Source organism: Nocardioides baculatus (genome assembly GCF_016735675.1).
In the GTDB taxonomy this organism is placed as follows: Bacteria; Actinomycetota; Actinomycetes; order Propionibacteriales; family Nocardioidaceae; genus Nocardioides; species Nocardioides baculatus.
On record NZ_JAERSG010000002.1, the window covers coordinates 395100 to 451723 of the forward strand.

General features: G+C 72.5%; 54 protein-coding genes (2 of these 54 cut by a window edge). 35 read left to right on the forward strand and 19 right to left on the reverse strand.

What is annotated here, in order from left to right:
• Positions 1-19 carry the start of a TadE/TadG family type IV pilus assembly protein gene (locus tag JI751_RS07650; protein WP_201935247.1) on the reverse strand. 425 nt of this gene lie to the left of the window's left edge, so the window shows 19 of its 444 coding nt (coding positions 1-19); the start codon lies at positions 17-19; its stop codon lies beyond the left edge, outside the window.
• Positions 20-185: 166 nt separating this feature from the next.
• On the opposite strand from JI751_RS07650, the gene JI751_RS07655 reads away from it, so the two are divergent.
• Together JI751_RS07655 and JI751_RS07660 are read left to right on the forward strand one after the other, a co-directional pair.
• Complete coding sequence (locus JI751_RS07655) at positions 186-1127, forward strand: ROK family protein (protein ID WP_236665828.1); 942 nt, start codon at positions 186-188, stop codon at positions 1125-1127.
• 125 nt (positions 1128-1252) lie between these two features.
• Positions 1253-2659 (forward strand): DUF2079 domain-containing protein, encoded by a 1407-nt coding sequence (locus tag JI751_RS07660; protein ID WP_201935251.1) that lies wholly within the window; start codon positions 1253-1255, stop codon positions 2657-2659.
• Between the two features lie 51 nt (positions 2660-2710).
• Here the strand turns inward: JI751_RS07660 and JI751_RS07665 are convergent, their stop codons facing one another.
• Complete coding sequence (locus JI751_RS07665; RefSeq protein WP_201935252.1) at positions 2711-3949, reverse strand: ornithine cyclodeaminase, nickel-pincer nucleotide-dependent; 1239 nt, start codon at positions 3947-3949, stop codon at positions 2711-2713.
• A 72-nt stretch (positions 3950-4021) separates the two neighbouring features.
• On the reverse strand, positions 4022-4456 hold the full coding sequence (locus tag JI751_RS07670) for a hypothetical protein (protein WP_201935255.1): 435 nt from the start codon (positions 4454-4456) through the stop codon (positions 4022-4024).
• A 38-nt stretch (positions 4457-4494) separates the two neighbouring features.
• Here JI751_RS07670 and JI751_RS07675 point away from each other — a divergent pair, with 38 nt between their 5' ends.
• From JI751_RS07675 to JI751_RS07710, 8 genes are read left to right on the forward strand one after another with little or no spacing between them, the layout of a single operon-like run.
• A complete protein-coding gene (locus JI751_RS07675) occupies positions 4495-5307 on the forward strand; it encodes an alpha/beta hydrolase (protein WP_307813980.1) in 813 nt (270 codons plus the stop codon).
• Positions 5308-5316: 9 nt separating this feature from the next.
• Positions 5317-6051, forward strand: a complete 735-nt coding sequence (locus JI751_RS07680) for a lysophospholipid acyltransferase family protein (RefSeq protein WP_201935257.1) — start codon at positions 5317-5319, stop codon at positions 6049-6051.
• Between the two features lie 47 nt (positions 6052-6098).
• Complete coding sequence (gene macS / locus JI751_RS07685; RefSeq protein ID WP_269090429.1) at positions 6099-7202, forward strand: MacS family sensor histidine kinase; 1104 nt, start codon at positions 6099-6101, stop codon at positions 7200-7202.
• 4 nt (positions 7203-7206) lie between these two features.
• Positions 7207-7722, forward strand: coding sequence for a flavin reductase family protein (locus JI751_RS07690; protein ID WP_201935259.1), 516 nt, complete (start codon positions 7207-7209; stop codon positions 7720-7722).
• A gap of 54 nt (positions 7723-7776) precedes the next feature.
• Positions 7777-8415, forward strand: coding sequence for a response regulator (locus JI751_RS07695; RefSeq protein WP_236665831.1), 639 nt, complete (start codon positions 7777-7779; stop codon positions 8413-8415).
• Positions 8412-9302: an arylamine N-acetyltransferase family protein gene (locus tag JI751_RS07700; protein ID WP_201935263.1), complete on the forward strand. Its 891-nt coding sequence runs from the start codon at positions 8412-8414 to the stop codon at positions 9300-9302. Before JI751_RS07695 ends, JI751_RS07700 begins: the two co-directional genes overlap by 4 nt.
• On the forward strand, positions 9299-9766 hold the full coding sequence (locus JI751_RS20915) for a GNAT family N-acetyltransferase (RefSeq protein WP_201935265.1): 468 nt from the start codon (positions 9299-9301) through the stop codon (positions 9764-9766). Before JI751_RS07700 ends, JI751_RS20915 begins: the two co-directional genes overlap by 4 nt.
• A 25-nt stretch (positions 9767-9791) precedes the next feature.
• The gene (locus JI751_RS07710) at positions 9792-10685 is read left to right on the forward strand and encodes a hypothetical protein (RefSeq protein ID WP_201935266.1); all 894 of its coding nucleotides are present in this window, start codon (positions 9792-9794) and stop codon (positions 10683-10685) included.
• Between the two features lie 158 nt (positions 10686-10843).
• Here JI751_RS07710 and glpK read toward each other — a convergent pair whose 3' ends face one another.
• Together glpK and JI751_RS07720 are read right to left on the reverse strand one after the other, a co-directional pair.
• Entirely contained in the window at positions 10844-12310 is a 1467-nt protein-coding gene (glpK, locus tag JI751_RS07715) for a glycerol kinase GlpK (RefSeq protein ID WP_201935267.1), read from the reverse strand.
• Positions 12307-13146, reverse strand: a complete 840-nt coding sequence (locus JI751_RS07720) for a DUF1028 domain-containing protein (protein ID WP_201935268.1) — start codon at positions 13144-13146, stop codon at positions 12307-12309. Before JI751_RS07720 ends, glpK begins: the two co-directional genes overlap by 4 nt.
• Positions 13147-13200: 54 nt before the next feature.
• Here JI751_RS07720 and JI751_RS07725 point away from each other — a divergent pair, with 54 nt between their 5' ends.
• Entirely contained in the window at positions 13201-14445 is a 1245-nt protein-coding gene (locus JI751_RS07725; RefSeq protein ID WP_201935269.1) for an MFS transporter, read from the forward strand.
• Positions 14446-14714: 269 nt separating this feature from the next.
• On the opposite strand, the gene JI751_RS07730 is transcribed toward JI751_RS07725, so the two are convergent.
• On the reverse strand, positions 14715-15911 hold the full coding sequence (locus JI751_RS07730; protein ID WP_201935271.1) for a pyrophosphate--fructose-6-phosphate 1-phosphotransferase: 1197 nt from the start codon (positions 15909-15911) through the stop codon (positions 14715-14717).
• A gap of 168 nt (positions 15912-16079) precedes the next feature.
• Here JI751_RS07730 and JI751_RS07735 point away from each other — a divergent pair, with 168 nt between their 5' ends.
• From JI751_RS07735 to JI751_RS07750, 4 genes are all read left to right on the forward strand, one after another.
• The gene (locus JI751_RS07735; RefSeq protein ID WP_201935273.1) at positions 16080-17525 is read left to right on the forward strand and encodes an APC family permease; all 1446 of its coding nucleotides are present in this window, start codon (positions 16080-16082) and stop codon (positions 17523-17525) included.
• 73 nt (positions 17526-17598) lie between these two features.
• Complete coding sequence (locus tag JI751_RS07740) at positions 17599-18957, forward strand: metallophosphoesterase family protein (RefSeq protein ID WP_201935275.1); 1359 nt, start codon at positions 17599-17601, stop codon at positions 18955-18957.
• 63 nt (positions 18958-19020) lie between these two features.
• On the forward strand, positions 19021-20409 hold the full coding sequence (locus tag JI751_RS07745) for a class II 3-deoxy-7-phosphoheptulonate synthase (protein WP_201935276.1): 1389 nt from the start codon (positions 19021-19023) through the stop codon (positions 20407-20409).
• Positions 20410-20499: 90 nt separating this feature from the next.
• Positions 20500-21510 (forward strand): threonine aldolase family protein, encoded by a 1011-nt coding sequence (locus JI751_RS07750; RefSeq protein WP_236665832.1) that lies wholly within the window; start codon positions 20500-20502, stop codon positions 21508-21510.
• Here JI751_RS07750 and JI751_RS07755 read toward each other — a convergent pair.
• The 5 genes from JI751_RS07755 to JI751_RS07775 form a co-directional block, all read right to left on the reverse strand.
• Positions 21488-22597, reverse strand: a complete 1110-nt coding sequence (locus JI751_RS07755; RefSeq protein WP_201935277.1) for an NADase-type glycan-binding domain-containing protein — start codon at positions 22595-22597, stop codon at positions 21488-21490. The genes JI751_RS07750 and JI751_RS07755 overlap by 23 nt on opposite strands.
• A 73-nt stretch (positions 22598-22670) precedes the next feature.
• The gene (locus JI751_RS07760) at positions 22671-23570 is read right to left on the reverse strand and encodes a DMT family transporter (protein ID WP_201935278.1); all 900 of its coding nucleotides are present in this window, start codon (positions 23568-23570) and stop codon (positions 22671-22673) included.
• Positions 23571-23587: 17 nt separating this feature from the next.
• Positions 23588-25741 carry a PASTA domain-containing protein gene (locus JI751_RS07765; RefSeq protein ID WP_307813985.1) on the reverse strand — a complete coding sequence of 718 codons (2154 nt, stop codon included), beginning with the start codon at positions 25739-25741 and terminating at the stop codon, positions 23588-23590.
• Between the two features lie 178 nt (positions 25742-25919).
• Positions 25920-26696: a lytic transglycosylase domain-containing protein gene (locus JI751_RS07770; RefSeq protein ID WP_201935279.1), complete on the reverse strand. Its 777-nt coding sequence runs from the start codon at positions 26694-26696 to the stop codon at positions 25920-25922.
• Positions 26697-26869: 173 nt separating this feature from the next.
• The gene (locus JI751_RS07775; protein ID WP_201935280.1) at positions 26870-27670 is read right to left on the reverse strand and encodes a glycoside hydrolase family 16 protein; all 801 of its coding nucleotides are present in this window, start codon (positions 27668-27670) and stop codon (positions 26870-26872) included.
• Between the two features lie 80 nt (positions 27671-27750).
• Here JI751_RS07775 and JI751_RS07780 point away from each other — a divergent pair, with 80 nt between their 5' ends.
• From JI751_RS07780 to JI751_RS07790, 3 genes are read left to right on the forward strand one after another with little or no spacing between them, the layout of a single operon-like run.
• Positions 27751-28122, forward strand: a complete 372-nt coding sequence (locus JI751_RS07780) for an Rv2175c family DNA-binding protein (RefSeq protein ID WP_201935281.1) — start codon at positions 27751-27753, stop codon at positions 28120-28122.
• The gene (locus tag JI751_RS07785; RefSeq protein WP_201935283.1) at positions 28122-28610 is read left to right on the forward strand and encodes a guanyl-specific ribonuclease; all 489 of its coding nucleotides are present in this window, start codon (positions 28122-28124) and stop codon (positions 28608-28610) included. The genes JI751_RS07780 and JI751_RS07785 overlap by 1 nt, the downstream gene beginning before the upstream one ends.
• Positions 28607-29041, forward strand: a complete 435-nt coding sequence (locus tag JI751_RS07790) for a barstar family protein (protein WP_201935285.1) — start codon at positions 28607-28609, stop codon at positions 29039-29041. Before JI751_RS07785 ends, JI751_RS07790 begins: the two co-directional genes overlap by 4 nt.
• Position 29042: 1 nt before the next feature.
• Here the strand turns inward: JI751_RS07790 and JI751_RS07795 are convergent, their stop codons facing one another.
• Entirely contained in the window at positions 29043-30107 is a 1065-nt protein-coding gene (locus JI751_RS07795) for a polyprenyl synthetase family protein (RefSeq protein ID WP_307813988.1), read from the reverse strand.
• Positions 30108-30171: 64 nt separating this feature from the next.
• Between JI751_RS07795 and metF the strand changes: the two genes are divergently transcribed.
• On the forward strand, positions 30172-31062 hold the full coding sequence (gene metF, locus JI751_RS07800; protein WP_201935287.1) for a methylenetetrahydrofolate reductase [NAD(P)H]: 891 nt from the start codon (positions 30172-30174) through the stop codon (positions 31060-31062).
• Here metF and JI751_RS07805 read toward each other — a convergent pair.
• Complete coding sequence (locus JI751_RS07805; protein ID WP_236665833.1) at positions 31052-31603, reverse strand: DinB family protein; 552 nt, start codon at positions 31601-31603, stop codon at positions 31052-31054. The genes metF and JI751_RS07805 overlap by 11 nt on opposite strands.
• A gap of 31 nt (positions 31604-31634) precedes the next feature.
• On the opposite strand from JI751_RS07805, the gene JI751_RS07810 reads away from it, so the two are divergent.
• On the forward strand, positions 31635-32264 hold the full coding sequence (locus JI751_RS07810; protein WP_201935289.1) for an SIMPL domain-containing protein: 630 nt from the start codon (positions 31635-31637) through the stop codon (positions 32262-32264).
• 385 nt (positions 32265-32649) lie between these two features.
• Here the strand turns inward: JI751_RS07810 and JI751_RS07815 are convergent, their stop codons facing one another.
• Genes JI751_RS07815 through JI751_RS07825 form a run of 3 tightly spaced genes read right to left on the reverse strand, consistent with a single transcriptional unit; the run spans position 32650 to position 35073 of the window.
• Complete coding sequence (locus JI751_RS07815; protein WP_201935290.1) at positions 32650-33951, reverse strand: phytoene desaturase family protein; 1302 nt, start codon at positions 33949-33951, stop codon at positions 32650-32652.
• 10 nt (positions 33952-33961) lie between these two features.
• Positions 33962-34552, reverse strand: coding sequence for a DUF4126 domain-containing protein (locus JI751_RS07820; RefSeq protein ID WP_201935291.1), 591 nt, complete (start codon positions 34550-34552; stop codon positions 33962-33964).
• Positions 34552-35073, reverse strand: a complete 522-nt coding sequence (locus tag JI751_RS07825; protein WP_201935292.1) for a YbaK/EbsC family protein — start codon at positions 35071-35073, stop codon at positions 34552-34554. The genes JI751_RS07820 and JI751_RS07825 overlap by 1 nt, the downstream gene beginning before the upstream one ends.
• Before the next feature lie 46 nt (positions 35074-35119).
• Here JI751_RS07825 and JI751_RS07830 point away from each other — a divergent pair, with 46 nt between their 5' ends.
• The 7 genes from JI751_RS07830 to JI751_RS07860 all read left to right on the forward strand — a co-directional run bounded on the left by JI751_RS07830 (position 35120) and on the right by JI751_RS07860 (position 42895).
• Entirely contained in the window at positions 35120-35584 is a 465-nt protein-coding gene (locus JI751_RS07830; protein ID WP_201935293.1) for a hypothetical protein, read from the forward strand.
• Between the two features lie 167 nt (positions 35585-35751).
• On the forward strand, positions 35752-36084 hold the full coding sequence (locus tag JI751_RS07835; RefSeq protein ID WP_201935294.1) for a DUF6504 family protein: 333 nt from the start codon (positions 35752-35754) through the stop codon (positions 36082-36084).
• Positions 36085-36099: 15 nt separating this feature from the next.
• A complete protein-coding gene (locus JI751_RS07840; RefSeq protein WP_236665834.1) occupies positions 36100-36534 on the forward strand; it encodes an SAV_6107 family HEPN domain-containing protein in 435 nt (144 codons plus the stop codon).
• Between the two features lies 1 nt (position 36535).
• A complete protein-coding gene (locus JI751_RS07845) occupies positions 36536-40345 on the forward strand; it encodes a DNA polymerase III subunit alpha (RefSeq protein WP_201935295.1) in 3810 nt (1269 codons plus the stop codon).
• 19 nt (positions 40346-40364) lie between these two features.
• Complete coding sequence (locus tag JI751_RS07850) at positions 40365-41108, forward strand: methyltransferase domain-containing protein (protein ID WP_201935297.1); 744 nt, start codon at positions 40365-40367, stop codon at positions 41106-41108.
• 18 nt (positions 41109-41126) lie between these two features.
• Positions 41127-42329, forward strand: a complete 1203-nt coding sequence (gene dinB / locus JI751_RS07855) for a DNA polymerase IV (protein WP_201935298.1) — start codon at positions 41127-41129, stop codon at positions 42327-42329.
• Between the two features lie 128 nt (positions 42330-42457).
• A complete protein-coding gene (locus tag JI751_RS07860) occupies positions 42458-42895 on the forward strand; it encodes an SCO2097 family morphological protein (protein WP_201935299.1) in 438 nt (145 codons plus the stop codon).
• Between the two features lie 294 nt (positions 42896-43189).
• On the opposite strand, the gene JI751_RS07865 is transcribed toward JI751_RS07860, so the two are convergent.
• Genes JI751_RS07865 through JI751_RS07875 form a run of 3 tightly spaced genes read right to left on the reverse strand, consistent with a single transcriptional unit; the run spans position 43190 to position 47788 of the window.
• On the reverse strand, positions 43190-45550 hold the full coding sequence (locus JI751_RS07865; protein WP_201935300.1) for a transglutaminase TgpA family protein: 2361 nt from the start codon (positions 45548-45550) through the stop codon (positions 43190-43192).
• Complete coding sequence (locus JI751_RS07870; RefSeq protein ID WP_201935301.1) at positions 45547-46815, reverse strand: DUF58 domain-containing protein; 1269 nt, start codon at positions 46813-46815, stop codon at positions 45547-45549. Before JI751_RS07870 ends, JI751_RS07865 begins: the two co-directional genes overlap by 4 nt.
• On the reverse strand, positions 46808-47788 hold the full coding sequence (locus JI751_RS07875; protein WP_201935302.1) for an AAA family ATPase: 981 nt from the start codon (positions 47786-47788) through the stop codon (positions 46808-46810). The genes JI751_RS07870 and JI751_RS07875 overlap by 8 nt, the downstream gene beginning before the upstream one ends.
• A 387-nt stretch (positions 47789-48175) precedes the next feature.
• On the opposite strand from JI751_RS07875, the gene mraZ reads away from it, so the two are divergent.
• The 8 genes from mraZ to mraY all read left to right on the forward strand — a co-directional run.
• Positions 48176-48604, forward strand: coding sequence for a division/cell wall cluster transcriptional repressor MraZ (mraZ, locus tag JI751_RS07880; protein ID WP_201935303.1), 429 nt, complete (start codon positions 48176-48178; stop codon positions 48602-48604).
• Between the two features lie 307 nt (positions 48605-48911).
• Positions 48912-49073 (forward strand): hypothetical protein, encoded by a 162-nt coding sequence (locus tag JI751_RS07885; RefSeq protein ID WP_201935305.1) that lies wholly within the window; start codon positions 48912-48914, stop codon positions 49071-49073.
• Between the two features lie 4 nt (positions 49074-49077).
• The gene (gene rsmH / locus JI751_RS07890) at positions 49078-50064 is read left to right on the forward strand and encodes a 16S rRNA (cytosine(1402)-N(4))-methyltransferase RsmH (protein ID WP_201935306.1); all 987 of its coding nucleotides are present in this window, start codon (positions 49078-49080) and stop codon (positions 50062-50064) included.
• Positions 50061-50705, forward strand: coding sequence for a cell division protein FtsL (gene ftsL / locus JI751_RS07895; protein WP_201935307.1), 645 nt, complete (start codon positions 50061-50063; stop codon positions 50703-50705). Before rsmH ends, ftsL begins: the two co-directional genes overlap by 4 nt.
• 94 nt (positions 50706-50799) lie before the next feature.
• Positions 50800-52584: a peptidoglycan D,D-transpeptidase FtsI family protein gene (locus tag JI751_RS07900; RefSeq protein ID WP_307813993.1), complete on the forward strand. Its 1785-nt coding sequence runs from the start codon at positions 50800-50802 to the stop codon at positions 52582-52584.
• Positions 52585-52601: 17 nt separating this feature from the next.
• A complete protein-coding gene (locus tag JI751_RS07905; protein ID WP_504739127.1) occupies positions 52602-54140 on the forward strand; it encodes a UDP-N-acetylmuramoyl-L-alanyl-D-glutamate--2,6-diaminopimelate ligase in 1539 nt (512 codons plus the stop codon).
• 5 nt (positions 54141-54145) lie between these two features.
• A complete protein-coding gene (locus JI751_RS07910; protein ID WP_236665965.1) occupies positions 54146-55540 on the forward strand; it encodes a UDP-N-acetylmuramoyl-tripeptide--D-alanyl-D-alanine ligase in 1395 nt (464 codons plus the stop codon).
• A protein-coding gene (gene mraY, locus JI751_RS07915) for a phospho-N-acetylmuramoyl-pentapeptide-transferase (protein WP_201935309.1) crosses the window boundary here: on the forward strand, positions 55537-56624 show its 5' portion. 25 nt of this gene lie beyond the right edge of the window; the window shows 1088 of its 1113 coding nt (coding positions 1-1088); it begins with the start codon at positions 55537-55539; its stop codon lies off the right edge, out of view. The genes JI751_RS07910 and mraY overlap by 4 nt, the downstream gene beginning before the upstream one ends.

Sequence of the window (56624 nt, forward strand, 5' to 3'; positions counted from 1 at the left end):
TGCTGGTGCGCCAGCGCATGTTGCTCCCCTTACCCCGAAACGATTCGCCTGTCAGAGTACGAACGCCCGCCGGTGCTGTCGCTGGTTTGGCGGCAGTCTTGTCCGACCGCCGGCAAAGATGACCCGGAATGACTAGACGGGTGGTCCAACCGGTCCATACCGGGCCGATGCGCGAGGATGCGCGCATGGGCGGACAGGTGGTCGTGGGCGTCGACATCGGCGGTACGAAGGTGCTCGCCGGGGTCGTCGACGAAGCCGGCACGGTGTCGTCCCCCGCACGGCGTACGACGCCCGGTCGACGCGGCGTGACCCGGCAGGCCGAGGACGCGTTGGTCGAGGCGGTCCTCGAGTCGGCTGCCGGCCGGCCGCTGGCCGGGGTCGGCGTGGCCGCGGCCGGCTTCGTCGACCCGGCAGGCGAGCGGGTGATGTTCGCGCCCCACCTGCCCTGGCAGGGCGAACCGTTGCGCGACCTGCTGGAGGAGCGGCTCGGCTGCCCGGTGCTGCTCGACAACGACGCCAACTGCGCGGCCCGGGCGGAGGCGCACCACGGCGCCGCTCGCGGTGCCGGCTCCGCCCTGATGATCACCATGGGCACCGGCATCGGCGGTGCGGTCCTGATCGACGGCCGGGTCCTGCGCGGAGCCAACGGCATGGCCGGCGAGTTCGGGCACATGCAGGTCGTGCCGGGCGGCCAGGCCTGCGAGTGCGGGAAGAGCGGGTGCTGGGAGCAGTACTCCTCGGGCAACGCCCTGGTCCGCAATGCCCGCGCGCTCATGGCCGAGCAGCCCTCCGTGCTGGCGGAGGTGAGCGGCGGGCGGCCCGAGCGGGTGAACGGGCCGATGGTCACCGCGGCGGCCGAGGAGGGCGACCTCGTCGCGCGTCAGGCGTTCGCGTCTGTCGGCGACTGGCTCGGGATCGGCACGGCCAACCTCGTCGCGGCCCTCGACCCGGAGGTGGTGGTCGTCGGCGGCGGGGTGTCGGCCGCGGGCGACCGGCTCCTGGACCCGGCGCGCGCAGCGCTGCGCCGTACGCTCGTCGGGGCGGCACACCGGCGGGTGCCCGACGTGGTGGCGGCCACCCTCGGACCTCGCGCGGGCATGATTGGGGCGGCGTTGCTGCTGCGGTAGGACATGTCGTTCGTTCGCCAGCGGTGGCATGCACTCGCTGTCAAGATGGCCGGGTGTCTGTGGGAGTCGAGGAGACCCGCCGGAGTGCGGGAGGTGCCAGCGCGTTGTCGCGCCGGCTCGTGCGAGTGGCCCCTCTCGCCCTGTTCTCCCTCATCCTGTTCACCTGGTACGCGACGTACGCGGTCGTACGGCACAACCGTTTTCTCACCGCCGCGTTCGACCTCGGAATCTTCGACCAGGCGGCCCGGCAGTACTCCCAGTTCCAGGTGCCCGTGGTGCCCATTCGTGGCGAGGGCTTGGTCGTCCTCAGCGACCATTTCCACCCCATCGTCGCGACGCTGGCGCCGCTCTACTGGGTCTGGGACGATCCTCGAACTCTTCTCGTTGCCCAAGCAGCGCTGGTCGCTGCGGCCGTCCCCGTGGTGCACGGATTCGCACGTCGGCGGCTCGCGCACTGGAGCGCAGGGGCCTTCACCGCGGTGTTCGCAGTCGGCTGGCCGTTGCAGCAGCTGATCCACTTCGACTTCCACGAGCTGGCCTTCGCGGTCCCGCTGCTTGCACTGGCAATGGACGCACTTGACCGCAAGGCTGATCGATCGTTGGTGGTGTGGTGCGTCGCCCTTCTTCTCGTCCGCGAGGACATGGGGCTCCTCGTGGCGATGCTGGGTCTCCTCCGTGCGCGCACGCGGCCACGCTCGGTTGGACTTGGCGTGGTGGTTGGGGGAGCCATGGCCGTGGTAGTCATCACGCAGCTCGTCATGGCGCGCCTCTCGCCCGTCGGCTCATGGCTGTACTGGTCGTACGACGCTCTCGGCGAGGACCCACGGTCCGCGATCACGTGGATCCTCGGCCACCCGTGGCAGACGGTGCAGATGCTCTTCGAGCCCCGGATGAAGTCACTCACCTGGCTGTGCCTGTTTGTGCCATTGCTCTTCCTGCCACTGCTCTCGCCATACGTCGTCGTTGCCGCACCGCTGCTCGCTGCGCAGTTCCTAACCTCGCGCGAGCTGCTGTGGCAGCCAACTTTCCACTACTGGGCCCCGCTATGGGTGATCCTGGTCCTGGCTGCGGTCGACGGTGCAGCTCGGATCAGGAGCCGGAGGAGCGTGGTCGTCCCAACGGTCCCGCTCGTGGCAGGCGCCATCTCTGTCATGGGCATCGCCCTTCTCCCCTCGCTGTACCCCGTTCTCCGGCTGACGGACACCGACGTGGACCAAGGTCACCACCTAGAGCACCAACGGATGCTCGTCTCGGCCGTCCCAGAGAACACGTGCGTGGAGGCCGACAACTACATCGCCCCGCATCTCACGTCGACCAACAAGGTCGGGATGCCCGGAGGGCTGACCGACCCGCCCGCGGACTTCCTCGCGCTTGACATGTCGGCACCGACCGTGGCGTTCGAACAGGCCACTCCTGAGGAGGCGAGGCGAGCCGCCGAGGCAGAGGGGTACACAGCCGTGTGGCAGCAGGGCAGCCTGGTGCTGCTACGAGCTCCTGACTACGCAGGACCACGCGCCGACTGTTCTCCCTGAAGACGGAACAGCGACAGATGCGTCCCGCACGCGTGGTGGCGGCGAGGGCGGTCAGGCGCCGCGGTAGTCCGGCACGAGCTCGAGCGCGAGCTGCTCGAGGAAGAGTCCGACGTCGGTGACGATGCCGCGGCCCTGGTTGGACCCGCGGTCGGCGATCTTGGTGACGGTGCTCGGGTTGATGTCGACGCACACCAGGGGCACGGTGGCCGGGAGGATGTTGCCGGTCGCGACCGAGTGCAGCTGCGTCGCCATCATCAGGCAGTAGCCGACGTCGGCGACCTCGGCGCGCATCGCGCGCTGGCCCTCGAGCACGTCGGTGTAGACGTCGGGGAGCGGGCCGTCGTCGCGGACCGACCCCACCAGCACGAAGCGCTTCTGCTCGGTCACGAGCGCGTGCATGATCCCGCTGGCCACCACGCCGTCCTCGACGGCGCGCGCGATCGATCCCGACTTGCGGATCGTGTTGAGGGCACGGACGTGGTGCTCGTGACCGTGCTCGACGCCCTGGGCCAGGCCGAGGTCGAGGCCGAGGCTCGTGCCGTAGAGGGAGAACTCGATGTCGTGCGTGGCCAGGGCGTTGCCGGCGAAGAGGGTGTCGACGAAGCCGGCCCGCACGAGGGCGACGAAGGCCGGCACCGCGCCGGCGTGGACGACACCCGGGCCAGCGACCCACAGCAGCCGCTTGCCGTCGTCCCGCGCCTGGCGCATGCCGTCGGCGACCTGGCGGACGAGCACGGCCTGCGGCCTCTCGTACGCCTCGCCGGGGGCGGGTGCGAACGCGTCGGCCACTGAGCCGGGGCTCGGCACCGACACCTGGATGCCCGACGCCCCGACCACGACCTGCATGCCGGGCTCGACGTCGGACATCGGAACCGTCCGGACCCGCCGGCCACCGTCGGCGGCCTCGAGGAGGACGAGCCCGCAGTCCATCTCGGGGTTCTCGACCTCGTACCAGTCACCGTCGATCCGGACGCGGGTCTCGAGGTTGGTCGTGGAGTAGAAGCCGTCGGGCAGCACGCCCGTGCGCTCGGCCGGCGCGGTCACCGCCTCGCCCGGGTCGAGCTGGTTGACCCCGCGGGTCTGGAGGCGCATCAGCAGGCGCTGGAGGGACGCGTCGTCGTCGGCGCGCACGGTGATCCGGGCGCTGCTCGGGTCGTGCGCCTCGTGGCCGACGTCGAAGGTGTCGATCTGGTAGTCGCCGCCGTAGTCGCGGATGTCGTCGAGGATGCGCGACAGGATCCCGCTGTCCATCAGGTGTCCGGTGACCTCGACGGTCTCGCTAGCGCCCACGGCTGGGACCTTACGTCGTCAGGGCGTCGGTGACGGACGCCCGGGGCGTACTTCCTGACCAAGCGGTCGGGTTCAGATGCGGGAGCCGTCGTCCCACGGGTCTCGCGGCGCGCGGGGCATCACGAACACCAGGTAGCCGAACCCGCCGACGAACCACGCGACCAGCGCCCAGCCGACGATCGGCGCGACGTAGATCGAGAGCAGACCGATCACGAGCGCCAACGCGGGCGCCACGAAGATGCCCGCCCACGCGACGCCACGTTGCCAGGTGCGGGGGGTCGGGAACGGCGGCGGGGGAGGCGGCTGGAACCGGTCGACCTCCGGGAGTGCCTCGACCTCGTCGACCTCGTCGACCGCACCGACCTCGTCGGCCCCGTCGTCGACCGGGCGCGGCGCGACCGGTGTGGTGGGCCGGGTGTCGTCGTCGAGGACCGGTCGCTCGCCGTAGTGCTCCACGATCTCGCGCCAGGCCAGCTCGGTGCGGCTCTCGTCGCCAGGCATCGTCACGCGGCAACGGTACCTGCCCCGTGGTGCACACTGTGCCCGTGAAGATCCCCTTCCTCGGCGGCCCGGCGGCCCCCCTCGACCCCACCCTCGTCGCGCCGATGTCGTCACCGGCCCGACCCGAGCTGACCGGCGGTCGCCGGATCGGCGTGCTGGTGCAGCATGGCTTCACCGGCAACCCCGTGTCCATGCGGCCGTGGGCCGAGGACCTCGCCGCGCGCGGCTACGCCGTCGAGATGCCGTTGCTGCCCGGCCACGGCACCCGCTGGCAGGACCTCAACAAGGTCACGTGGGCCGACTGGGTCGCGACGGTCGAGACGGCGTACGAGAAGCTCGCCGCCGAGAACGACGCCGTGGTGGCCGTCGGGCTGTCGATGGGCGGTGCGCTGTGCCTGCGGCTGGCCGCCGACCACGGCGACGGGCTCGCGGGCATCTGCATCGTCAACCCCGCGGTCGACACGCTGCGCAAGGACGTCAAGCTGCTGCCGGTGCTCAAGCTGGTGGTCCCCGGGATGCCCGGCATCGCCAACGACATCAAGAAGCCGGGCGCGGACGAGCACGGCTACCCCACGACCCCGCTGAAGGCGGCCGCGTCGATGTTCGCGGGCTACGCCGAGCTCCGCAAGGACCTGCCGAAGATCACCGTCCCGGTGCTGTTCTTCCGATCCGCCGAGGACCACGTCGTCGACATCTCGAGCTCGCGGGCGCTCAACGCCGGCCTGTCGTCGAAGGACTTCGAGGAGCGGGTGCTCGAGGACAGCTACCACGTCGCCACCCTCGACAACGACGCCCCGCGCATCTTCGCCGAGTCCGCCGAGTTCATCGAGCGGGTCACCTCGCAGCAGCAGGGATAGGCTCCGACCGTGCTCTATTGGTTCCTCAAGTGGATCGCGCTCGGGCCGGTCCTCCGTCTGGTGTTCCGCCCGAAGGCCTTCGGCGTCGACCACGTGCCGGAGGAGGGGCCCGCGATCCTGGCGAGCAACCACCTGTCCTACGCCGACTGGCTCTTCATGCCGCTGACCCTCAACCGGCGCGTGACGTTCGTCGCCAAGGCGGAGTACTTCACGACCCCCGGCATCAAGGGCTGGTTCCAGAAGAAGTTCTTCTCCGGCGCCGGCCAGGTGCCGATCGACCGCTCCGGCGCCAACGCGGCCGAGGGCGCGATGAAGTCGGCGATGAAGATCCTCGGAGAGGGTGACCTCTTCGGCATCTATCCCGAGGGCACCCGCTCCCACGACGGCAAGCTCTACCGCGGCAAGACCGGCGTCGCCCGGCTGGCGCTCGAGTCCGGTGCGCCGGTCATCCCGTGCGCGGTCGTCGGCACCGACGTGGTCGCGCCCGCCGGCAAGGTCTACGGCACCTGGACACGACCGGTCGTCCGCTTCGGCAAGCCCCTCGACTTCTCCCGCTACGCCGGGATGGAGAACGACCGCTACATCCTGCGCTCGATCACCGACGAGATCATGTACGAGATCATGCGGCTCTCCGGACAGGAGTACGTCGACCTCTACGCCACCAAGGCCAAGGAGCTCGACAAGGAGAAGGCCAGGCAGGCAGCGGCGGAGGCGGCCGACCAGCCGGAGAAGAAGGCGTCCTGAGCGCGTACGCCGACGGGCGGGCGACGGCGCCACGCTCCGACTCGGCGCTGGCGGTCGAGGACCGGCTGCACTCGGCGTTGGCGATCGTGCGGGTGGTCGTGACCGTCAACATGGTCGGTCTCAACGCCTACCGCCGCGACAACTACGAGCACCCCACGATCGGGATGGTCATCGTCGTCGTGCTCGCCGTCTGGACGGCAGTCGCGATCTGGCTCTACCAGGACCGCGCCCGACGGACGCCCGTCCTGCTGGTCGCGGACCTCGCGATCGTCCTCGCGGCACTGGCCGCCACGCCCTGGGTCAAGTCGCCGGACTTCAACGCGACCATCCCCGGTTTCTACGTGATGGGCGTCTTCTTCGCCTGGGCCATCCACTGGCACTGGAAGGGCGGGCTCGTCGCCTCGGCCCTGATCGCCCTCTTCGACGTCCTGCCGCGCAACGAGCTCGACCAGGGCAACTACGGCAACGTGTTCCTGATCCTCATCGGCGGCCCGATCGTGGGCTACATGTGCGCGTCGTTGCAGCGGATGGCCCGCGAGCGCGACGCCGCCGAGCACGCCGCAGCGGCCGCCGAGGAGCGCACCCGGCTCGCCCGCGCCGTCCACGACGGCGTGCTCCAGGTCCTCGCGATGACGCAGCGGCGTGGCGCCGCGGCCGGCGGAGAGTGGGCCGACCTCGGCCGGCTCGCCGGCGAGCAGGAGCGCAGCCTCCGGTCGCTGATCCGGCAGCAGGACACGGTGCCGACGGCCCCGGCCGGCCTGGTGGACCTCGCAGGTGCGCTCGAGGAGATGACGACCGCCCACCCGGTCCGCGTCGAGCTCGCCACCCCGGGCGGAGCCGTCCTGGTCGACGCGCGCGTCGCGACCGAGACGGTCGCCGCCGTGCGCGCCTGCCTCGACAACGTCCTGGCCCACGTCGGCCCGCAGGGCAGCGCCTGGGTGCTCGCCCAGGCGGCTCCCGACGCCATCACCGTCTCGGTCCGCGACGACGGCCCGGGCATCGCCCCCGGTCGCCTGGCGCAGGCCGAGGGCGAGGGTCGTCTCGGCGTCGCGTCGTCCGTCCGCGGCCGGATCGCGGACCTCGGTGGCACCGCGACCGTCGAGAGCGGCGAGTGGGGCACCGAGTGGGAGCTGGTCGTGCCGCTAGCGTGAGCGGGTGACGATCCACTCGACCCACCCGTTCGCGGACCCGGAGGGTGACCGTGATCCCGTACGACGCCTGCGCGGGCGCGTCGGCGGGACCGTCTCGCTCTGGACTGCCGGCGGGCCCGACGACCGGGCGGGGCTCACGGTGTCGTCGTGGCTGGTCGCCGGGGGCGAGCCCGGTCGGGTGCTGGCCCTCCTCGACCCCGACGCCGACCTCACCGACGTGCTGCTGGAGACGGGGCGGGGCGTGCTCCAGCTCCTGACGTGGGACGACCGCGGGCTCGCCGACGCGTTCGCCGGCACGGCGCCCGCGCCGGGCGGGCCGTGGCGGATGGCCGAGTGGGACGACACCGCCCATGGACCACGGCTGGCGCACGCCGCCACCTGGGCGGGCCTCGAGGTCGAGACCGACGTCGAGGCTGGCTGGTCGCGGCTGGTCACGTGCCTGCTCCGCGAGGTCGTGGTGGGCGACGACACCGACCCGCTGGTGCACCGCCGCGGACGCTACCTGCCGCCGGGCGAGTGAGATGGCTACGATGCGACGCAACCGAGGGAGCCGGGGGGCGGCATGGTCAGGGTGATGGTGGTCGACGACCACCCGATGTGGCGTGACGCGGTCGAGCGCGACCTGGAGGCGGCGGGCCACCAGGTGGTGGCGGTCGCCGCCAACGGGCGCGAGGCGATCGCGCGGTTCCCCGCGTCCGCTCCGCAGGTCGTGGTGCTCGACCTCCAGCTGCCGGACAACACCGGTGTCCAGGTGACGAGCATGATGCTCGAGCACGACCCGACCGCCCGGGTGCTGATCCTCTCGGCCAGCGGCGAGCAGGGCGACGTGCTCGAGGCCATCAAGGCCGGCGCCACGGGCTACCTGGTGAAGTCCGCGTCCAGCGCCGAGCTGATCGACGCCGTCGTCCGCGTCTCCGAGGGCGAGGCCGTCTTCACGCCCGGCCTCGCCGGCCTGGTGCTGGGCGAGTTCCGCCGGATCATGGACGGACCGGCGGACAGCCCGGTCGACCAGCTCACCGAGCGCGAGACCGAGATCCTCAAGATGGTCGCCACCGGGATGAGCTACAAGCAGATCGCCGCGCGGCTGGTCCTCTCGCACCGCACCGTGCAGAACCACGTGCAGAACACGCTCCGCAAGCTCCAGATGAACAACCGCGTGCAGCTGACCCGGTGGGCGATCGAGCACGGCCTCGACGACGAAGCCGGGGCATGACCGCGCCCGACCTCGACCGCTACCTCGCGCGCATCGGCCTGACCGGGCGCCCGCCGGCCACCGTCGACGGCCTGCGCGAGCTGCACCGCGCCCACGTCGCGCGCATCCCCTACGACAACCTGTCCATCTACCTCGGCAGGCCCGACCCGATCGACGCCTCCGCCTCGGTCGGCCGGGTCGTCGCGGGCGGGCGCCTGGGCTACTGCTTCCACCAGAACACCGCGCTCGAGTGGCTGCTCACCGCGCTCGGGTTCTCCGTCAGCCGACGCCACGGCCACGTCTGGGCGCGGCCCGAGCACGAGCTCGGCATCGAGCTCAACCACCTCGTGCTGGTCGTGTCGGGGCTGGACACCGACGACAACCCCGGCGGCCACTGGTGGGTCGACGCCGGGATGGGTGAGGGCTTCGCCGAGCCGCTGCCGCTCGTGCGCGGTGACCACGTCGTCGACGGCTGGTCGTTCGGGATCGGCGCCGGCTACGGCGCGCAGGCCGCCGGCCGACCGAGCGGGCCGGCCGCCTGGACCTACCGGCACCTGCCCGACGGCGTCCTCCGCGGCGTCGTCGTGACCTCCCGCGACCACTCGGCGGAGGCCATCGCTGCGTCGCACCTCTTCCGCAGCACCGCGCCCGAGTCGCCGTTCCTGCGCGTGCCCGTCGCCCAACGGATCGACGGTCCGGTGCAGCGCGGCATCCGCGGCCTCGTGCACCAGGCGATGACCCCGGACGGCCGCGAGCAGCGCGACCTGACGTCGTACGACGACTGGCGCGGCGCGCTGGTCGACGACCTCCTGCTCCCGGTGGACGACGTCACCCCCGACGAGTGGTCGTCGCTGTGGGAGCGCACGCTGGCCGCGCACCGCACCTGGGACGAGGCGGGTCGTCCGTGATCGAGGCCGGCAGGGCCGCGTGGCGACGCGCCTCGAGCGAGGACGCCGTGGCGCTGCGCGACCTCGAGCGGGTCGCGAGCCAGCGCGGGCTGGCGCACGTCTTCGGCGACCTGCCCTACCCCGACGACGACGTGCTCGCCCGCTGGGTGCTGCTGCTCGACGACCCGACGGTCGACGTCGAGGTCGTCGAGGACGCGGCCGGTCTCGTCGCGCTCGCCGCCCACGACGGCGCCAGCCTGCGCCACCTCGCCGTCCGTCCCGACCGCTGGGGCACCGGGCTGGGGCGCGAGGGGTTCCACCGGGCCGAGGCCGCGGGCGCGCGGCGCCTGTGGGTGCTCGAGCTCAACCACCGGGCGCGGGCGATGTACGAGTCGTTCGGCTGGACGCCCAGCGGGGACCGCCAGGAGTGCCCGTGGCCGCCGTACCCGACCGAGCTCGAGTACGCCGCTCCCGCGACTCCCTAGGCTGCGTCCGATTAGGTTGGGCGCCATGGCCGACCCGCTGCTGGAGATCGCCGACGACCTCTACGCCCTGCCGCTCGCGGACTTCACGCCCGCGCGCGACGCGCTCGTCAAGGAGCACAAGGCCGACAAGGCGCTCGCGGCCGGGATCAAGGGCATGCGCAAGGCGTCGGTCGCCGCGTGGGTGGTCAACCTCCTCGTGCGCCGCGACCCCGACCAGGTCGACCAGCTGCTGGCCGTCGGCGCCGCCCTGCGCGACGCCCAGGAGAACCTCGACGCCGCGCAGCTGCGCGAGTTCACCAAGCAGCGGCGCCAGCTGACCGCGTCGGTGACGACCAAGGCCCGCCGGATGGCCAGGGGAGAGGGAGTGAGGACCACGGAGGCCGTCGGGGACCAGGTCGAGGCGACGCTCACTGCGGCGATGCTCGAGCCCGACGCGGCGAAGGCGGTCCGCAGCGGCCTGCTGGTCACGTCGTTGTCGGCGACCGGCCTCGGCGATCTCGACCTCAGCGGCGCCGTGGCGCTGCCGGAGGCGCTCGGCTTCAGTGCGACCGCCCGGCCCGTCACGGCGCCCGACCCGACGCAGCGACCGCAGCTCCACGTCGTACCCGACCCGGATGCCGACGTGAAGGCCCGCAAGGCCGCCGACGAGCGGCTGGCCGACGCCAAGCAGGCCCTGGGGGTCGCGGAGAAGGAGCAGCGCGGCGCGCGGCGCGCGGTCGAGCGGTTCCGCGCGAAGACCCTGCAGCTGCAGTCCGAGCTCGACGAGCTCCGCAGCCGGATCGCGACGCTCGAGGCGGAGGTCGAGGAGGTCGACGACGAGCTCGGCGAGGCCGAGGCCGTGGAGGCCGAGGCGCAGGAGGCCGTCGACGAGGCGCAGGCCGAGGTGGACGCGGCCAAGGCGGCGCGGGAGAAGCTCTAGGGCGCGTCGCTCAGCTCCATGGCCTGCTGCACGCCGCCCCGCGGGTGCCTCGCTGCGTTGTCGTCAGTCGTCGATGCTGGCGCGTCGCGTCCCTCCTCCGCCGTGCGATGCGCTCCGCAGGACGACGCTCGCGACGGCCGGGAGCCGAGAGACCCGCCCTAGCCCCAGCCCTTCGCGCGCTCGACCGCCTCGCCCCAGCGGGCGTAGCAGGCATCGAGCGCCTCGCGGTCGCCGCCGGGCTCGAAGCGCCGGTCGAGCGCCCAGGTCTGCCGCAGGTCGTCCGCCGACTCCCAGACACCGGTGCCGAGGCCGGCGAGGAACGCCGCACCCAGCGCTGTCGTCTCGACGATCTCGGGGCGCTCGACCGCGCGGCCGACGTGGTCGGCCTGGAGCTGGCAGAGGAAGTCGTTGGCGGACGCACCGCCGTCGACCCGGAGCGTCGTCAGCTCTGGCAGCGTCTCGAGCACGTCGCGGACCTCGAACGCGATCGCCTCCAGCGTCGCGCGGACGAGGTGCGCGCGGGTGGTGCCGCGGGTGATGCCGATGATCATGCCGCGCGCGTGCGGGTCCCAGTGGGGGGCGCCGAGGCCGGTCAGCGCGGGCACGAACACGACACCGTCGGTGTCCTCGACGGTCGAGGCGATGGCCGCGGTCTCGGCCGCGTTGCCGACGATCTGGAGTCCGTCACGCAGCCACTGGACGGCTGACCCGGTCACGAAGATCGCGCCCTCGAGGGCGTACGTCATCTCGCCGGCGGGCGAGCGCCAGGCGGCCGTCGACAGCAGGCCGGCGTCGCTGCGCACGACCGAGGAGCCGGTGTTGGTGAGGATGAACGAGCCGGTGCCGTAGGTGCACTTCGACTCGCCTTCGTCGAAGCACGTCTGCCCGAAGAGCGCCGACTGCTGGTCGCCGGCGATCCCGGCGATCGGCAGCGACAGGCCGAGGAAGACCCTCGGATCGGTCGGCGCGACTTCGCCCCAGTTGGGCACCAGGTCGGGGAGCGCGTCGCGCGGCACCCCGAAGAGCTCGCACAGCTCGTCGGACCAGTCGCCCGCCTCGAGGTCGAAGAGCAGCGTGCGACAGGCGTTGGAGACATCGGTGACGTGCCAGGTGCCGCGCGTCATCCGGGCGATCAGGTAGGAGTCGACGGTGCCGACGGCGTACCGTCCCGACTCCACCAGCGCCCAGGTGTGCGGCTCGTTCTCGGCGAGCCACATCAGCTTGGTGCCGGAGAAGTAGGGGTCGAGCCGCAGGCCGGTGAGCTCGGCGACCCGGTCCTCGTGGCCGTCCTCGCGGAGCCGGTCGCAGATGTCGGCCGTCCGCCGGTCCTGCCACACGATCGCGCGCCGGGGCGAGCCGAGCGTCTCGCGGTCCCAGAGCACGATCGTCTCGCGCTGGTTGGTGATCCCGATGGCCGTGAGCTCGGACTGGTCGACCTTGGTGAGCACCTCGCGAGTGGCCTCGATCGTGGCCTGCCAGATGTCCTCGGCGGAGTGCTCGACCCAACCGGGCTGCGGGAAGTGCTGGCGGAACTCCTGGTAGCCCGTGGCCTCGATCTTCCCGTCCGGGGTGACGACGACGGCGGTGACGCCGGTCGTGCCGGCGTCGATGGCAAGAACGCTCATGCGTTCCCTCCCCGGATGATCGCCAGGATCCGCTGGTCGATCCACTCGGGACGCGCGCCCGGGCCGACGCGCATCTCGTAGTTCTCCGAGCCGACCCACATGTGGAAGCTGTCCTTGCCGTCGGCCTTGGCCAGCGCCTCGAGCTCCATCATCAGCGTGTCGTCGACCGGCACCTTCTCCTCGTCGGTCGAGGCGGTCAGGTAGAGCTCGTTGAGGTCGACCAGCCGCGCCAGCTCGGTGACCGGATCGGAGTGGTCGTCGACGCGGAGATCGACGGCGACGTCGTCGTGGCCGCCGTAGCCGGCCCCGTCCCGTACGACGAGCACGGCCGCGGACTGCCGGCCGCGGCTGTCGCCACCGGCCGCGTCACCGGCTGCGAGGGCGGCGAGGAGGCGCCGTTCGAGCGAGAGGTCGGGCGCGCCCTGCCAGGCCAGCTCCATCGCCTCCACGACCTCGGGGCCGGTGAGGATGTTGCCCTGGATCGCGTAACCGCCGCTCTCGCCGCTGCGACCCGTGGTGCCACCCGCCCAGGAGAAGCACTCGGAGCCGGTGTACGTCGCCGCGTTGCCGTCGGAGTCGACGATGCCGGCCTGCCGGTGCTCGCGTCCGTCGTCCTCCTCGACCAGCCGGTCGAGCGCCACCTGGGCGGTGGCGCCGTCGTCGAGGTGGGCGAGGGCGAGGTACTTGTAGCCGATGTTGGCGTCGGCCTGGGTGGCGATCGCACCGACTCCGGCGGCGGCAGCCGGCACTGCGGACCCCACCGCCAGGAACTTCGAGGCGACCGCGACGCCCCAGGACTCGCCGTCGTCGGACCTGGCCACGATCGAGAACGTCATGGGCCGAAACATATCGGGGAGCGCACCGTCGGGCGGGCGACCTAGGGTGGGCTGGTGCTCAACCGTCTCGGATTCCCCAGCATCGGCGAGCACCGCCGGTTCGTCGCGGCGATCGTCGCCGACACCGTCGGCAGTGGCCTCTTCATGCCGATCACGCTGCTCTACTTCCTGGCGATGACCGACCTGACGCTGGTGCAGATCGGCACGGCGCTGTCGGTCTCGGCGCTGCTGAGCATGCCCGCGTCGTTCGTCATCGGGAGCATGGTCGACCGCTTCGGCCCGCGCCGGATGATGCTCGCCGGCAACCTCGTCCAGGCCGCCGGCATGGCGGCCTACATCTGGGCGGACTCGCTGCTCGCGGTCGCGCTGTGGACGGCCCTGCTCAACCTCGGCCGCCAGTCGTTCTGGGGCTCCTTCGGCAACGTCGTCACGGCGATCTCGGCGCCGGGGGAGCGGGAGATCTGGTTCGGCTTCCTCCAGGCGGTGCGCAACCTCGGCTTCTCCGTCGGCGGGGTGCTGGCCGGCATCGCCCTCCAGGTCGGGACCGACGCGGCCTACCTGTCCGTGGTCGTCGTCAACGCGGCGACGTTCGTCCTGGCCTTCGTGCTCCTGCTCGACGTGCCCGACCACCGGGTCGTCCACGACGAGGACGCGCCGGTCGAGGGCTGGAGCGTCGTGCTGCGCGACCGGGCCTACCTCCGTCTCGTGGTCGGGCAGTTCGGCTTCGTGGTCGGGATGATGGTGCTCAACTTCGCCCTCCCGGTCTACGTGGCCGAGACGATCGACCTCCCCGGATGGGTGGTCGGGGCGATCTTCACCCTCAACACCGCGCTCGTCGGGCTCGGGCAGGGACTCGTCGTCCGCCGGATGACCGGGCAGGTGCGCGGCCGGATGATGGGGCTGGCCCAGCTGGTCTTCGCCGCGGGCTACCTGCTGTTCGTCGCCGCGGGCTTCCTGCCGGTCTGGCTGGCCGTCGTGGTGATGCTCGCCGGTGCCGCCGTCTACACCGGCGGCGAGCTGGTCGGCGGTCCGGTCTTCAGCGCGACAGCCGCCGAGGCCTCGCCCGACCACCTGCGCGGGCGCTACCTCGGGCTGTTCCAGCTGAGCTGGGGCATCGGGGCGGCGGTGACCCCGATCGGCTTCACCTGGCTGCTCGCGCACGGCCAGACCACGCTCTGGTGGGTGCTGGTCGGCGTCGCGCTCGCCACCGCGGCCTACCTCCAGACGCTCCCGGGCAAGCTGCCCGCCGCTGCCCTGCGCGTCACCGACCGTGCTGAGCAGGTCGCCGCCTCCGAATGAGCCCTGGGTGGCGGCATCCGACATGACGTACGGCGAGGGTGGCGGCATCCGACATGACGTACGGCGAGGGTGGCGGCATCCGACATGACGTACGGCGAGGGTGGCGGCATCCGACATGACGTACGGCGAGGGTGGCGGCATCCGACATCGCATTCGCCCGTGACGTTGTCGTGCGCCGCCACCCAGCGCGGCGGAGGTGTCGTGCGCCGCCACCCAGCGCGGCGGAGATGTCGGGTGCCGCCACCCAGCGGCGGCACCACAGGAGGACCTCAGGCCTGGCCGGTGCCCCGCAGGAGCTCGGCGAACCACGGCTGCGAGGGGTCGAAGGCCTTGTGGCCGGCGATCCGCTCGAACTCGATCGCGCGGAGCTCGTCGCCGCGGTCCTCGTCGTGGCCGATGACCCCGGGGGTGCCGTCGAGGGCGCAGGTGACGGCGAGCGTCGCCATCTCGCGGATGAGCGCGAGGTCGGTGTCGTTGGCGGGGGCCGAGCGGGAGAAGTAGCCGGACTTCTGGACCATCTGCTTCTCGGCGCCGATCTCGCGGGAGAACCGGTCGGCGAAGTAGCGGCCGGGGTTGATGGTGTCGATCTTCACGTGGCCGAACGGGTCGCGACCGACGGTCTCGCCGGCGGCCTCGAGGTCGGTGACGATGTCGTCGATCCCGGCGCCCTCGGCGAGGAAGATGTTGACGCAGCCGATCTCGTCCATCACCGCGCGCAGCCGCGTCGCCTCGGCAGCGAGGTCGATGCTGCGCTCGGGGACGTAGATGGCGTGGATCGCCCAGCGACGCGGGTCGAGCCCGATGCCGGGCAGCCACTCCTGCTCGGCGTGCCAGGCCATGTAGTCGCGCGCCGCCGCCGCGGTGAGCCAGCCGCTCGCGCGACCCATCACCTCGTGCACGATCAGCATCCGCGGGTTGGAGCCGTGCTCGGCGAGCACGTTCTGCGCGAAGCGCGACGCCTGCTGGGCCGCGGTCTGGGCGCCGAGGCTCTGCCGGATCGGCACGATGTCGTTGTCGATGGTCTTCGGGAGGCCGACGACCGTCAGCTCCGAGCCCTGGGTCCGGAGGTACGCCGCGAGGTCGGCCGCCGCGGTGTTGGTGTCGTCGCCGCCGATGGTGTGCAGGACGTCCACGCCGTCGGCCTGGAGCCGCGCCGCCGCCACCTCGAGCGCGGTCTCGCCCTCGCCGATCAGGCCGCGACGCCGGCAGTCGTCGTCGTTGGTCAGCTTGACGCGGCTGTTGCCGATCGGGCTGCCGCCGAAACGGTGGAGCAGGGCGGCTCCCGCACGCTCCTCGGGCCCGATGACGAGGCTGTTGCCGGTGAGCAGGCCGTGGTAGCCGTGCCGGTAGGCGATGAGCTCGATGGAGGGGTCGGTGGCGTCGTAGGTCTCGATCAGGGCACCTACGGCGGAGGACAGGCACGGGGCGTAGCCACCGGCCGTGAGGAGCGCAACGCGAGTCGGCATGGGCAGCAGGTTAGGGCACATCGCTTGGAACGATCCAACGGTCCGCGGAGCGAGCAGTGGACCGGCGCGACACGCCCACCCCTGCGGGGCGCGATGGTTGCCCGCCCGGTCCAGACAGGCGAGGGTGAGCGTGACCGTGCAGCACACGGACGGACGACGGGAGTCTCGATGAGCACGACACAATCCACGCAACCCGATGTGAACGGTCCGGAGGACGCCGACCTCAAGCGCGTCCTCGGTCCCAAGCTGCTGCTGCTCTTCATCGTCGGCGACATCCTCGGCGCGGGTGTGTACGCCGTCACCGGCAAGCTCGCCGGCCAGGTCGGCGGCATTGCGTGGCTGCCGTTCCTCGTGGCGTTCGCGGTCGCGACGGTGACCGCGTTCTCCTACCTCGAGCTGGTCACGAAGTACCCCCAGGCCGCCGGCGCCGCGCTCTACACGCACAAGGCGTTCGGCATCCACTTCGTCACGTTCCTCGTGGCCTTCACCGTGGTCTGCTCCGGCATCACGAGCGCGTCGACCTCGTCGAACCTGCTCGCTGCCAACCTGCTGATCGGGTTCGGCAACGAGGACCCGAGCAGCGCGACCACGCTCGTCACGGCCCTCGTCTTCATGCTCGTGCTCGCCGCCATCAACCTGCGCGGCGTCGGCGAGAGCGTGAAGTTCAACGTGCTGCTCACCCTCGTCGAGATGACCGCGCTCGCCATCGTGATCGGCATCGGCATCTGGGTGATCGGCCGCGGCGACGGCGACCTCAGCCGGATCACGGTCTTCGAGAGCCCGGACGACAAGGGCCTCTTCATGGCGGTCACGATCGCCACGGCCATCGCGTTCTTCTCGATGGTGGGCTTCGAGGACTCGGTCAACATGGTCGAGGAGACGCAGGACCCGATGAAGATCTTTCCGCGCACCATGCTCACCGGCCTGGGCATCGCGGTCGTGATCTACATGCTGGTCGCGATCTCGGTCGTCGCGGTGATCCCGGCAGGTGACATCGCCAAGCCGACCAATGCCGAGGCTGGCATCCTGCTCGACGTCGTCAAGACCGGGGCGCCGGACCTGCCGATCGACAGGCTCTTCCCCTTCCTCACCGTCTTCGCCGTCGCCAACACCGCGTTGATCAACATGCTGATGGCGAGCCGCCTGATCTACGGCATGGCCCAGCAGGACGTGCTGCCGCGCTCGCTCGGCAAGGTGCTGCCGGGCCGCCGCTCGCCGTGGACCGCGATCGTCTTCACGACGCTCCTCGCGCTGGCGCTGATCACGGTCGTCTCGCTCGACGCGGAGAACTCGGTCGTCGCCGCCCTGTCCGGCACGACGGCGCTGCTCCTGCTGGCGGTCTTCACGATCGTCAACATCGCGTGCCTGATCCTGCGCCGCGACCCGACGCCCGAGGGCGCCTTCCGGGCGCCGTCGTTCCTGCCGGTGGTCGGAGCGATCTGCTGCGCGTACCTGCTCGGCCCGTGGGCACGTCTCGAGGCCGACATGATCCAGTACAAGATCGCCGGCGGACTGCTGGCGGTCGGCGTCGTCCTGTGGGCGCTGACCTGGGTCACCAACCGCGGCGTCCGCGCGAAGAAGACCGGCTTCCGCGACATCGACCACCTCGAGTAGCAGATCGAGCAGCAGGCCACGACCCGGCGGGTTCGCGCCCGCGGTGCCGGGTCCGGCGTCTACGGTTGGCCGAGTGACTCGACGACCTCTCGGTGCCCTCCTGGCCGTCCTGATCGCGTCCGCGCTCGGTTGCACGTCGGTCGCGCCACCGTCGCCGTCGGCGAGCGCGACCCCCACCGGTGACCACTCCGCGACCACGAAGCCGACCGCGGACGGCGGGCCCGAGGGTCGCCTCCCGCGCGGCGGCCCGCGCGACCGACCGGCCGTGCCGTCGGCGCCCGACCTGCCCGGCGCCTACCGCTTCGTCTCGGCGCCCGACTTCCTCAACCAGGACGTCGCCGACCTGACGGCCGACGGGCGCACCGAGCACGTCGACCCGCGCACCGGCGCGGTCGCCAACTCGACCAACCGGGAGTACGACGCCGGGCTCAGGCACGTGATGGACGAGATGGCGTCCCACGGCACCCGCGACGTGCTCGTGGCCGGCGACCTCGTCGAGGGCCGCTGGGGGCGCGACGACTCGCGCAGCGGCGTCTTCGGCCCCGTGCGTACGGACCGGCAGCGGATGCGCGCGTGGCGCCGGGCCGCGGCGGTCTACTACCCGGCGTACCGCCAGCGCTTCGCCGACCACGACCTCCGCATCCTCCCGGCCGTGGGCGACCACGAGATCGGCGACGACCCGTGGAAGGCACCACGCGACCGCTGGATCGACTTCAAGCGGCGGCACGTGCCGGAGTTCAAGTCGATCTTCGCCGACGAGATGCTGTCGACGCCCGGCGGCCGGCCGCGCTTCTCCCAGCACCCGTCGAAGGGCCCGGCGCAGCGCACGGCGTACGCCGTCCGGCTCGACGCCCAGGTGCTGCTGGTGACGCTCGACGTCTTCGAGCGTCGCGGGGGAGACGTGCACATGTCCGTCGACCCCGACCAGCTGCGCTGGCTGCGGCGGGTGCTGCGCCAGGCCCGCGCGGACGAGGTGCCGTGGGTGATGGTGCAGGGTCACGTGCCGATGACCGGCAACGTCCGCGCCCGCAACTCCAGCCACCTGTCCTACGAGAAGGGCGATCGCTCCGCGCTGTGGCGGGCGATGGTCGACGGAGGCGTCGACGTCTACCTCTCCGGCGAGGTGCACGACCAGACCGTGCACCAGGTCGACGGGATCCTCCAGGTCTCCCACGGCTCGCTGTTCTACCGCGGGGAGGCGTCCTACGTCGTCGGCCAGGCGACCGCCGACGAGCTGGTGCTGGAGAACCACCAGTTCCGCGGCGAGATCGGCTTCGAGGACCGGCTCTGGACGACGTCGCGGCAGGGAGCGCCCGGCCACATCAGCTATCCGGACGCCTCGATCGTGACCGGCACGCTCGAGGCGCACCGGACCCGGTCGGGTGGGCTCGAGGTCGACGGCTCGGCAGGCGTGCTCGAGCCACGACGCTGAGGCGTCGGCCCAGCGCTCGGTCACGGTTCGGGTCGGCACGCGCTGTCGCCGTACCCTTGGGGGGTGACCCTTCGAGACGCCTCGTCCCTCAGCTCCTCAGGACGAGCCGCGATCCCCACCCTCGAGCAGCTGCACGCGCTCGGACCTCGGCAGCAGCCGACGTACCCCGACGCCGGAGCGGTCGACGCTGCTGTCGCCCGACTGCGGACCGTGCCGCCGCTCGTCTTCGCGGGTGAGTGCGACGAGCTGACCGAGAAGATCGCGGCGGTCAGCCGCGGCGAGGCATTCCTCCTCCAGGGCGGCGACTGCGCCGAGACGTTCGCGGGCGTGACCGCCGACAACGTCCGCAACAAGCTGCGGGTCCTGCTCCAGATGGCCGTCGTGCTGACGTACGCCGCGTCCGTGCCGGTCGTGAAGCTCGGCCGCCTGGCGGGCCAGTACGCCAAGCCGCGCAGCTCGGACCTCGAGACCCGCACCACCCCCGACGGACCGGTGACGCTGCCCGCCTACCGCGGCGACGCGGTCAACGGCTTCGACTTCACGCCCGAGGCGCGCATCCCCGACCCGCAGCGGCTGGTCGACGTCTACAACTCCTCGGCCGCCACGCTCAACCTGGTCCGCGCCTTCGTCACCGGTGGGTACGCCGACCTGCGCCAGGTGCACACCTGGAACACCGACTTCGTCCAGAACTCGCCGTTCGGCCAGCGCTACGAGGCCATGGCCGACGAGATCGAGCGCGCGCTCACCTTCATGAAGGCGATCGGTGCGGACCCCGACGAGTTCCACCGGGTCGACTTCCACTCCAGCCACGAGGCCCTGCTGCTGGAGTACGAGCAAGCGCTGACCCGCATCGACTCGCGCACCGACCTGCCCTACAACGTGTCCGCGCACTTCGTGTGGATCGGCGAGCGCACCCGCCAGCTCGACGGCGCGCACGTCGAGCTGCTGTCGAAGATCCAGAACCCCATCGGCATCAAGCTCGGGCCGACGACGACCCCCGACGACGCACTGGCCTACGCCGCGCGTCTCAACCCGGACAACAAGCCCGGCCGCCTCACCTTCGTCACCCGCTTCGGTGCGGGCAAGATCCGCGACGGCCTGCCTGCCCTCGTCGAGAAGGTCACCGCCGAGGGCGTCAACGTGGCCTGGGTCTGCGACCCGATGCACGGCAACACCTTCGAGGCGTCCTCGGGCTACAAGACCCGTCGCTTCGACGACGTGATCGAGGAGGTCCAGGGCTTCTTCGACGTCCACCGCAGCCTCGGCACCTGGCCCGGCGGCGTGCACGTCGAGCTCACCGGCGACGACGTCACCGAGTGCGTCGGCGGTGGCGAGGAGATCGACGAGGCCCAGCTGGCCAACCGCTACGAGTCCGTCTGCGACCCCCGCCTCAACCGGGTCCAGTCCCTCGAGCTGTCCTTCCTCGTCGCGGAGATGCTCCGCAAGGCCTGACCCCCCCGGGGCGGTGGTCCACCCACATTCGGCGCGCCCGCAATGTGGCTCCACCACCGCTGGCGGGTACGTCGAGAGGTGGCTGGTTGGATGAGCACCGTGATCGACCTGCGCTCCGACACCCTGACCCGGCCGACCGAGGCGATGCGTGCGGCGATGGCCCGCGCGGACGTCGGGGACGACGTCTACGGCGAGGACCCGACGGTCACCGAGCTCCAGGAGCGGGTGGCGGCGATGTTCGGCCACGAGGCCGCGCTCTTCACGCCGACCGGCTCGATGGCCAACGTGCTGGCGGTGGCGAGCGTCGTACGGCCCGGCGAGGAGGTGCTGTGCGACTCCTCGGCCCACATCGCGCGGGCCGAGCTCGGCGCGCACGGCGCGATCAGCGGGATCACCATGCGGACGTGGACCGGTGAGCGAGGCCAGCTCGACCTGGCGGCGATCGAGTCGATGTACGCCCCGGACATGGGCCCGTTCTTCGTCCGCACGGCCGCCGTCTCGGTGGAGAACACGCACAACTTCGCCGGCGGCGCCGTGCTGCCGCTCGACGACCTGCGCGACCTGCGCGCCTGGGCCGACACGACGAGCACGAAGGTCCACCTCGATGGTGCGCGGCTGTGGAACGCGCACGTCGCCACGGGCACCCCGCTTGCGGACTACGGCCGGATCGCCGACGTGCTGGCCGTGTGCCTGTCCAAGGGTCTCGGGGCCCCGATCGGCTCCCTGATGGTCGGCTCCGCCGACGCGATCGACGAGGCGCGCGTCCGCCGCAAGCGGATGGGCGGCGGGATGCGCCAGGTCGGCGTCCTCGCGGCCGCGGGGGCGTACGCCCTCGACCACCACGTCGACCGGCTGGCCGACGACCACGCACATGCGCGCCTGCTCGGCGAGGCGCTGGGGCTGGACCCGGAGTCCGTGGACACGAACATCGTCGTGGTGGACCGTCCCGACGCGACGGCGTTCGTCGCGGCAGCGGCCGACGAGGGCGTCCGGATCGCGGCGGTGGGACCTCGCGCCGTGCGCCTCGTGACGCACCTCGACGTGAGCCGGGCGGACGCGGAGCGGGCCGCGCTGGTGCTCAGCCGGCTCGTCGACCGGTGACCGCGACCTCGCTGATCGCGGTGTAGTCGCGACCGAGGCTGCCGCTGCCCGGTGGCGTCACGGAGGTGATCGTGATCGTCACCGTCGACGTCTGCACCGGCGTCACCTTGAGCAGCTGCATCGTCGGCTGCTCGGAGAAGGTCTGCTCGACCGTCGTCCCGTCCTCGAAGCCCCAGGTGACCGCGAGGATGCGGCGGTTGTTGGGGTACCAGTCGACGCCGGCGACCTGCTTGGCGTAGCCGTTGACCAGCCCGACCCGGTCGACGACGGCGGGCTCCGCGAGCGTGAACGTCACGACCTGGCCGGTCGCGTCGCCCTCGACGCGCCACGTGGTGCGCGGGTCGCCGTCGTGCATCTGGACCGCTTCGTAGGCCACCAGGTTGCCGTCGAAGTCGGTGGTCGGCGGCGCCGTGCCGGGCACCTCGACGGTGGCGGCGCGGGCCAGGTCGACCCGCTTGCCGACGCCCGTCGGTCCTTCCGCCCCGTCCTCACCGGCCTCGGGCTGGGTCGACTCCTCAGCCCCGCCGCCGGCGGGCGCGGACGACGCGCTCGCCGACGGATCGGTGGCCGGGGTGTCGTCCTCGTCGGCGGCGAACGCGTCGAGCAGCACGAAGACCAGGCCGACGAGGAGCACCGCCCCGAGCACCCAGAAGATCCAGGCTCGTCCGCGCACCGGGTCGTCGACGAGCTCGTCGACCTCCTCGTAGGGCAGGAGCTCCTCGCGGGGGTCCCAGGTGGACTCCCGCACGGGAGCACGGGGCGCGGGTGGTGCGGGAACCGGGACCGGTGCCGGCTCGACGGGAGCGCCCAGGGGTGCGGTGGCCGGGGCCACGGCCGTCGGGTCGGCCGCCTGGACCGGAAGCGCGACGGGCTCGGGCGCGGAGTCGGGGACGGGGACGGGGACGGCGTCACGAGGAGCGGGCGCAGCGGCGGGTGGCTCCGCGGCGGCTGGCTCCGGGGCGGGCGCGAGAGGAGTGGCCTCGACCGGGGTGGCCTCGACAGGTGCCGGGTCGCCGATGCGGTGCCCGCAGTTGAGGCAGAACCGGCCCACGCCGAGGGCTGCCCCGCACCGCACGCACGTGTTCACGCAGGCCACGATAGGGGGACGTGCCTCGTCCGTCCTCCCGTCTCGGGGTGAGGGCGGAGCGTCCCGGGGCGGCTCAGACCGCGATGTGCGGGACCTCGCCCTCGACCACGCGACGGGGCGCGAGCTCGACGATCACCATCGCGACGAGCACCATCGAGCCACCCAGCAGCAGCCGCTGGGTGAGGTCCTCGCCGCCCAGCCAGACCGCGAAGACGGAGGCGAAGACCGGCTCCATGCTCATGATGATGGCCGTACGCGTGGGTGGCAGGTGGGCCTGCGCCCAGGTCTGCCCGAGCAGGCCGGCGGCACCGACGATGACGGCCATGTAGGCGAGCGAGACCCAGTCGCCCGTCCGCGTCGGCAGCACGATGCCGTCGTACGCCGTCGCCATCGTGCAGACGATCGCGATGACGATGACCTGGAGGATCGTCATCCCGACCGCGTCGCGGGCGGTCGACCACGCGCCGAGCCCGACGATGTGCAGGGCGTAGAGCACGGCCGAGGCCAGCGTGATCAGCTCGCCGTAGCCGACGCTGAGCCCGCGGAGGGCCAGGACGCCGAGGCCGACCGTGGCCAGGGCGACGGCGACCCAGGTGATCGGTGGGATCCTGGTGCGCAGGATCGCGGCCGCCAGGAGCGGCGTGCAGACGACGTACAGCCCGGTGACGAAGCCGCTGACGCTCGCCGGCGTGTGGGCGAGGCCGGTCGTCTGGAGGATCTGGGCCAGGCCGTAGAGCAGCCCGAGCACGACGGCATGCCGACGCACGACCGGCGACAGCCGCCCGATCGCCCGCGGAGCCACCACGAGGAGCGCGAGCGAGGCGATCGCGAAGCGGACGGCCAGGAAGTCCAGCGTCGGCACCCGGTCGAGGAGGTCCTTGATGAGGAAGAACGTCGATCCCCAGCACGCGGCCAGGGCCACCAGCACGAGCGTGGCCAGCAGCGTCGTACGACCGGGTTGCTCGACGTGCACGCCCGAACGTTAGGGCGTCAGACGACGAACAACGTGATCGTCGAGCCCTTCGGCACCTCGGCGCCGGCGCCCGGGTCGGAGCTCGAGACGTAGCCGATGCCGAGGTAGATGTCGGCCTGCTCGGTCTCCACCTCGAACCCGAGCCCCTCCAGCAGCTCGGTGGCCGCCTCGACGCCCATCGCCTTGACCTGCGGCACCTCGACCAGCTCGGGTCCGAGGGACACGACGAACGAGACGGTGTCGCCGCGGTAGACGACCGTCCCCGGGGCCGGGTCCTGCGAGATGATGTCGCCGGCGGCGACGGTGTCGCTGTACTCCTCACCCGCCTCGACCTGGAGGTTGCGCTTCTCCAGGGCGGCCTTCACCCCGTCGTAGTCCTTGCCCGTCCAGTCCTTGAGCTCGAACGGCTTGCGGCCACGGCTCAGCACGAGGTCGACCGTCGCGCCGGGCTTGAGGGTCGTCCCGGCCTTGGGGGAGGAGCGGATGACCTGTCCCTCGGGCACGGTCTCGCTCCAGCGACCCACGCTCGAGCCGAAGGCGAGGTTGGTCGCCGCGATCGTGTCCTGCGCCTGGTCCTCGGTCTGGCCCGCCAGCTGCGGCACGTCGTAGCGCTCGGGCCCGAGCGAGAGCACCAGCGTGACGGTGCCGCCATCGAGGACCTTGCCCCCGGGCTCGGGGTCCGTGGCGATGACGAGGCCGGCCGCGACGTTCTCGCTGTAGGCCGCCTCACCCGGCTCGGCCTCCAGGCCCGCCGACTCCAGCTCCGCGCTCGCCGCTGCCTCGTCGAGGCCGAGCACGCCTGGCGTCGTCGTGTAGCGCTCCCAGCCGAACCACCAGGCGCCGGCGCCGACACCGGCGACGAGCAGGAGCGCGAGCAGGAGCGCGACCGGACCCTTCTTCGAGCGGCGGCGCGCCGTCGTGGTGACGGGGGCGACCTTGCTGGGCGCCTTGCCGGAGGCCCGGCCGGGCGGCGCGGGTGCCGGCCGGGCGGCCTGGGTCGTGGTGGGAGCGGCTGCCGTCACGACCGCAGCGGCGACCGGTGCGGCTGCCTTCATCGGCTCGGTCACGGGGACCTCGGACGGCGTGGACGACGGCACCGGGTGGCGCTCGAGGGCGGTCGTCCGGTCGGGGCTGCCGTCGGCGACGAGCCCGGAGTCACGGAGGTCGACCTCCGTGAGGAGTGCCAGCGCCCCCGCGTCGAACGGCTCGGGCATGGTGTCCTCGCCGGGCTCGTCCGCGGCGTCGACGGTCGACGCACGGCGGGGGAGCAGGTCGGCGGCCAGCTCGGGGTCGGAGTCCAGGCCCTCGCGCAGCGCCAGCTCGACCCGGTGAAGGTGGTGGAGCAGGACGGTCGCGTCGGCGGGGCGCTGGTCCCGGTCGCGCGAGGTGGCGCGGGCGACGAGTGCGTCGACGTAGTCGGGGATGCCGGGCTGGAGGAGCGACGGCATCGGTACGTCGTGGTGCACGTGGCGGTAGGCCACCTGGATCGGCGACTCACCCTCGTGCGGCTTCCGGCCGGTCAGCAGCTCGTAGAGCACCACCCCGGCGGCGTAGACGTCGGCGCGCGCGTCCGCCCGACCGTCGACGACGAGCTCGGGGGCGAGGTAGGACACGGTGCCGATCAGCACCCCACCGGTCGCGGTGTGCTGGGTGTCGGCGCTCACCGCCTTCGCCAGGCCGAAGTCGGCGACCTTGATCCGGCCGCCGTGCGCCTCGTCGGCGATCAGCACGTTCTCGGGTTTCACGTCGCGGTGGATCAGCCCGGCCCGGTGGGCGGCGCCGAGCGCGGAGACGACCGGCTCGAGGAGCGCGAGCGCCCGCGCCGGCGGCATCGGCGCCTCCTTGCGGACCACGTCGCGCAACGTGTGGCCGGGGACGTACTCCATGACGAGGAAGACGGTGTCCTGGCCGTCGGAGGTGTCGTCACCCTGGTCGTAGACGCCGACGACGTGGGGGTGGTTGAGCCGTGCGGCCGCGCGCGCCTCGCGCACGAAGCGCTCCGCGAACTCCTGGTCGTCGCCCAGGCCCGGATGCATGACCTTGACCGCGACCGTGCGGTCGAGGCGGATGTCGGTGGCCTCGTAGACACTGGCCATGCCACCGCGCGCCACCCGGGCGCCGATGCGGTAGCGGCGCTCCAGCAGGCGCCCGACCAGAGGGTCGCCAGACACGCCGGGCGCTGCTGCGCGGGCGTGCTCGGGTGGCTCCACTGTCGACCTCCAGCTGCCGGACGGGGAAGGATCCAGCGCCACCACTCTACGGAAACGGTGCCTGCCGCCACGCTCACGCGCGGGCCCCGGCGTGGCGCAGCGGGCCCAGGACCAGCTCACGACCTGGATCACGACCTGGTCAGGCGGGAGGACGGCCCTCCTCGAGGCGCCTCTTGATCGCCACCACGTCGGCGACGTAGGTCCGGGTCTCCGCGAAGAGCCCGTGCTCGCGGACGGCGCCGAGGCCCTGGTAGTAGGCCCCGATCTTGTGCGTACGCCGGTGCGTGTGGTGCGTCAGCACCCGGAGCAGCAGCACGCCGGCCTTCGCGTTGTCGCCGAGCTGGTGCAGCCGCAGCCTGCGACCGGCGTAGTGCTCCATCCACCGCGCGGTCGACGGCAGCACCTGCATCGCGCCGATCGCGTGCGCGCTCGACACCACACCCATCTGCCAGCCCGACTCCTGCCATGCGATCGCGAGCGCGAGCTGCGGGTCGACGTCGTGGTGGCGGGCGGCGCCCGCGATCACCCGACGCACCTTCTCGCGGTCGCGGTCCGGGTGCTGCCACATCGACGAGTGGCCCTTCCCGCCGTGCTTCCCGCCGTGCTTGCCCCCGCCCCTGCCGTCCTTGCCCCCGTGCTTGCCCCCGTGCTTGACCCCGTGCTCGCGCACCACCGGGATCACGATCCGCTCCCCGACGCGCAGCGTGCCGCTCGGTTCGAGGTGGTTGGAGGACACCAGCTCGGCCGTCCACGCGTGGAACCGGACCGCGAGGCCGGAGGCGGTGTCGCCCGGCCGGACGACGTACGACACGAGCCTGCGGTCGTCCGGCGGCCGCGCGTGGTCCGCCTGCGCAGGCGCGACGACCGCGGTCGACAGGGGGAGGGTGAGGACGGCACCCAGGACGAGTGCGGTCATGGAGCGGAACGGTCGGGGCACAGGGCCTCCTCGTCTCGCCGGCTGCGCCCGAGGGACCTGGGGCCCTGCGGGAGGAAGACGCGCCGGAGAAGCATTCGACGGTAGCGAGCGCGAGGGGCCCCGCGCGATGCGCAGGGCCCCTCGGGCGTGTCGTCGGTCCAGCCGGGTGGGGCTCAGCAAGCTCCGTTGAAGGTGCTCTGCTCGAACTGCGGCGCCTTGATCGACTTCTCGTTGGGCGCGCGCATCGACCAGTAGCGCATCCAGTCCATCTGCATCCGGGCCGGGTCCATGGTCGTGCCCTTCTTGGCCCGCAGCTCGAACTTCAGCTGGCGCGGGAGCGGGTCCAGGGCCTCGTCGCGGCGCTCGGTGTGGATCACGTGCGCGTCGACGAACCACGAGATGTGGTCGGGCGCGACCTCGACGGCGTACGTGTGCCACCGGTCGTTGCGCAGGTGCCGGCCGAGGAAGCCGCGGTAGGAGCTGTTGGGCAGCGTGTGCACGTAGGACTTCACGGTGTTGGTGCCGAGGGTGAAGTTCTCGATGCCGATGTCACGACCGCCGCAGTGCTGGTCGCGGGTGCCGGCGGGGACGAGCTCGGTGACGACCTTGAAGGGCTTGCCGCCCTTGACCGTCGACATCGTCCGGGCGCGCATCCGGATCTCCCAGCGACCGTAGGGGTGCCCCTTCAGGTCGAGCGTGGCGGAGACGCTGCCACGCTTCGTGCTCATCAGCGTGAGCATGCCGTTCTGGGTGCGGACGATGCCGCGACCCCTCTTCTTCCAGAACGCGGGCTTGGGGCCGATGAACTCCTGGCGGAAGACGCCGTACTGGTACCAGCCGAAGGTGTTGCCGGCGTGGACCGGGCCGGGGGCGCCTTCGTAGTGGTCGGCCTGGGCGGGGGACACGGCCGGGGACAGGGTGAACGCCAGCAGGCCCACGAGGGTGGCCGCGAGCGCGGATCTGAGGGGGTGCATCCGCGACACGCTACGGATCACCCGCCGGGGTGACAAACCGGCTTCGCCAATGTCGTACGGCCTCTCCTAGGCTGCACCCCATGAGCGACCTTCCCCTGGCTGACCGTGACCTCGCCGCCCTCGTCCCCGAGTGGCTCGAGTGGAGCGAGGTCGCCGACCTCCTCGGCGTCACGCCCAGCAAGGTCCGCACGATGATCCGCGAGCACGAGCTCGCCCAGGCGGTGTCCGCGCCCGGCGCCGGGCCGCGCGTGCCGGCCGACTTCATTCAGGACGGCCTGGTCGTGAAGGGCCTGTCCGGGCTGCTGATCATGCTCCACGACCACAAGTTCGACGACCGCGAGTGCATCGCGTGGCTCTTCACCGACGACGACCTGCCGGGGCGCCCGATCGACGCGCTCCGCGAGAACCGCGGCAGCGAGGTCAAGCGCCGCGCGCAGGTGCTGGAGTACTGATGGCCGCGACAGCCACGGCTCGCCAGCGCTACCGGTGGCTGGTGCTGCTGGCTGCTGCCGCGATCCTGGTCGTCTGGTTCTTCACGCCGGCGCCGGACGACGGCCCCGCGACTCCTTCGCCGTCCGCGGTCCCCTCGGCGACCTCCACCGACGACGAGACCGGATTCCCGCCGACGGCCGGTGGCGTCGACCCCGACAGCGGTCTGCCGTACGTCGACGAGGCGGGCCTGCCGGCCGAGGCGCGTGACGTTCTGTCGCGGATCGACGACGGCGGTCCCTTCAAGTACCCCGGCGACGACGGCAAGACCTTCGAGAACCGCGAGGAGCTGCTGCCCGACCAGCCGATGGGCTACTACCGCGAGTACACCGTCGAGACCGCCCCGCGGGTGCGGGGACCTCGCCGGATCGTCACCGGCGACGAGGACGAGTACTACTGGACCGACGACCACTACGACTCCTTCTCCCGCATCGAGAGGTCCACATCATGAGCGGACTCGCCGCTGTCCTGGCCGGGCACGAGCAGCCCGGCATCCACCTGTGGGCGGGCGCGTTCGACGTCGCCGACGTACGCCACACCGTCGAGCACGCCGGGTGGGGATTCGGGTACGTCGACGGCTGGACGCGCGCTGACACGAAGGCCGCGTTCCTCGCCGAGGTGGGGGAGACGCTGGGCTTCCCGGACTGGTACGGGCAGAACTTCGACGCCCTCGCCGACTGTCTCCACGACATCGGCGCCGGCACCGACGGGGTGCTGCTCCTGTGGGACGGCTGGGCGACCCTCGCCCGCTCGGACGAGAAGGCCTTCAACGTCGCGCTCAGCGTGCTCGGCTCGCGCGTCCACGCGGACCGCGTGGTGCCCTTCTCGGTCCTGCTGCGCGGCGACGGCCCGGTGGTGCCCGGGATCATCCGGCTCGACTGAGTCAGACGGTCCGCTGGGTCGCGGCGGCTGCGAGCTCGGTGAGCACGACCCGCGCGTGCTCGTCGACGTCGGCAGCATCGAGCGCCGACACCGCGTGGTCGGCCAGCGAGCCGATCACCTCCTCGACCTGCGCCCGCGCGCCGGACGCGTCGATGATCGAGCGGAGCTCGTCGACGTCCGCCTCGGACAACGGGGTGCCGAGCGCGCCGTCCAGCCGCTCCGCGGCCGCTCGCGGAGCGGCGTCGAGGGCGAGGGCCACGAGCACCGTGCGCTTGCCCTCGACGAGGTCGTCGCCCGCCGGCTTCCCGGTCTCCGCGGGGTCGCCGAAGACGCCGAGCAGGTCGTCGCGGAGCTGGAAGGCCTCGCCCAGCGGGAGGCCGAACCGGCTGAGCTGCTCGATCCGGTCGTCGTCGGCCCCGGCGAGGGCGGCACCGACGTGCAGCGGGCGCTCGATGGAGTACTTCGCGGACTTGTAGCGGAGCACGGTCATCGCGGTGTCGACGTCGGCGTGCCCGCGGGCCTGGACCGAGACGTCGAGGAACTGCCCGGCGATCACCTCGGTGCGGCAGCGCTCGAACAGGTCGAGCCCGGGGGCGACCTCGTCGGGCCCGAAGCCCGAGTGCCGCAGCAGGTCGCCGGCCCAGCCGAGCAGCAGGTCGCCCAGCAGGATCGCGGCGGCCGCGCCGTACTGCTCGGGGTCGCCGCGCCAGCCTGCGGTCCGGTGCTCGGCGTCGAAGGCGCGATGCGTCGCGGGGCGCCCGCGCCGGGTGTCGGAGGCGTCCATGAAGTCGTCGTGCACGAGCGCGCTCGCGTGGAGCATCTCCAGCGACGCGCACGCCCGCGCGAGGGCGGTCGGGTCGGCCGGCTCGGGGCGGACGGCCCGGTGCCCCCAGTGGCAGAAGGCCGCGCGGAACCGCTTGCCGCCGCGCACCGACGTACGCGCCTCGGCGATGAGGCGCCCGGCGTCCGGGCCGAGCGGCGCGAGCTCGGCCTCGCGCTCGTCGAGGAACGCATCCAGCACCTGCTGGACCTGGTCGCGGAAGGGTGCGGGGTCCCAGGTCGTCACGCGAGGAAGCCTATCCAGTGGGACGGTGCCGAACTGATGGGCGGTCGTCCGTAGGCTGTTGCGCATGACGCACGCACCCGGACGCAGCATGCGCGAGCTCCTCGCGGCTGGCGAGCGGTCGTTCTCGTTCGAGTTCTTCCCGCCCAAGGACGAGGCCGGCGAGCAGCAGCTCTGGCAGGCGATCACCGAGCTCGAGCCCTACGGCCCGACGTTCGTCTCGGTGACCTACGGGGCCGGCGGCACGACCCGCGACCGCACCGTGGCGATCACCGGGCGCATCGCCCGCGACACCTCGATGCTGCCGGTCGCCCACCTGACGTGCGTCGGCCACACCCGTGCGGAGCTCACCGCGATCCTCGACGACCTGCACGCGTCAGGAGTGACCCACGTGATGGCGCTGCGCGGCGACCCGCCCGCCGGTCCGGGCACGCCGTGGACGCCCACCGACGGCGGGCTGACGTACGCCAGCGAGCTCGTGGCGCTCATCCGTGAGCGCGCCGACATGCGGATCGGTGTCGCGGCGTTCCCCGAGGGGCACGTCGACGCCGCCGACCTCGAGTCCGACGCGCGCGTGCTCAAGGCCAAGCACGACGCGGGCGCCGAGTTCGCGGTGACCGACATGGTGCTGCGGGCCTCCGACTACGCCGCGCTGGTCGAGCGGGCCGCCGCTGTCGGCGCGGACCTCCCGATCATCCCGGGGATCATGCCGATCCTGAACCTGCGCTCGATGGAGCGGATGGTCGAGTTCTCGGGGCGCCAACTGCCGGAGGAGACCAGCGCCCGCCTCACGCCGTACGCCGACGACCCCGCCGCGCTGCGCGCCGAGGGCATCGCCATCGCGACCGAGCTCTGCGAGGACCTGCTCGACGCCGGCGCGCCCGGGCTGCACTTCTACACGCTGAACCGCTCGAAGGCGACGCGCGAGATCTTCGCGAACCTCCGCATCACCGTCTGAGGAAGAGGTCGCGCAACAGGCAGGCCTCGGCGCCGTGGTGGAAGACCTCGACGGCCGTGTACATCACGACCCGCGCCACCGGTGCCTGCGCGTAGGCCGGCGGGCTGCGGTCGCCCTGCGGCTCGGACAACCCGACGTCACCGAGCGCGCGGACACCGGCCACGAAGCCGGCGTACTCGTCGTCGAGCTGGGCCAGCGCCGTCGTGGCGGTGCCGGCGTAGTCGTAGGAGTCGAGGTCGACGGACGGGCCGCCGAAGAACGTGCCCGCCGTCGCGGCGAGCCCCTCGGCCAGGTGGCCGATCCGCCACGCGATGGTGGTCAGCGGCTCGCGTCCCGCGGTCGGTCCGTGCTCCCAGACGTACGCACCCGAACCGTGCGCCACCGCCTCCGGCACCTGCGTGCGCGGACGGACCGACCAGCAGTCCGCGACCGGCTCCCAGAGGTACTCCTCGTCAGTGAGCCCGTCGAGACGCGGGCGGAGCTGGTGGACCCAGTGCGACTCGAGCTGGTCGAGCACTTCCTCCATCACGCTGAGCGGCATCGTGCGACGGTAGCGGAGCTAGGTTGGCGCCATGCCTCCTGAGCCCGCGGACATGTACACGGTCACCGTGACGGGGACCGGCACCAGCCGGGTCGCACCGGACAGCGCGGTCGCCCGCGTCGGCGCGGTCGGTCGGGGCGTCGGCGTCGCGGAGGCGTACGACGCCATGAGCGCCGCCGCGACGACCCTCGTCGAGGTCGCCGGCCGGCACACCGAGGAGCGCCGGGTGGCCTCCACCGGGGTCGCGGTGTGGCCGTCGCACGACCACTCGGGCGCGCGTGACGGGTACGAGGCCCGCCACTCCTTCTCCATCGGCTGCGACGACCTCGCCGCCGCGGGGACGATGCTCGGCGAGCTCGCGGGCGAGGTCGGCGATGCGCTGGTGGTCGACGGCGTCGCGCTCGAGGTCACCCAGGACCACGGCGCCGGGGCCGCGGCTCGCGAGGCGGCGTTCGCCGATGCGCGTGAGCGCGCGGCCGCCCTGGCCCGGATGGCGGGCGCCGGTCTCGGCGCGGTGCAGTCGATCGTCGAGGGCGACGCCGCTCCCGGCCCGGGTCCGATGCCGAAGATGGCGATGATGCGCGACTCCGCGGGCGGGCTCGAGCCGGGCGAGGCCGCGGTCACCGTGTCCGTCACCGTGGTGTGGGAGCTCGTCCACTGATCCCTCTGGTGGGTGGCGGCACACGACATCCGCCCTGTGGTGGGTGGCGGCATACGACATCTGCCCTGTGGTGGGTGGCGGCATACGACATCTGCCCTGTGGTGGGTGGCGGCATACGACATCCGCCCTGTGGTGGGTGGCGGCATACGACATCCGCCCTGTGGTGGGTGGCGGCATACGACATCCGCCCTGTGGGTGGGTGGCGGCATACGACATCCGCCCTGTGGTGGGTGGCGGCATACGACATCCGCCCTCTGGTGGGTGGCGGCACACGACATCCGCCCTGTGGTGGGTGGCGGCATACGACATCTGCGGCGCACGGATCGATGTCGTGTGCCGCCACCCAAGGGGGCGGTGGATGTCGTGTGCCGCCACCCAGAGCGGCTCAGGCCTTCCCGACCACCTCGGCCACGAGCGCGGCGCTGAGGCCCGCGAACGGCAGGCCGGAGCCGGTCGTCGCGTGGGCGCCGGCGGTGAGCACGCCCTCGATCGGCGTCCGCGGCCCCAGGCGGGTCCGTGCCGTCCGCGGTCCCTGCCACCGCACGCCGTGGGGCGAGCCGCCCCACCGCTCGACGAGGTCGCGCGGCCCGCGGTCCACGCGTGCCACGACCTGCGTGCGTACGTCGATCCCGTGCCGCGCCAGTGCGGTGAGCACGTCCTCGGCGATCCGGCCGCGGGCCAGCACCGTCCAGGCGGCGCCGCCCTCCGGAGCGCGGCCGCCGGTGCGGACCACCAGGAGCGGGTCGCCGTGCAGCACGACCTCGTGCGGCAGGGCGGGCACGTCACCCTCGAGGCCCACGTGGCAGACCACCGGTGGGATCGCCGGCATCGTGCGGCGCACGAAGGGTGCGAGCGCCGGCAGCCTGCGCGGGTCGATCGCCACCACCACCCGGTCGGCGGGCAGCTCGCCCCCCGACGTCCGTACGCCGGCCACGCGCCCGCCCGACACCACGAGGTCGACGGCAGGGGTGCCGGTCACGACGGTGACGCCGCGCAGCGTCAGCCGCTCGGCCATGGCCGTGCCCAGCGCTGCGAGGCCGCCGGGCACGGTCCACGTGCCGAAGCGCTGCTCGAGGTAGACATCGACGCCGGCGAAGACCGGGACGTCACGCAGGTCGTGGCCGTCCATCACGAGCCGGTGGCCGGCGACGAGCCGCAGCCGCTCGTCGCGGAACGACCGCCTCAGCCGCTTCTCCAGCGACTCGCGCGCACCGAGCAGGGAGGTCAGCTCGCGCGGCGCGACGACGTCGTCGAAGGGCCGCTCGAACCACTCCTTGCGCAGCAGCTCCCACGTCTCGCCGTACGCCGCCACGTGGTCGACCCACTGCCCGCCCAGACCCGGCCCGAGCTCGTCCACGGCGGCGAGCTGCGCCGCGCGGGAGGCGCCGGGGAGGCGGAGCGACGAACCGTCCGCGAAGCGGTGCTCGCGCACGAGGTCGAGCGGCTGGAGGTCGACCTCGCGCTCGAGCGGTCGACCGGACTTGCGGAACAGGTCGCGGATGACGGCTGGCAGCAAGGTCGTGGTCGGGCCGGCGTCCCACGCGAAGCCGTCCTGCTCGACGGTGGCGAGCGCTCCGCCGAGGGTGTCCGCGCGCTCGAGCAGGGTGACGTCGTGGCCGAGCTTGGCGAGGCGTGCGGCCGCGGCCATGCCGCCGAAGCCGCCACCGACCACCACCACGCGAGACACGGGACGCACCCTAGGCGGTCTGGTGGATCGGGCCCTTCTTCTTCCAGCGCCGCCAGCCGCGCCGGATCAGCCGGGCGACGAAGAACAGCATCACCAGGCCGAGCAGGAGCAGCACTCCGGCGACCGCCGCTGCGGCCTGCGGGTGCTCGAGGGCGAACCAGACGACGCCGAGGACGGCCGCGTCCTCGGTCAGGCTGGCGATGACGTTGCTCGCGGGCTCGGGGGAGGCGTTGATCGCCAGTCGGCCGCCCGCCTTCACGAGGTGGCTGAGCAGGGCCGTACCTCCGCCGACGACGCCGAGGACCGCCTGGTCGAGCGACGAGGCGTCACCCGCGAGCAGGACCCCGATGACGGCGCCGGCGGTCGGCCGGATCGCGGTGGAGATCGCGTCCCACGTCGAGTCGATGAAGGGGATCTTGTCGGCGATGAACTCCATCGCGTAGAGGAAGCCCGCCACCGCCAGCACGTCCCAGCGGCCCAGCGCGTCGGGGACCTCGGTGAACGACCCGACCCGGTCCGCGATGCCCAGCACCAGCACGACGAGGTAGGCGTTGATGCCGCTCGCCCAGCCGCTGGAGAAGGTCAGCGCCAGCGCGTCCATCAGTCCCTGTCCTCCGGCACGCCCAGCTCCACGCCTGTCTCCACGCCTGTCTCCACGTCCACCTCGACGGCGCCGGTCATCTCGACCAGCTCGTCGTAGGTCGTGGAGAACACGGCCGCCGGGTGGCCGGCGGCCGCCCAGACCACGGGGTGTCGCCGCAGCCACGGGTCGATCCACGTGCGGACCGGAGCCGGGTGGTCGAGGGGCGAGACGCCGCCGATGACCTGGCCCGTGTGACGGCGTACGAACTCGGGGTCCGCGCGCTTCAGCCGGTCGACGCCGATGCGCTCGGCGACGGCCGCGGTGTCGACACGGTGGGCACCCGAGGTGAGGATCAGGACCGGCTCACCGCCGGCGTCGAAGAGCAGGCTGTTGGCGATGGCGCCCACCTCACACCCCAGCGCCGCCGCGGCGAGTGCCGCAGTGTGGGCGCTGTCGGGCAGGATGACCACGTCGCCCGTCCCGCCGAGCCGGGTGTGCTCGCCTCGAAATGAGGTGATGGATGCATGCTCGATCGACATGATGCGAGCCTAGCGACGAACGACGACCGAACCTCAGGAGTGATGGATGGCGCGCGACGTGCCCGGATCAGTGGTCAACGCCCAACGGGTGCTGGGCCTCATCGTGGCCACCTCGGGCGTGATCACCCTGCTGATCTGGCTGATGCGCGACGACGTGCTCCGGGCGTGGGCCGAGGGCAACGAGGGCGCACAGTCGATCCTCGCCGAGGGCGGCGTCGACGCGCTCCGGGCCAGCCCGAGCGCGCCCGGGTTCGTGGCGCTCGCCGTCGTCGCGTTCGTCGGCTTCGCCCTCCTGGCCATGGTGCTGGGCTCGTTCTTCAGGGGCGGCCACGCCTGGACCCGGCCGGTGCTCACCGCGACCGCAGGCGTCGGCGTGCTCGTCGGCGCGGTCTGCCTCGACAACCACCTGCCCGCGATCTTCGTCGTGCTGTCCGCGCTGGTGATCGTCGAGGGCGTCGTCCTCTCCTACTTCCTCTGGCAGCGCGAGACCACCTCCCACCTCCGCGACTGAGCCCCGTCCTCCACGGGGTGGCCCGGCGCTCTTGACGCGCTGTCGGTGGCGGGTAGTACGGTTCGTGGTGTTCGAACAGATGTTCGATGCGACCCGGGTGGCGGTGACCTCGACCCCCACCTCCGCCCGGGTCGACCCCGGGGTCGACGGAGCAGCGAGGAGGCGCGATGAGGCAGTACGACGACCCCGTCGAGGTGCGACGAGGCGAGGCGGAGGACCCCGACCAGTTCCTGTGGCGGGGGAGGCTGTGGAAGGTGCGCGCCGTAGTCGCGCACTGGGTGGAGACCGGTCCCTGGTGGCAGGGCACGACGGCGCCCGAGCGCGGCGGGACGACCACCGACCTGGTCGCCGAGCGCGAGCTGTGGCGCGTCGAGGCCGGCCGCGGGCTCCAGGTCGCCGAGACCGGCTCGCACGGCGGGACGCAGACCACCTACGGGGTCTTCGACCTGTCCTTCGACTGGACCGACGGGCACTGGCAGCTCGTCGGCTGCCAGGACTGAGGGGGCATGTCCGCGATGAGTCCCCACCACGACCACTACACCGGGCCGGCCGGGCCGCACATGCTGCCGGCCACCGCCCACTCCTACCTCGAGCGCTCGGCCACGTCGCTGCGCGACGCGATCACCGCGCGCGACGTGCCCACCCGCTATGCGTGCGCCCACGTCGCGGCGCTGTGCGCCGCTGCCGCACTGCTCGCGGCGCGCGCCAAGCCGGCACCCCGCGGACGACGCCAGAAGAATGCGTGGGTCCTGCTCGCCGAGGTCGCGCCCGAGCTGACGGAGTGGGCGAGCTTCTTCGCCTCCGGCGCCGCGAAGCGGGCGGCCGCGGAGGCGGGGTCGACCCGCGCGGTGTCCGAGCGCGAGGCCGACGACCTGGTGCGCGACGCCGACCGCTTCCTGGCCGTCATCGAGCAGGCGCTCGGGCTGGTGCCGCACGCCAGCGTGGCGTGAGGTGGCGCCGGACCCCTTCGTCCACCTGCACGTCGCCTCCGGGTTCTCCCTGCAGTACGGCGCCTCGCACCCGCACGTCCTCGTCGACCGGGCTGCCGAGCAGGAGATGGACACCCTGGCGCTGACCGACCGCGACGGCACCTACGGCGCGGTGCGGTTCGTCAGGGCGGCCCGCCGCGCTGGGATCCGGCCGGTCCTCGGCGTCGAGCTGGCAGTGGCACCGACGGGTGCCCACGGACCGCATCGGCGACCACCGTCCGGCCCCACGCCGGTCCGCGGGGGAGCGGCGCGCGAGCTGTCGCTCCCGCAGGGCGGGAGCGCGCGGGTCACCTTCCTGGCCATCGGCAGGGCCGGGTGGGCCGCGCTGTGCCGGATGGTCTCCTCGGTCCACCTGTCCGGCGAGCGAGGGCGGCCGGTCGCGACCGTCGACCTCCTGGCGCCCCACCTGTCGGGCGGTGACGTCGTGGTGCTCCTGGGGCCGTCCACCGAGCTGGGGGTCGCGGCGACCCGGCGGCGCGACGACCTCGCCCTGGCCGCGATCGCGCCGTGGCGTGAGGTCGTCCCCCGGGAGAACCTCGTGGTCGAGCTGGTCTCGCACCGTCTCGGCGGCCACCGGGGGGAGTGGGGGCCGGGCACGTCACCCCACGCGGCCCGGATGGCCGGCATCGCCCGCACCGCCGGGCTCGCCACGGTCCTCACCAACGCGGTGCGCTACGCCGACCGCCACGACGCGCCGACCATCGACGTCCTCGACGCCGCACGACGCCTGGTGCCACTGGGCTCGGCACACCTCCGCGACGTCGGGCCGTCGGGGAGCCGGGGCAACGCCGAGGGCTTCCTCAAGTCCGGCAAGCAGATGCACGAGGTCGCCGAGGAGGTGTGCCGCCTGTCCGGGCTGGGCGCCAGCGCTCCCGGGGCCAGGCGGCTGCTCGCCCGCACCCGCGCGGTCGCCGACCGCTGTGCCCTCGACCCCCGCGCCGACCTCGGCATCGGCGAGGTGCACTTCCCGGAGCTCGAGCTGTCCGACCCGCGCGCGCTGTCGGCCGACGCGGCGCTGCGGCAGCGGTGCGAGGCGGGGATCGGCCGACGCTACGGCTCCGGGCCCAGGGCGGTGGTGTGGAAGCGCCTCGACGACGAGCTCGAGACGATCCGCGTCCTGGGCTACGCCTCCTACTTCCTGACCGTCGCCGACGTCACCGACATGGTCGGCGAGATGGGCATCCGCCGTGCGGCCCGCGGGTCGGGGGCCGGCAGCATCGTCACCTACCTGCTCGGGATCTCCGGGGTCGACCCCGTCCGCCACGGCCTGCTGATGGAGCGGTTCCTCTCGACGCGGCGCGCGTCCCTGCCCGACATCGACGTCGACGTGGAGTCCGCGCGACGCGAGGAGGTCTACCGCGCGATCCTCGACCGCTACGGCGGCGAGCGCTGCGCGGCCGTCTCGATGATGGACACCTACCGGGTGCGCCACGCCGTGCGCGACATCGGCGCCGCCCTCGGCATGCCCCCGGGTGAGGTCGACGCCATCGCCAAGGCGTTTCCCCACATCCGCGCGCGCGACGCCCGGCACGCGCTGCGCGACCTGCCGGAGCTGCGCGTGAGCGGCCTCGGCGACGGCGCGCTCGACCACTTCTTCGGCCTCGTCGAGCGGCTCGACGGACTGCCCCGCCACATCGCGATGCACCCGTGCGGCGTGCTGCTGTCCGACGACACCCTGCTCGACCGCACGCCGGTCGAGGCGTCGTGGGCCGGGTTCCCGATGAGCCAGTTCGACAAGGACGACGTCGAGGAGCTCGGCCTGCTCAAGCTCGACGTGCTCGGTATCCGGATGCAGTCCGCGATGGCCCACGCGGTCGCCGAGGTCGAGCGGGTCGACGGCGTCCGGATCGACCTCGACGACGAGGGGCAGGTGCCGTTCGACGACGCCACCACCTACGACATGATCAGCAGCGCGAGGACCCTCGGCGTCTTCCAGATCGAGTCCCCGGGGCAGCGCGAGCTCGTCGGAAAGTCGGGGATCGAGAACTTCGACGACATCATCACCGACATCTCGCTCTTCCGGCCCGGCCCGGTCAAGAGCGACATGATCACCCCCTACCTCGAGGTCAAGCAGGGGTGGGCGAGCGCGCACTACCTCCACCCCGACCTGCGCCCGATCCTCGAGCAGACCCGCGGCGTGGTGGTCTTCCACGAGCAGGTCATCGAGATGATCGCGACCTTCGGCGGCGTGTCCAACGCGGAGGGCGACGAGAAGCGGCGCGCCCTCGGCAGCGCCGACGGGATGGCCGAGACGCGGGCGTGGTTCTTTCCGCGCGCGCTCGCGCAGGGCTACGACCTCGCGCTGGTCGAGCAGGTTTGGAAGGTGCTCGAGGCCTTCGCGTCCTTCGGGTTCTGCAAGGCCCACGCTGCCGCCTTCGCCCTCCCGACCTACCAGTCGGCGTGGCTCAAGGCCCACTGGCCGGCGCACTTTCTCTCCGGCGTGCTCACCCACGACCCCGGCATGTACCCCAAGCGGCTGATCCTCGACGATGCTCGCCAGTTCGGTGTGGGGGTGCTCGGGCTCGACGTCAACGCGAGCGCGTCGACGTACGTCGTCGAGCGCGGCAGCGCCGAGGAGGGCCATGCGATCCGGCTCTCGCTCACGGACGTGAAGGGGATCACCGCGGCCGAGGTGGCGCGGATCGTCGAGGCACGCGATGGCGGCCCCTACGTCTCGCTCTCCGACTTCTTCCACCGCGCCCGGGTCTCGCGGCCGGTGCTCGAGCGGCTGGTGCTGGCCGGCGGCTTCGACGGCGTCTACGGCATCGGCGCACGCGACCACGCGGTGCACCGGCGCGACCGCGTGACACGGCGCGACCTGCTGCTCCAGGTCGCCGAGCTCGACCTCCATGCCCGGGCGCTCGACCGCGCGCTCCGGGCCCGTGGTCGTGGGCTGTCGGGTCGCCGCGCCTCGCCGGCGGCCGCGGTGAGCGCCACCGAGGCGGCGGCCCGCAACAGCACCGACCCGGGAGTCCGGGACTCGTCCGCTCCGGTCGAGCGGCACGCCCTGGCCGACGGCGGGGTCTGGGCGCGCGCAGCCGCGCAGTCGCGCGCTGCCCGCCCGGTGGCGGAGGCCGAGTCGGTGCAGCTCACGCTCCGTCTGGGTGACGAGCCGGGCGAGCCGGGGGAGCGGCCCTCGGGCCTGCCCGAGATGACGACGGTCGAGCGGATGCGCGCCGAGCTCGAGATCCTCGGCCTCGACGTCAGCCAGCACGTCGTCACCACCTACGACCCCTTCCTCGACGCGCTCGGCGTGACCCGCAGCCGCGACCTGCTGCGCCGCCGCAGCCGCGCCGAGCTGCTCGTTGCCGGCGTCAAGGTCGCCACCCAGACGCCGCCGATCAGGTCCGGACGACGGGTGGTGTTCCTGACCGTCGACGACGGCACCGGTCCGGTCGACGCGACGTTCTTCGAGGACGCGCAAGGCCCCTATGCCTCGATCGTCTTCTCGTCCTGGCTGCTGCTGGTGCGCGGGGAGCTGCGACGCACCGGGCGGCGAGGGGTCTCGGTCCGCGCCACCGGTGCCTGGGAGCTCCAGGCGCTCCACGAGCTGTGGCGGAGCGGTCGCACGTCCGAGGACGGTCTCGCGCTGGTCCGCGCCGAACTCGCGCGCGTCCCAAAGCCCGTGGGCGAGGAGCCCTCACGGCGCCGGGTCCTGACCCACTCGAGCGGCTTCCACCTGTCTCCCTACGCCGACGTGAAGCCCGCCGGCGATGACGCCAAGGGCGTCGCCCGCACGCTGTGGCACCGCAGCCCGGGGAGCCCGGGATGAAGCCACTAGGGTTGCCCGCATGGCCCAGCCCTCCGCCAGCGACCGCCGCCACTCCGTCCGCACCGGCGTGGCATGGGACGGCGTACGCGCGGTGCTGGACGGTGCCGGCGCCGCTGACCAGCAGGCGCGGATCGTCGACGTCGGCGGCGGCACCGGCGGGTTCGCGGTGCCCCTGGCCGAGCTGGGCCACCGGGTGCAGGTCATCGACCCGAGCCCCGACGCCCTCGCCTCGCTCGACCGGCGTGCTCGCGAGCGCGGCGTCGCCGACCGGGTCACGGGACAGCAGGGCGACCTCGCCGACCTGGCGACCCTGGTCGACGAGGCCGACCTGGTGCTGTGCCACGGCGTGCTGGAGATGGTCGACGACCCCGCCGCCTCGCTCGGCACCATCGCCGGTGTGCTCCGGCCCGGCGGCCACCTCAGCCTCCTCGTCGCCCAGCGCCACGCGGCCGTGGTCGCACGGGCGATGGCCGGCCACTTCCAAGCCGCCCACGAGCTCCTCGACGGAGACGTCCAGGCCGGTGGGCCGGGCCGGGGAGGGCACCGCTTCACCCACGGCGAGGTCGTCGACCTCCTCGCCGCGGCCGGACTCGCACCGACCTCCGTGCAGGCGGTCCGGGTCTTCTCCGACCTCGTGCCCGGCAACCTCCTCGACCTCGAGCCCGGAGCGACCGCCGCGCTCGTCGAGCTCGAGCGTGCCGTGGCCACCCGCCCCGAGTACCTCCCGCTCGCGGCCCAGCTGCACGTCATCGCGCGCCGCTGACGCGAGGGATCGGCCGCGATGACGGCCGATCCGATCGTCACGCCCCTGCTCCACGTCGACATGGACGCGTTCTACGCGTCCGTCGCGCTGCGCGAGCGCCCCGACCTCGTCGACCAGCCGGTCGTGGTCGGCGGCAGCGGGCGGGGCGTGGTGCTCGCCGCCAACTACGTCGCCCGACGCTACGGCGTCCGCTCCGCACTGCCGATGACGCGCGTACGCCGGCTGTGCCCGCACGTCGTGGTGATCGAGCCCGACTACGCCACCTTCACCAGCGTCTCGGCGTCGGTGATGGAGACCTTCCGCGAGGTCACCCCGCTGGTGGAGGCGATCTCGCTCGACGAGGCGTTCCTCGACGTGCGCGGCTCCACGCGCCGGCTCGGGACGCCCGGCGAGATCGCCGAGCGGCTGCGCTCGACCATCCACGACGAGCAGGGCATCACCTGCTCGGTGGGGGTCGCCGCGTCGGTGTCGGTGGCCAAGCTCGCCAGCCGGCGGGCCAAGCCCGACGGGGTGATCGTGGTGCCGCCGTCGCGGGTGACGTCGTTCCTCCACCCGCTCGACGTCGGTGAGCTCTACGGCGTGGGGGAGAAGACCCAGGCGCTGCTCCACCGGTTCGGGCTGATGACCGTGGGCGATGTGGCGCACACGCCGCTCCGCACCCTCCAACGCGCGGTCGGCGTGCACCTCGGACGCGAGCTGCACCACCTGGCCTGGGGCACGGACCGCGGTGAGCTCACGCCGCGCTCGGGTCCCTACGAGCCCGACCGGTCGATGGGGGCCGACGAGACCTTCGCGCGCGACACCGACGACCGCGAGGTGATCGTCCGCGAGCTGCTGCGCCTCTCCGCCCGGGTGGCCGGCCGGATGCGCGCCGCCGGGGTGGCCGGTCGGACGATCACGCTGAAGGTCCGCTTCGCCGACTTCACCACGATCACCCGCTCGCGCACACAGACCGAGGCCACCGACGTCACCGTGGAGGTCCACCGCGCGGTGACCCGGCTCTACGACGCGCTCGGCCTGCAGCGGGCACGCCTGCGCCTCGTCGGCGTACGCGTCGAGGGTCTGGTCCCGCGCGCCACCGTGCACCGCCAGCTGGTGCTGGGGGAGCCCGACCACGGCTGGTCCGACGCCGATCGTGCGGTCGACCTGGCCACCCGTCGGTTCGGCTCGTCGGCCGTACGACCCGCGAGCCTGGTGGGTGTCCGGGCGCGCAACGGATGACCCGGCAACTGGCCTGGCGACACTCCGGAATGACCAGGCATTCCCCGCTTCCGGGTGAATTTCGACAGGACGCCTACCGTGTGCCCTGACACGTGCCTAGACTTGGCCGTGAGAGGTGAGGAGGAACTGTGGAGCTCTCCGAGGAAGAACTGCGAATGCTCGAGCAGATGGAGCGCGCCCTCGTCGAGGAAGATCCCAAGCTCGCCTCCACCCTCCGCGGTACGTCGTTCCAGCGCGCCGCCCGTCGTCGCATGGTCGTCGGTGGTGTCGTCCTCGTGGCCGGCATCGGTCTCCTTGTCGCCGCGGTGCTCCTCGACCTCAGTGCGCTCGTCCAGACGATCGTCGGAGTCCTCGGCTTCGTCGTGATGCTCGGCGGCGCGATCCTCGCGCTCACCTCCTCGCGCAACCCCGGTGCGGCCGCTCCCAAGGTCCGCGCCTCCGGCCGCAGCGGCCTCGGCGTCGTCGACGGCGGCCGCCAGCACCGGCCCTCCCGCCAGCGCTCCGGCGCTCCGTTCATGGAGCGCATGGAGGAGCGGTGGCGTCGCCGCCGCGAGCGCGGCCTCTGACCCACCGCTGACCACCGAGTCGGCGCGTCTCTACGCGCATAGGTCGCCGAGTTGGCGCATGTGTTCGCGCCAGAGGCGCCGAGTCGGCGTATCTGTACGTCCATAGGTCACCGAGTCGGCGCATGTGTACGCGCGTTGGGCACCGAGTCGGCGCATGTGTACGCGCGTTGGGCACCGGGTCGGCGTATCTGTACGCGATCGACGCGACGCGCGCGTACAGATACGCCTGGTCGAGGGTGCTGGCGGGTACCGATGCGTCGGGTCGAGGGTGCTGGCGCGAACAGATGCGCCCGGTCAGCCGACGAGCTCGTCGACCGTCGTGCTGGTCTCGGGGTCGACCGGGGTCGGGGGCTGGGCGCGGCGGGAGGCGCGGGGGCGCCAGGTCGTACGCCGTCCGACGACGGAGGCGGGCCACCACTGGGCGCGGCGCACCTCCCGGGGGGTGACGCCGGCGGCCAGCGCCTGCTCCACCACATGGGCGTCGTCGGCGAAGCGCTCGGCCGTGAAGCTCTCCGGGTGGCGGGAGTAGCGGCTGTGCTCGAGGGCGCCGACGAGGCGGTCGAGTGCCTGCGCGGCCTCGGGTGCCTGGTCGCGGCCGCGGCGCGGCCGATCGGGGCGCTCCGCGCCCACGACGGTCGCGGCGAGCAGTCGTCCGAGCCACTCGCCGGCACGCCGCGGTGAGCGACCCACCGGCCAGGCGTGGCCGAGGTCGGCGGCGACGTCGCGCAGCTCCAGCCAGAGGTCCTCGATGTCGCCCGCCATCCGCTGCCGGCGCCGGGCGGCGCGGACGAGGCGGGGCGTGAGCAGCAGGAGCGCCAGCAGGCCGAGACCGAGGAGGCCGGCGAGGACCGGCACCCACGGCACGGACGAGGTGCTCTCGTCGGCCGTGCCTTCGTCGGCGCTCGGGCTCGCGCCACGCTCCGGCAGCTGCTCGGTGGACCGGGTCGCGCTCGGCGTGGGCGACTCGGTCACCGGCGCGAAGTCGGCGACCGTGTAGTCGGGGACGTCGGTTGCGCGGGTCTGCGGGGTGGGCTCGAAGCGCACCCAGCCGGACCCCGGGAAGTAGAGCTCGGGCCAGGCGTGCAGGTCGTGCGCGGAGAACTCCCAGGCACCGTTGGCGGTCTTCTCGGGCTCGAGGAAGCCGACCGCGACGCGGCTCGGGATACCGAGGACGCGCGCCATGATCGCCATGGTGGCCGCGAACTGCTCGCAGTAGCCGACCTTGTCGTTGAGGAACGCCAGCAGGTCGGCGCCACCGCTACCGGCCGACTCGACCTGGTTGATGTCGTACTCGAACTCGGTGCGGAACCACTGCTGCAGCACCTGCGCCTTCTGGAAGCGGGTCGGCGCGTCGGCGGTCACGGCCGCCGCCTGGCGGCGGATCTCGTTGTTGAGGCTGGGCGGGATGTCGGTGAAGATGCCCGCGACCGACCCGGCGCCGGAGACCGCGGTGTTCATCGACTCGGCGTCGTAGGTCAGCTGGACGCCGGTGAAGTCGTAGTTCGCGCCGGCCGTCGTCACGTCGTCCTGGGCCGCGATGAAGTCACGCGTGGTGACGTCGTAGCGCCAGTCCGTGCCGGCCGAGATCTGGGTGGTCTGGGACGTCGTGGGCAGCCACGTCGAGCTGAAGTCGTCGCCGATCGTGACGCCGTACTTGAACTCGCGGCGCTTGACGCTGCCTGCGACCCCGTCGAGCGGCGGCAGCGCGCCGGTCGCGGTCTGCGTGTCGGGGATGTCGCGGTCGCCCGGCGTCCACTGCGTGCCGCTGAAGCGGGCCAGCACCGAGAGCCGGAAGTAGGACGGGCGGGGTCCGGAGGTCGTGACCTGCATCAGCGGGATGTCCTCGCCGCGCTGGAGGTCGCGTCGCAGGTCGACCATCGGGTCCTTGACCTCGACCTCGCGCGTGCCCGGCCCGTTGCCGTCGAAGACGCTCATGCTCATGGTCGGCACGGCCACCGGCACGACGATCGCCAGGGCGATCGACGCCGCCCCGAGGGCGAGCGCGGTGTTGCCGATGGCCCCGGTGCGCACGGAGAAGGAGCCCTTCTCGCCGTCGGGCGCGCGGCCCCAGCTGGTGACGTGGTCGCTGTGCTGGAGGAAGACGAGGGTGAGGAAGAGCCCGGCGACGACCGAGAAGAGCCACCACGACACCGCCTCGCCGGTCACCGCGACCGGAAGGGTGTACGCCGCCAGCAGCGCGAGCCCGGCCACCGGTGCCCGGCGCAGGGTGCAGGCGATGACGTCGACGGCGATGACCACGAGCGTGCCGCCGATGAGCAGCAGCGGGTGCACCGGCGGGACCCCCGCCTGCACCGGCGCGGCGTAGCTGCGGGAGCTCTCGAGCGCGGCGTCGATCGCGGCGAGGAACGCGTCGACGTTGTCGGGCGTGGGGATCGGCGAGCCGGTCGTGGTGCCGAGGACCAGCAGGGCGCCGAGGACCAGCTGGCCGGCGATGATCGCCAGCGGGTGGATCCGGCTCCAGCGGGCGAGGGCCCCGAGACCGGCGATGACGACGCCGATGAACAGCAGCGGGAAGCCGACCTCCGCGAAGCCGGCCGTCAGCACCCGCCACGACAGCACCGTGACCCACGCGGCGAGCATCGCGATGCCGGCCAGCCGCAGCTGCTGGGGGAGGCTGCTCCAGGACGCCTTCATCGCGCGGCTCCTGCCGAGGCGACGGCACGGCTCTGCAGCATCCCGAGCTCCTGCCACGCGGTGTCGAGGCGGTCGCGGGGACCGAGGGTCACCGAGCGCCAGCCCGACGAGGTGAGGTACGAGGCCGCGCCGAGGCCCGGCTGCACCGGGAGGTGCGGCGCCCAGGCGTCGACGTCGAGCGCGATCGCGAGGCTGGACGACGCGTGGTGCTGGAGTCGCCGCAGGAAGGGCAGGTCCGGCTCGCCGAGGCCGCCGAAGACGCCGACCACGAGGCCGCCGTGACCGGGCTCGGACAGCCACTGCGTGTCGGGCGCGGGGGAGTGGTCGAGCTGCACGACGGCAAGGGCCTCGAGGAGCGGGACGGTGCTGGCCTGCGCGGCGTGCGAGTGCCACTGCGTCTCACGGCTGTCGCCGGAGGCGGTGACCAGTCGCACCGTGTAGCCGAGGTGCGTGAGGTGCACCGCGATGGACGCCGCCGCGGAGACGGCACCCTCGAGCGAGCTCGCCGCGCCCTGCCCCCGGTGCGCCGTGCCACGGTTGTCGAGGAAGACGGTCGCCCGCGACTGCCAGGGCTGCTCCTCGCGCCGCACCATCAGCTCGCCGACGCGCGCGGAGCTGCGCCAGTGGACCCGACGCAGGTCGTCACCGCGGCGGTACTCGCGCACGGTCACGTCCTCGGCACTGCCGGTGGCGAAGGCACGGGGCCGGTTGTCGCCCGAGCCCGTCCATGCCCCGCCGAGCGGGATCACGGGCAGGGTGACAGTGCGCGGCGTGACCGTCAGCCGTGCGGTGGCGTGGAAGGTGCGACCGAGCTCGACGAGGCCGAAGGGGTCGGTCACGCGCACCGACATCGGGCCGATCTCGAACTGGCCGCGCAGCTCGGAGCGGACGGCGTACGTCGCATGGCGGCGCCACCCGTGGCCGAGGCCCTCGAGCACGAAGCGCGGGCGCGTGCCCAGCACGTAGGGGAGACGCTCCTCGAGCAGCAGCACGCCGGTCGGCGTGCGCGACTCGTTGGCGACGGTGAGCTCCACCGTGGCGGGCTGGCCGGCGGCGACGAGCTGCGGTGAGACCGTACGCACCAGGGCGAGGCGGTAGCGCGAGCGTCCGACCCACCACGCCGTGAGGAGCGGGAGGGCCGCGACGAGCACACCGATCCGGACGACGGAGGAGTGCCCGACGATGATGGCGGCGACCATCGTCGTGATGCCGGCAGCGAGGAACGCCCGCCCGCGGACGGTCAGTGCACCGAGTGCCTCACGCACGGCTTGCGTCGGGCACCGGCACCGACTCCACGATCCCGGACAGGATCGCGGAGGTGGTGCGCCCGCTCATCGTGGCCTCGACATTGGGCAGCAGCCGGTGCGCGAGCACCGGCGAGGTGATGCCGTGGATGTCGTCGGGGAGGACGTAGTCGCGGCCCTGGGTCGCGGCGACGGCCTTGGCGGCCCGCACCAGGTGGAGCGTCGCGCGGGGCGAGGCGCCGAGATGCAGGTCGTTGCTCTGGCGGGTGGCCGTCGTCAGCGCGACGGCGTAGCGGTGGACCGCGGACGACACGTGCACCCGGCCGACGATCTCGATGACCTTGCGGATCTCGCCGGCATCGGTCACCGGCTCGAGGTCGTCGAGGGGGTTATGCGAGGTGTGGCCCTCGAGCATCGCGATCTCGGCGGACTCGACCGGGTAGCCGACGGACACGCGCGCCATGAAGCGGTCGCGCTGCGCCTCGGGGAGGGCGTAGGTGCCCTCCATCTCGATCGGGTTCTGGGTCGCGATCACCATGAACGGCTTCTCGAGCGTGTAGGTCGCGTTGTCGACGGTGACCTGGCGCTCCTCCATCGCCTCGAGCAGCGCGGACTGCGTCTTGGGGGACGCACGGTTGATCTCGTCGCCGACGACGATGTTGGCGAAGATGCCGCCGGGGCGGAACTCGAACTCGCGGGTGTCCTGGTTGAAGATCGAGACGCCCGTGACGTCCGAGGGCAGCAGGTCCGGGGTGAACTGGATCCGGCGGACCGTCGAGTCGATGCTGCGCGCGAGCGCCTTGCTGAGCTGGGTCTTGCCGACGCCGGGCACGTCCTCGATGAGGAGGTGCCCCTCGGCCAGCAGGACGACGAGCGCGGCGTTGACGACGTCCGGCTTGCCGGCGATCACGCGCTCGATGTTCTGGCGCACGGCTCCGGTCACCCGATGCACGGTGTCCAGGTCAGGAGCCTGCCCCGCATACCCACTGCTCACGTCTTTGCCATCCCCTCGTAGCCCTCGCCCGCACAGGTCGATCCGCGGTCCCCACGGTATGTGGTGCGCGCAACATACCCGCCCGGCACGGGAGGTCGGCGGCCTCGGACCGGACCGTTATCGGACTGCGCCCCACTTTCCACCACCACCGGTGTCCACCTTCCCCCACCGGCCCTCCACCCGGCGCCCACGGAGCGCGGTCCGAGCGTGGTCCACGCTCAGCGGGCCCCCCGCCGGCTCGGGGAGCGCAGGAGCGCGCGTCGGACCAGGACTCCGAAATTCACGCGTGGACTTCCCGCGTTTCGGTTGACGGTGGAGTGAAGTGGAGTAATGTGGTGCGAAGTGGGGGACAGGTCGATCTGCCCGCCGAGCAAGGGGAGGTGCCGGATGTTCTTCGGCACCTACACGCCCAAGCTCGACGAGAAGGGCCGGCTCTTCCTCCCGGCGAAGTTCAGGGACGAGCTGACGGAGGGACTCGTGGTGACCAGGGGTCAGGAGCGTTGCCTCACCGTCTGGTCGATGGAGGACTTCGGAAAGCTCACCGACCGGCTCCGCGAGGCGCCGGTCACGCAGAAGAGCACCCGCGACTACGTCCGCATGCTGTTCGCCGCCGCCAGCCAGGAGGTGCCGGACAAGCAGGGACGGATCAACATCCCGGCACCGCTGCGGGAGTACGCCTCGCTCCGCAAGGAGTGCGTCGTCATCGGCTCCATGAACCGCATCGAGATCTGGGACCCCACGGCGTGGACGACCTACTCGGAGGAGCAGGAGCAGAAGTTCTCCGAGCTCAGCGACGAGGTCTTCCCCGGCATCTGATCCGCAGCTCCACCAGCTCCACCAGCACCGACAACTCCACACACAGCTGACATCGCGACCCGTATCACCAGGTCTCGAGCCCGCTCCCTCGCAGGCGTTCTGGGGCACTTCCCCGGCACCAGAGGGCCTCCCCAAGCGGCGGGAGCGGGCAGGGACCTGGTGCGGCGGCTCACCCCGTGCCACTCAGGCGAGGGGCGTGTCAGCCGCACCGCCAGCTCCAGCATCACCCAAGCAGCACTCAGCAACGCCCAGCAGCACCCGTCAGCGCCTTAGTCGCCAGCAGCACGCAACAAGTGGGGTCGAGACCATGAGCACCACCCAGCCCTTGGGACGCACCGCAGTGGCCACGCCGCTGCGGGTGCGCGACCAGGCGCGCGAGGCGGCTGCCCTGATCGCGTTCTCCGCCGCCACCGCGTCGGCGCTGGCGCTGGGGCTGCTCCTGCTGACGCACCTGGGATCCCAGGGCTGACTCGATGATCTCTCCCAGCCACGCCCCGGTGCTCCTCGACCGGGTCGTCGCCCTCCTGGCGCCTGCCCTCGAGGCACCCGGCTCGGTCTACGTCGACTGCACGCTCGGCCTCGGCGGCCACAGCGAGGCCGTCCTCGAGCGACTGCCGCAGGCGCGGGTGGTCGGCATCGACCGCGACCCCACCGCCCTCGAGATGTCGCGCGAGCGGCTCGCACCGCACGGCGACCGCTTCACCGCCGTCCACGCGGTGTACGACGAGCTGCCCGAGGTGCTGGGCTCCCTGGGCCTCGACCACGCCGACGCCGTCTTCTTCGACCTCGGTGTCTCCTCGATGCAGCTCGACGTCCGCGAGCGCGGCTTCGCCTACTCCGAGGACGCCCCGCTCGACATGCGGATGGACCCGACGACCGGGCAGACGGCGGCCGAGCTCCTCAACACCGCGACGCCGCAGGAGCTGACCCGCATCCTGCGCGACTTCGGCGAGGAGAAGTTCGCCAGCCGGATCGCCCGCGAGGTCGTACGCCGTCGCGAGACCGCGCCGTTCGCCACGAGCGCCGAGCTGGTGGAGCTGCTCTACGCGACCATCCCGGCACCGGCGCGGCGCACCGGCGGCCACCCCGCCAAGCGGACGTTCCAGGCGCTGCGGATGGCGGTCAACGACGAGCTCGCCGTGCTGCGCCGGGCGATCCCCGCGGCCATCGAGTCGATCGGGGTCGGCGGCCGGGTGGTCGTCGAGTCCTACCACTCGCTCGAGGACCGGCTGGTCAAGCGGGCATTCGCCGACGCGACCCGCCTCGACGTACCCCCGGACCTGCCGTTCGTGCCCGAGGGCGCCGAGCCCGCGCTGCGCCTGGTCACCCGCGGCGCGGAGCAGGCCGACGAGCACGAGATCGCCGAGAACCCCCGCGCCGCCTCCGTACGCCTCCGCGCCGTCGAGCGCGTCCGTCCCGCCCGCGCCAGCTCCCACCTTCCCCCAGGAGTCGTCAGATGAGCAGTCCCGCCCTGCAACCCCGGACCCGCGTCACCCGGCTCGCCCAGGAGGCCGTCGACAAGGCGCGCCTCTCGGTCGTGCCGCGGGTCCGGACGCGGGCGCCGCGGGTGCCGTTCGTGACGCTCGTGAGCCTGGTCCTCGTCGGCGGCATCGTCGGGCTGCTCCTCTTCAACACCTCCATGCAGCAGGCGTCGTTCGCCGCGTCGTCGCTGCAGAGCGAGGCGGACACGCTGGCCGCCCGTGAGCAGACCCTCCGGATGGAGCTCGACGAGCTGCGCAACCCGCAGAGGGTCGCCCAGCAGGCCCAGTCGATGGGCATGGTCATCCCGGCCGCGCCCGTGTTCCTCGACCTGAAGACCGGCAAGACCACCGGCGTCCGCACGCCGTCCACGCCGGACGACGCCCTCCAGCTGCTCCCGCCGGCGCCTCCCAAGCCGGCCGTCCTCGCCCCGCCGCCCACCGTCGTCGAGGTCCCGGCCGACACGACGACGGACCCCACCGCGACCGACCCCACAACCGACCCTACGACCGAGGCCCCGGCGGACACGCAGGCGACGGACCAGGCGACGGACCAGGCGACGGAGCAGGGGAGCACCACCGCGAAGCCGAACAAGCAGGACCGCAAGAACCGCAACCGCTGACGGCGCGGGCGCGTCGATCTGCGCCCCGTCACACCTACATTCACGACAGGCCGCCGCCGCAACCGGCGTCGGCCCCGGACACGAGGAGAACCCAGTGCCGAGCACCCGCGCCACCGGCAAGCGCGGCGCCTCGCGGGGCGCCCCCTTGCTGCGACTGCGCGTGGGGTTCGTCCTCATCGCGATCGTCCTCTCCTTCTTCGGAGCGCGCCTCGTGCAGCTCCAGGGCATGGACCCGCGGTCCTACGCCGCGATGGCCGCCGCCGAGGGCTCCGCCCGGCTCACCCTGGAGGCCGAGCGTGGCGACATCCTCGACCGCAACGGGGTGCCGCTCGCCGACTCGATCCGCGGCAAGATGGTGATCGCCGACCCGGTCCTGACCGCGGGCAAGGCACCGGAGCTCGCGCGGCTGCTGTCCGACCGGCTGTCGATCGACTACTTCAAGACCCTCAGCGCACTGCGCGGCCGCAAGACCGGAAGCCGCTACGAGTACGTCGCCCGACGGGTGCCGAGCACCCTCGCCGGTGACACGCTCGACGCGCTCGACGAGGCCGGGTTCGAGGGCATCTCGCTCGAGGACGACCCGATCCGCGACTACCCGGCGGGCGACGTCGCGGCCAACCTGATCGGCTACATGGGCACCGACGAGCCGCTCGGCGGCTTCGAGCGGACCTTCGACAAGCAGCTCGCCGGCGTCGACGGGCTGGCCACCTGGCAGTCCACCTCCGGCAAGGGCGTACGCATCCCGCTGCGCGAGAGCACGCTCAAGGAGCCGCAGGACGGCACGCCGCTGCACACCACGATCGACCGCGACCTCCAGTGGTTCACCGGCAAGGTGCTCGCCCAGGCAGTCCGCCAGTACCGGGCCGAGAGCGCGTCGGCCGTCGTGCTCGACTCGCGCACGGGGGAGACCCTCGCGCTCGTGGACGTGCCCACCTTCGACGCCAACGACCCGACGGCACCGGGGGTCAAGAAGAGCGACCGCGGCTCGCGCGCGATGAGCGACACCTACGAGCCGGGCTCGGTCGAGAAGGTGCTCACGGTCGCGTCGCTGATCGACGCTGGCAAGGCCTTCCCACGCCAGAAGTTCAAGGTCCCGCCGAGCCTGGCCCGCCAGGACCGCGTGATCGGCGACTGGTTCGACCACGGGATGATCAAGCTGACGCTCGCCGGGATCATCGCCAAGTCCTCCAACATCGGCACCGTGCTGGCCGCCGATGCGTTCTCGCCGCCGCAGCTCGTCGCCTACCTCCAGCGCTTCGGCCTCGGCCAGAAGACCAACGTGGGCGTGAGCGGCGAGACCCAGGGCATCCTGACCCCCGGCGACGTGATGACCTCGCAGACCAAGGACCGCGTGGCCTTCGGCCAGTCGCTGTCGGTCAACGTCCTGCAGATGGCGGCGGCGGTCAACACCATCGCCAACGCGGGCGTGCGCGTCTCGCCCAGCCTGATCTCCGGCACGGCGGTGACGGACGAGGGCCTGACCGTCGGCACCGACACCACCACCCGTACGCGCGTCGTCAGCAAGGAGGCCGCGCGCGGCACGGCGAAGATGATGGAGAAGGTGGTCGACCCCGAGGACGGCGTCGCTCCAGCGGCCGCGGTCCCGGGCTACCTCGTCGCCGGCAAGACCGGCACGGCCCAGCGGGTCGAGGCCGAGTGCGGCTGCTACGACGGCAGCACCACGGTCTCGTTCGGCGGTTTCGCGCCGGCCGACGACGCCCGGTTCACCGTCTACGTCGTGGTGCACGCGCCCGGTGTCGACGGCGGCGGTGGTTCGATCGCCGGCCCGGTCTTCTCGCGGATCATGGGCTACGTGCTCGGCCGCTACGGCGTCGAGCCGACCAACGGCACGCCGTCGCGTCTTCCCGTCGAGTGGTGAGTCGATACGCTCGGTCGGTGCCCCAGGACGTCGCCACCCGCCCCCAGCAGGTGGTCGCGACGTCGCTCGCCGACCTGGCCGACGGGCTCACAGCGCTCGCCGACGTCGAGCGGCACGGTGACCTCGACGTCGCCGTCACGGGCATCTCCCTGAGCACCGCACGCACGCGCCCCGGAGACGTGTACGCCGCCCTCCCGGGGACGCGCGCCCACGGCGCCGACTTCGCCGCGCAGGCGCTGGATGCCGGGGCGGTCGGCGTGCTCACCGACCCGGCCGGGCTCGACCGCCTGCCGCCGGGCACCCCGACGGTCGTCGTACCGGAGCCGCGGCGCGTCCTCGGCCGGCTGGCCGCGACGATCTACGGCGACCCGGCCACCCGGCTGCGGGTGATCGGCGTGACCGGGACGCAGGGCAAGACCACCACCACGCGCATCCTCGAGCAGGGGCTCACCGCTTCCGGGGTGACCTCGGCCGTCGTCGGCACGGTCGGCACCCGGATCGCCGGCCACGACGTCGAGACCGAGCTGACCACGCCCGAGGCGCCCGACCTCCACGGGCTGTTCGCGGTGATGGCGGAGCACGGGGTCGACACCTGCGCGATGGAGGTCTCCAGCCACGCCCTGGTCCTCGGGCGCGTCGACGGCGTCGTCTTCGACGTGGCGACCTTCCTCAACCTGGGCCGCGACCACCTCGACTTCCACAGCGACGTCGACGACTACTTCGCCGCCAAGGCCAGCCTGTTCACCCCCGAGCGTGCGTCGCGTGGACTGACCAACGTCGACGACGAGTTCGGCCGGCGGCTGCTCGACGTCGCCACGATCCCGATGTCGACGTACTCCGCGCAGGGGGACGCCGACTGGCGCGCCACCGACATCGAGCTGTCCCCGGCGGGTGCCTCCTTCACGGTCCTCGGACCGGACGGCGTCGAGGTACGGGCCGGGGTGCGGCTCCCCGGTGAGTTCAACGTGTCCAACGCGCTGGCCGCGATCGCGTCCGCCGCGCTCGCCGGGCTCGACCCGCAGCGCGTCGCCGACGGCATCACCGGCGTGGACGGCGTGCCCGGCCGGCTCGAGCCGGTGTCGCGCGGCCAGGGCTTCACCGTCGTCGTCGACTACGCGCACAAGCCCGACGCCCTCGAGGCCGTGCTCGCCGCGCTGCGCCCGCTCACGACCGGCCGGGTGATCGCGGTGATCGGCGCCGGCGGCGACCGCGACACCCTCAAGCGGCCGGTGATGGGCGAGATCGCGGCCCGCGCGGCCGACGTCGTCGTCGTCACCGACGACAACCCCCGGACCGAGGACCCCGCCGCGATCCGGGCGGCGGTGCTCGAGGGCGCCCGCCGCGGTGGCGCGGAGGTCGTCGAGGAGGGCGACCGCCGACTGGCGATCCGCGAGGCCGTACGCCGCGCGCGGACCGGCGACGTCGTGCTGATCGCCGGCAAGGGCCACGAGACCGGCCAGAAGGTCGGGTCGGTCGTGCACCCCTTCGACGACCGCGTGGTCGCGGCCGAGGAGATCCAGGCAGTGGTCGAGGCGCGCCAGGGGTCGACCTCGTGATCGAGATGACGCTCGCCGAGATCGCCGACGTCGTCGGCGGCGTCGCCCACGGCGAGGCGACCGTGACCGGTGGTGCCTTCATCGACACCCGCACCCCGGAGGCCGGCGGCCTCTTCGTGGCGGTCGCGGGGGAGCGGGTCGACGGCCATCACTTCGCCGACGCGGCCGGCGCCGCCGGGGCGGTCGCGGTCCTCGGCACCCGGCCGACCGGCCTGCCGACCGTCGTCGTCCCCGACGTGACGGCGGCGCTGGGCCGGCTGGCGCGCCACGTCGTCGACCGCCTCCCCGACACCCTCGTTCTGGCGATGACCGGTTCGCAGGGCAAGACCGGCACCAAGGACTACCTCGCGCACCTCCTCGCCGAGTCGGGACCGACCGTCGCGACCCGCGGCAACTTCAACAACGAGCTCGGGGTGCCGCTGACGGTCCTGCGGGCGACCCCGGAGACCCGCTACCTCGTCGTCGAGATGGGTGCCCGCGGGGTCGGGCACATCGCCGAGCTCTGCCGGATCGCGCCGCCGCACGTCGCCGCGGTCCTCAACGTCGGCACCGCCCACATCGGTGAGTTCGGCAGCCGCGAGTCGATCGCCCGCGCGAAGGGCGAGATCGTCGAGGCGCTCGGCGTCGACGGCACCGCGGTCCTCAACGCCGACGACGAGCTGGTGGCGGCGATGGCCGCCCGCACCAGCGCCACCGTGACGACCTTCGGCGCGCCGCCGGCCGACGTCGCGGTCAGCGACGTGACGGCCGACGAGCTCGGCCGCCAGTCCTTCGACGTGGTCCACCGCGGCTCGGGCGCCACCGTGCACCTCGCGCAGGTCGGCGCGTTCCAGTGGCGCAACGCTGCCGCGGCCACAGCGATGGCCCTGGCCGCCGGGCTCGACCTCGACACGATCGCCGACTCCCTCGCCGACGCCGCGTCGGCGAGCCGCTGGCGGATGGAGCTCACCGAGCGCGCCGACGGGCTCGTCGTGCTCAACGACGCCTACAACGCCAACCCCGAGTCGGTCCGCGCCGCCCTCGACACGCTCGGCGGGATCGGTGCCGGCAGCGGTCGCCGTACGGTCGCCGTGCTCGGCGAGATGCTCGAGCTCGGCGAGGGGTCCGCGGCCGCCCACACCGAGGTCGGGGCGTACGCCGCCGAGGTCGGCATCGACGTCCTCGTGGCCGTCGGCCCCGCCGCGGTCGCGATGGCAGAGGGATTCGAAGCCCGTCCCGCGACGTCGGGACGGTCGGCTGTGGCCATCACCACGGCGGGGCATGCGGCAGCCGTCGACTGGCTGCGGCACAATGTCTCGGCTGCTGATGTCGTCCTGGTGAAGGCATCACGGGGAGCCGCGCTGGAAGTGATCGCCGATGAGCTCCTCGTGATCGAGGTGGAAGGGAGCAGCACCAGATGAGAGCCATCCTGTTCGGAGGCGGACTCTCGCTGCTGATCTCCCTGCTCGGCACGCGCTACGCGATCCGGTTCTTCACCCGGCAGGGCTTCGGCCAGCCGATCCGCGACGACGGCCCCACCACGCACCACGTCAAGCGCGGCACCCCGACGATGGGTGGCGCGGTCGTCGTGCTCGCCACGGTCGTCGGCTACTTCGCCGCCAAGCTGATCACCGGCCAGGCCCCGACGGCGTCGGCCCTGCTGCTGATCTTCCTGCTCGTCGGCCTCGGCATCGTCGGCTTCCTCGACGACTTCCTGAAGGTGAGCCGCCAGCACAGCACCGGCCTCCGCAGCCGCGCCAAGATGATCGGACAGACGGTCGTCGCGATCGTCTTCGGCGTCCTCGCGCTGTCGCCGTGGCTGGAGGACGAGCGCGGCTGGCGCCCGGCGTCCGACCACATCTCGTTCATCCGCGACTACGAGCGCTTCGCGCTGCCGGCCGTGCTGGCCCTGCTGCTGATCTGGTTCGTCGTCACCGGCTTCAGCAACGCGGTCAACCTCGCCGACGGGCTCGACGGCCTCGCGGCCGGCTCGTCGCTGTTCATCTTCGGCGCCTACACGCTTGTGAACATCTGGCAGAACAGCCAGTCCTGCGCCCTCGAGGCCGGCCCGAAGTGCTACGAGGTGCGCGACCCGCTCGACCTGGCCGTCGTCGCCGCAGCACTCACCGGTGCCTGCTTCGGGTTCCTCTGGTGGAACGCCTCGCCGGCGCAGATCATCATGGGCGACACCGGCTCGCTCGCCCTCGGCGGCGCGATGGCCGGCTTCGCGATCATGACCCGGACGGAGCTGCTGCTCGTGGTGCTCGGCGGGCTGTTCGTCGCGATCACCCTGTCGGTGATGATCCAGGTCTCGGTCTTCAAGCTCAGCCGCGCGAGCGGTTTCGTGCGCTCGGTGTTCAGGATCGGCCCCGGTCACCGCGTGTTCAGGATGACGCCGCTGCACCACCACTTCGAGATGCTCGGCTGGGAGCAGGTCACGATCGTGATCCGCTTCTGGATCGTGACCGGCCTCGCCGTCGCGATCGGTCTCGGCATCTTCTACGC

Coding starts and splice junctions, on each gene's coding strand:
- JI751_RS07655 (WP_236665828.1), top strand. CDS start 186: ATGGGCGGACAGGTGGTCGTGGGCGTCGACATCGGCGGTACGAAGGTG.
- JI751_RS07695 (WP_236665831.1), top strand. CDS start 7,777: ATGGTGGTCGACGACCACCCGATGTGGCGTGACGCGGTCGAGCGCGAC.
- JI751_RS07700 (WP_201935263.1), top strand. CDS start 8,412: ATGACCGCGCCCGACCTCGACCGCTACCTCGCGCGCATCGGCCTGACC.
- JI751_RS07710 (WP_201935266.1), top strand. CDS start 9,792: ATGGCCGACCCGCTGCTGGAGATCGCCGACGACCTCTACGCCCTGCCG.
- glpK (WP_201935267.1), bottom strand. CDS start 12,310: ATGAGCGTTCTTGCCATCGACGCCGGCACGACCGGCGTCACCGCCGTC.
- JI751_RS07720 (WP_201935268.1), bottom strand. CDS start 13,146: ATGACGTTCTCGATCGTGGCCAGGTCCGACGACGGCGAGTCCTGGGGC.
- JI751_RS07730 (WP_201935271.1), bottom strand. CDS start 15,911: ATGCCGACTCGCGTTGCGCTCCTCACGGCCGGTGGCTACGCCCCGTGC.
- JI751_RS07735 (WP_201935273.1), top strand. CDS start 16,080: ATGAGCACGACACAATCCACGCAACCCGATGTGAACGGTCCGGAGGAC.
- JI751_RS07750 (WP_236665832.1), top strand. CDS start 20,500: ATGAGCACCGTGATCGACCTGCGCTCCGACACCCTGACCCGGCCGACC.
- JI751_RS07770 (WP_201935279.1), bottom strand. CDS start 26,696: ATGACCGCACTCGTCCTGGGTGCCGTCCTCACCCTCCCCCTGTCGACC.
- JI751_RS07775 (WP_201935280.1), bottom strand. CDS start 27,670: ATGCACCCCCTCAGATCCGCGCTCGCGGCCACCCTCGTGGGCCTGCTG.
- JI751_RS07780 (WP_201935281.1), top strand. CDS start 27,751: ATGAGCGACCTTCCCCTGGCTGACCGTGACCTCGCCGCCCTCGTCCCC.
- JI751_RS07785 (WP_201935283.1), top strand. CDS start 28,122: ATGGCCGCGACAGCCACGGCTCGCCAGCGCTACCGGTGGCTGGTGCTG.
- JI751_RS07790 (WP_201935285.1), top strand. CDS start 28,607: ATGAGCGGACTCGCCGCTGTCCTGGCCGGGCACGAGCAGCCCGGCATC.
- metF (WP_201935287.1), top strand. CDS start 30,172: ATGACGCACGCACCCGGACGCAGCATGCGCGAGCTCCTCGCGGCTGGC.
- JI751_RS07805 (WP_236665833.1), bottom strand. CDS start 31,603: ATGCCGCTCAGCGTGATGGAGGAAGTGCTCGACCAGCTCGAGTCGCAC.
- JI751_RS07810 (WP_201935289.1), top strand. CDS start 31,635: ATGCCTCCTGAGCCCGCGGACATGTACACGGTCACCGTGACGGGGACC.
- JI751_RS07820 (WP_201935291.1), bottom strand. CDS start 34,552: ATGGACGCGCTGGCGCTGACCTTCTCCAGCGGCTGGGCGAGCGGCATC.
- JI751_RS07825 (WP_201935292.1), bottom strand. CDS start 35,073: ATGTCGATCGAGCATGCATCCATCACCTCATTTCGAGGCGAGCACACC.
- JI751_RS07830 (WP_201935293.1), top strand. CDS start 35,120: ATGGCGCGCGACGTGCCCGGATCAGTGGTCAACGCCCAACGGGTGCTG.
- JI751_RS07835 (WP_201935294.1), top strand. CDS start 35,752: ATGAGGCAGTACGACGACCCCGTCGAGGTGCGACGAGGCGAGGCGGAG.
- JI751_RS07840 (WP_236665834.1), top strand. CDS start 36,100: ATGAGTCCCCACCACGACCACTACACCGGGCCGGCCGGGCCGCACATG.
- JI751_RS07850 (WP_201935297.1), top strand. CDS start 40,365: ATGGCCCAGCCCTCCGCCAGCGACCGCCGCCACTCCGTCCGCACCGGC.
- dinB (WP_201935298.1), top strand. CDS start 41,127: ATGACGGCCGATCCGATCGTCACGCCCCTGCTCCACGTCGACATGGAC.
- JI751_RS07865 (WP_201935300.1), bottom strand. CDS start 45,550: ATGAAGGCGTCCTGGAGCAGCCTCCCCCAGCAGCTGCGGCTGGCCGGC.
- mraZ (WP_201935303.1), top strand. CDS start 48,176: ATGTTCTTCGGCACCTACACGCCCAAGCTCGACGAGAAGGGCCGGCTC.
- JI751_RS07885 (WP_201935305.1), top strand. CDS start 48,912: ATGAGCACCACCCAGCCCTTGGGACGCACCGCAGTGGCCACGCCGCTG.
- rsmH (WP_201935306.1), top strand. CDS start 49,078: ATGATCTCTCCCAGCCACGCCCCGGTGCTCCTCGACCGGGTCGTCGCC.
- ftsL (WP_201935307.1), top strand. CDS start 50,061: ATGAGCAGTCCCGCCCTGCAACCCCGGACCCGCGTCACCCGGCTCGCC.
- JI751_RS07910 (WP_236665965.1), top strand. CDS start 54,146: ATGACGCTCGCCGAGATCGCCGACGTCGTCGGCGGCGTCGCCCACGGC.